A 57,671-nucleotide genomic window follows, 5' to 3' on the forward strand; every position below is an offset into this window, starting at 1 on the left:
GCGCCCGCAGGGAACGAGGGGAGCGCCCGGCGGGTACGGGTGCGCCCGCAGGGAACGAGGGGTGCGCCCGGCGGGTACGGGTGCGCCCGCAGGGAACGAGGGGTGCGCCCCGCGGGTACGGGTGCGCCCGCCCACACGGTGCACAGCCGGTCCGGACCTGCTGGTAGCCTCGGCTGGGAAATGCAGTTGTTGGGGGAGTATGGAAACGAAAATTGTAAGGCCTTCAGCGGGCCCGCGAATTGCCTTAATAGTGGTCTCGCTGATCGGTGCCATTGTTTCCGTGCCCGCTGCTGCATTCCTCGGATTTGCGTTGGGATTCTACCCATCGCGGATGGAATGCACCCAGGACACCTTGGGATCCGGATGTTCTGAAGGCGAACTCCTGATGGCGGTGCTGGCATTCGGCGTCTTTTTTCTTCCGTTCTTCCTACCGTGCCTCATGATGTCGCGTAGCGCGCACCGCGGCCCCCGCCCCCTGTCATTTTGGTGGCCTCTCATCGTATTGTGCGCCGTCCCGCTCACCGTGGCGGTGGTGGGAGCTCTTTCGGCGCTTGCGGATCCAAACGCTTATTTCTGATTTCCCGGCACACTAAGCGTTCTGTCAAGTCACACGAATGGCCAGCAGCACAAAATTCCTCGCTTAGGCTTAGCCCATCATCCCTCGCAGAGGTTCTGTGGGGAGTTACCGAAATGGAGCAGGGATGGGTACTTTTCGGCGCGTCATTTTGCCGGTTGCCTGGTTGTTGGTTTTCGCGATAATCGCGGTGGCATTGGTCAAGATCGCCTTTGTGGATGGTCTTGAAGCGACAGGATCCGAGCCGGCGCCGTTGGCCCAGGTGGATATCCCGGTGGTCCCCGCTACCCGCGCCACCGTCACCAACACCGTGGAGATCAAGGGCACCGTCCAGAGCGACGCCGCCGATACCGTCCGCAGCACTTCCGCGGGCAAGGTCATCAAGATCTTCGTGGACCAAGGTGCCACCGTGGCCAAGGGCGATGCCCTCTTCCAGGTCAAGGCCGAGCGTGCAGTCCAGGCCCCGCAAGTTTCCAAGGACGGGACCCCCACCACAGCCAAACCTGTCTACGACTACTTCGACATCCCCGCTCCCAGCGCTGGAACCCTGCAGTCCTTGTCAACGCTTATTGACCAGCAGGTCACCGTCGGCGAGGCAGTGGGCAAGATCGATCCCGGAACCTACACGGTGGCCGGCTCGGTGACGGCCGCCCAGCAGTACCGTTTGCTCGGCAAGCCCGGCCCCGCGGAGATTGCCTTGGTGGGTGGACCGGCGCCGTTCCAGTGCGCCGACGTGACGCTTAAGAACAACGCGTCCGACGACGGCGGCAGCGCCTCGGGCGGTTTGTCCGCCACCGGCGGAGGTGCCGGCATGGGCGTGGGCGCAGCGATCCCGGGTCCCGGGGCCGGCGGGAGCCAGCCTGAAGAAGGCGGCAATCCCACAGGTACGTTGAGCTGCGCGATCCCTGCGGACCAGCAGGTCTTCGCGGGCCTCGGAGCCACCATGACGGTCAGCGCCGGAGTGGCCCCTGACGTGGTGACGGTTCCTTTGACCTCGGTGAAGGGCAGCGTCAAGGACGGGATCGTCTGGATTGCCGGACCGGGCGGGGCAGGGGCGGCTCCTGAGCAGCGCACCGTCCAGTTGGGCCTCAATGATGGCTCCGTGGTTGAAGTGACCTCCGGGCTGGCCGAAGGTGAACAGGTCCTGGAATTCGTTCCCGGTGCACCGGCTGCCCCGAACCCCATGATGGGGCCGGGCCAGATCGCCTACGCCCCGGCAGGCTAGGGCCATGGAAGACTCACGCGAGGAAACACCCAAGGAACCGCAGAAGGAAACTTCCAAGGAAACGCTGGTCAGCCTCCGCTCGGTGACCCGCTCCGTCACGCTGCCTGACGAGCAGCGGTTGCACATCCTCAAGGGCATCGACCTTGAGGTGTACAGCGGGGATCACACAGCGATCGTGGGCCGTTCGGGTTGCGGCAAGTCCACGCTCCTGAATTTGCTGGGCTTGCTCGATGTTCCGACATCGGGCGAGCTGGAGTTCCTCGGCCAACCCGCGGACCGGCTGGGCAACAATGCCCGTGCCCGCCTCCGTGGTTCCACCGTGGGCTTCGTTTTCCAGCAGTTCAACTTGTTGCCCGGACGCAGCGCCTTGGACAACGTGATCACCCCATTGTTCTATGCCAAGGGCAAGGAGTTCTGGCGCCGCCGCGAGATCGCCATGGACATGCTGGACAGGGTTGGCCTTGCCGCCCGCGCCACCACCATGCCCAACATGCTCTCCGGCGGTGAACAACAGCGTGTGGCCATCGCCCGGGCCTTGGTCCGCAGGCCCAGGCTGATCCTGGCCGATGAACCAACCGGAGCACTTGACGTCGAGACAGGCCAGTCCGTCATGGCTTTGTTGGACACCGTCGCTACGGAAACCGCAGCGGCCTTGGTCACCATCACCCACGACACCAACGTGGCCGCACTGGCCCGGGCGTGCTACCGATTGGACTCGGGCGTGCTCAGCCCACTATCAGTGCCCGCAGCGGCGGGAGTCAGCGCATGACCGGTGTGGTTTCCACCATCGTCGAAGCGTGGCAGGAACTTCGGATCAACAAAGTCCGGATTCTCTTGGCTCTCCTGGGAGTGGCCTTGTCCGTGGCCGCGCTGACCTCCGTGGTGGGCGTCGGAAATCTGGCCCGCGAAGGCTACAAATATCAATCTGAACGAAACGGCGGCCGGGTAGCGACGCTCTCCTTGAACGTCGGCGGACCCACCCCGCCGGATCCAGCGAGGCTCGAAAAGGCCTATCAAGGGATCCAGCAGCGCTACGGCATCACCACGTCAACGCATGTGGGCCAAACCCAGGCAGGCTTTCAATTTCCCCGCGGTGTGACCGGCGTGAACGTCACCATCGTGGACGTCGGCTACGGCATCATCCACCGGGTCCCGCTCCAGCAGGGCAGCTGGTTCGCGGCCGACGACGGCCAAAGGCTTGCGCCCGCCGTCGTGGTTTCCGAAGCTTTCTACAACCAAGCCGGCCGGCCCAACCTGTCCGCCAATCCCACGGTGAGGATCCCGGGTGAGCAGCCGGCCACGGCGGTGATCATCGGCGTCGTGCCTGATTCCTACCCGGACACCCCACCTGCCGCGTTCATCCTGTCCGAGGGGGCTGCGATGACTGGGATGCAGTCCCAGATGTCTCAGTTCAAAATGTGGGTAGGCGAGGAGCAGGCCGAGGCCCTCAAGGGAGCGATTACTGCCGATCTCCAAGGGCAGTTCCCCGGCTACTACGCCCAGGCAGACCGCATGGATTACGCCGCTTGGGGCGACCCTTTGGCTCCCGTGCAGCTGGTGGTGGGTGGAGTAGCCGGGCTGGTCCTGCTGCTTGGCGCCGTGGGAATGCTCAACATCTCCATGGTCACCGTCCGCTACCGGGTCCGGGAAATCGGCATCCGTCGAAGCTTCGGGGCTACCTCCGGCCGGATCTTCGTGGGCGTCATGATGGAATCCGTGGTGGCCACCGCGGTCGCCGGCCTGGCGGGCGTCATGCTGGCAGTCGCGGTAGTCAAGCACCCGTGGATCGAGTCGAAGGTGGCCCCGGGGCTCACCGAATACCCGGCATTCCCCATCGACGCCGCGTTCTTGGGATTCGGTGCGGCAGTCCTTGTTGGCGCAATCGCCGGAGCCATCCCCGCGCTCGTGGCGGTGCGCGTCAAGGTCATCGACGCGATCCGGTTCTGACCTCCTCGGTGAGCCGGCCCTGCTGAAGCCGGAAGCAGCGTTCGGTCTTCTGGGCCAGGCTGCGGTCATGCGTGACCACCAGGATGGTGGTGTTGTGGTCGCGGCTCAGTGAGCTGAGCAGCGCGATGATGTGCTCACCAGTTTGCTCGTCCAGGTTGCCGGTGGGCTCATCAGCGAGGATCAGCTTGGGCTCGTTGGCCAGCGCACGGGCGATCGCCACGCGCTGCTGCTCGCCGCCGGACAGCCGGTTGGTCCTGCGTGAGTGCTTCTCCGGATCCAATTGCACCTGTTCCAGCAACTCCTTGGCGCGCTGCAGTCGGGCCGCCTTCCGGACCCCGGCGAACTCCATGGGCAGCATGACGTTGTCCACGGCGCTGAGGTTGGGAATCAGGTTGAACTGCTGGAACACGAAGCCGATGTCCCGGCGACGGTACTCGGTCAGCTTGCCGTCCGGGAGTCCTGCCAGGCTGACGCCATCCACGACGACGTCCCCTGAGGTGGGCTTGTCCAGCGCACCCAAGAGGGACAACAGCGTGCTCTTGCCGCTGCCGCTCTTGCCCATGATGGATGCCAGCGAACCCTTTTCGAGCTCGAAACTCACGCCGTTGACCGGTTTGATGGTCCGGTCACCGGACTTGAACTGACGGACCAGGTCCTTGACTACGATCACGGCTATTCTCCTCGGAGTACTTCAATGGGACGGATACGGGCGGTCAGCAATGCCGGGACCAGCGCGCCGATGATAGCCACCGCGAACACTGCTGCGATGCCGGCTGCGAGGACGCCGGGGGAGACGCTCGCGGTGACAGAGGTCAGCAACTGTGAGGCACCGCCGAAGGGACCACCCTGGCCACCGCCCATGCCGCCACCGCCCACCCCGCCACCTGGGACCGCGCCGTTGGGCATGGCCCCAGCGAGTCCGCCACCGCGCTGGGCGGTGGTGGCTGTCGTCGTGCTTGAATTCGAGCTGATGAGCGCTGAGGCGATACCGCCGCTGGCCAGCGAAGCAATCACGGCGCCCACCACGCTGCCAAGGGCTACCAGGACCAGCGACTCGAGGACGAACTGCAGGCCGATGGTGCGGTTGCGGGCACCGATAGCCTTGAGGACACCGATTTCGCGGCGGCGCTCCCGGACCAGCATGACCATGATGAGCAGAATGATGATGCCTGCGGTGGCGAGGGCCGCGATGAAGGCGATCAGCGAGATGTTCTTGACGCTGTCCAGTGAGCTGACGGCGGTTTCGAGGTTGCGCTGGCCCTGGGTGACATCGGCCTTGTCCGTGCCGAGTGCGTCCTGGACAGCGGTCTTGGTGCTGTCCACGTTCTCCATGCTGTTGACCGTGACGATCATGGTGGAGAGCTCATCCGGGGTTTCAGCCAACGTTTGGGCTTCCGGCAGGGTGACGTAGACGGCGTTGTTGCCGAACGTGGTGCCGGCGTCGAAGATGCCTGACACGGTGAACGTCTTGTCCTGGATGGTGAAAGTGGAGCCCACTGTCAGGCTGTTCTTCTCCGCAAGCGAGGTGCCCACAAGTGCCTTCGCTTCGGCCGTGGCGTAGTCGCCCAGCCCGCTGCCGCTGGTGATGTCCAAGGCTTTACCCGTGCTGTCCACCTCGGCCCCGATGCCCGTCGCGGTGATCGGGAGAGTGCGCGCGGGCTGGGTTGTGCCGGTGGTTCCTGTTGTTGTTCCCGCGGAGCCGTTGCGGTTGCCCAGCGTACCGGCGTCGACGGCGGCCGTCAGGTTGGTGCTGACCGTCGCCTGCTGCCCGCCGGGGCCGAAGCCACCTCCGGGTCCGGCCTGCTGGGTTGTGCCCGTAGTTGAACCGGTGGTTGCCGTGGTGGATGTCTGAAGACGCAAAGCCTTGGTCCCCACTACCGCCGTCACGTTGGCCACCGAAGCCGCAGTCTCAGCCTCCGCCGTCGTCAGTGGTTCGCCGCCGCCCTCAAAGCCTTGGCCGCCTGCCGGATTCACTGTCAGGGTGGTGCCCACGGAGGCGTTGAGCTCCTGGACCTTGGCGCCCACTGCTTGATTGGCCACGAGCATGGCCAGTGCCAGGCCGATGGCTACGGCCAGGACGGCGACAACGGCCGCCGTTCTGATTTTATTGCGGAAGGCATTGCCTACGCTTCGGGCAAGGACGCTCACGTTTCTCCTCTTGACCTGCAAGTTCTAGGGACCCACTGAACGTGGGCCGCAGATCCAAGACTCGTGAGTACTGCTGTGCGTGAAGCCTGCCGAAGCTATGCGTGGGCTGTGAAAGGTTGTGGCAAAGCGACGAGTACGTCTTCCGAACAACTCTTGACAGCGTGGCGAGCGGCACAGGCATAATAGGAAAGCCCCGGAGAAAGCGCTTTCTCGCCGGTGGGGCAAGGTTCCTCAGCTAGTCGAATTGCCCATCCCTACAAGGCATGTGCTCTATTTGGCATGCCGGAAAACAGGCCAATGACGTCCACAGCACCACAAAATCCGCGCACCAAACCACTGCACCTCACGCCAGTGTCCACCATCCTCGGCATCACCCTTGCAGTTTCGCTGGCGACGGCTCCTGCCAGTCAGGCCGAGCCGGTCACTGTGCACGGTTCCCCCACAGTCTCAGTCCACGACTCCGCTCCCACGGGCTGGGCATCGGTAGGGCCGGGAACCAACGGTGGTTCCGACGCCCCGCCGGGAAACATTCACGTGGTCAGCACGTTGGCCGAGCTGAAAGCGGCAACGTTGAACAACGGAGACCCCAAGGCACCGAAAATCATCTACGTCAGGGGAACCATCAACGGCAATGAGGCTGCCGACGGCTCGGTCATGGGAGAGCAGGACTACGCGCCTGGCTACGACATCCAGAAGTACATGAGCTGCTTCCTGGACAACGGCAAGACCTGGAGCGATCAAGCTTTCCCTTATTGCAAGCAGATGCGGCAGTTACGCCAGCAGGGAAGTAATGCCATGAAGCGGCAGATTGAGGTAAACCTCCCGAGCAACACCACGTTGCTGGGGTTGGACGATGCTGCGGGACTGGTGGGCGCAAACGTGATCATGCATGTCGCGAGCAACGTGGTCATCCGGAACCTCAGCATCGAATCACCCGTGGACTGGTTCACCACCTGGTCACCGGACGACGGGGACGGCGCCTGGAACGCCCGCTTTGACTGCCTGTCTGCCGTGACGTCCGACCACATCTGGATTGACCACGTCCTCCTGACCGACGGACGCTACCCCGACAGCGAAGCGCCGAAGGACTTCAAAAACGAACCCGTGATCCGGCACGACGGCCTCCTGGACCTGAAGGACGGTACGGACTTCGTCACCATTTCCAACAGCCAGCTCCGCGACCATGACAAGACCAGCCTCCTGGGCTCCGGTGATGAGCACGTGGACAAGGACGGCGGGAAACTGCGCGTCAGCTTCATCTCCAACCTGTTCGAGAACACGCAGCAACGAGGACCCCGCGTCCGATTTGGGCAGGTTCACGTCCTTAACAACTACTTCGTGGGCAGCGTCGATGACCCGGATTACCCCATGATCAGCGAAGCTCAGGGCGGAACCAGCTATTTCTTGGGAGCGGGGTATGACTCAAGGATCTTTTCCGAATACAACGCCTTCGACTACGACGGCGCCGATGCGGACAAATCCATCACAGTAAGCAGCTACAACGGCAACATGTTCAGCGACACGGGGTCCTGGTTCAATGGCGAGTCCGTTGACCTGAACGCCGTCGCTGAAGGTTCCTTCGCGAAGCGGAAAGCTGAAGCGATCGCGGCCGCAGCTGAGTCAGGGACCGCGGTGCCTGAGTGGGCCAATCGTGACTTCACGTCCGACGTCGGGTGGTCGCCCTCGGACGCCTACGGATACAAGACGCTGAAATCGCCAGCAGCAGTCCGGAACGCCGTGCTCAACTTCTCAGGCCCCGGGGTGATCAAGGTCCGCGAGGGGAAGTAGCAGACGGCGCGGTTCAAAGCGGCAAAGCGAAAGCCCCGGCCCGCCTGCTGGCGGACCGGGGCTTGCTTTGTAAAAGGTGTTACTTGGTGACCAATTACTTGGTGATCGGGCCGAGTACCGGATCGTCGACGTATGCCGTCTTGACGTTCTCTGCCGTAACGATCTGCGGCGGGAGGAGGTAAGCCGGGACGGTCTTGACGCCGTTCTTGTAGGAATCCTTGTCGTTGATTTCCAGTTCCTTACCGGCCTGGAGGTCCTTCACCATGGTGATGGCGTGCTCAACGAGCTTGCGGGTGTCCTTGTTGATGGTGGAGTACTGCTCGCCGGCGATGATCGACTTCACAGACTCAACTTCGGAGTCCTGGCCGGTGACAACAGGGAGCGGCTTGCCGGCGGCCTTGACGGACGTCAGCACTGCGCGGGCCAGGGTGTCGTTCGGGGACAGGACGCCGTCCAGGGAAGCGGTGCCGTAGCTGCCGGTAAGCAGCGTGTCAGCGCGACGCTGGGCGTTTTCTGCCTTCCAGCCCTGGGTCACAGCCTGCTCGAACGAGGTTTGGCCGGAGACTACCTTGAGGGTGCCGTCGTCGATCTTCGGCTTCAGGACGCTCATGGCGCCGTCGAAGAAGACCTTTGCGTTGGCATCATCCGGGGAGCCTGCGAACAGTTCGATGTTGTAAGGGCCGGAAGCCTTCTTGGCCTTCATGCCGTCCAACAGGGCCTGGCCCTGCAGTTCACCAACCTTGAAGTTGTCGTAGGCCACGTAGTAGTCCACGTTCTCGGTGTTCAGGAGCAGGCGGTCGTAAGCGATGATGGTGGCGCCGGATTCCTTGGCCTGCTGAAGCTGCGTACCCAGCTGGGCGCCGTCGATGGCTCCCACAATGATGACCTTGGCACCCTTGGTGACCATGGCACTGATCTGGTTCTGCTGCTCGGACACGCCGCCGTTGGCGAACTGTACGTCCGGCTTGAAGCCGGCGCTGGTGAGGCCGTCGTTGAACAGCTTCTCCGCGAGGACCCAGTTTTCACTGGTCTTCTGCGGAAGTGCGACGCCGATCAGCGAGTCCTTGGGGAACGCTTCCCCGCCTGCCGTGCTGGTGCTTGAGCCGCTGTCAGAGCGGCCGCAGGCTGTCAGCGCCAGTGCCGCGATGGCAGCGACTGCTGCTGCCTTTCCTGCTTTACCAAACATTCGCATATCTTGGTTCACTTTCTGTGTGGGTGGGGTGGAGCGAGTCTGTCAGGACGCGGATTACGCTTCCTTGGAGATGACCTCTTTGGTGGATGTGGTTTCGTCGGGCTTGATCTCGTTGTTGCGCTGGAAGTTCTTCATCAGCAGTCCGGTAATGGAACGCTTGCCCTGCGACTTGTTGTAGACATCGAAGGCGACTGCTGCCAGGAGCACCAGGCCCTTGATGATCTGGGTAAGGTCGGCGCCAACGCCCAACAGCTGGAGGCCGTTGTTGAGGACGGCCATGACCAGGCCACCAACGATTGAGCCGATCACGGTGCCAACACCACCGGTGACTGCTGCGCCACCGATGAAGACGGCCGCAATGGCGTCCAGTTCCCAACCGACACCGTCGAACGGGCCGGATGCGGTGGAACGTCCAACGAAGATCATGCCTGCCAGGCCGGCGAGGACGGACATGTTCATCATGACCAGGAAGTTGACCTTCTTGGACTGCACACCGGACAGTTCAGCTGCGTGGCGGTTGCCACCCACGGCGTAGACGTGGCGGCCCAGGACGGTCTTGTCTGCGATGAAACCATAAATGAGGACCAGGACGGCGAGGATCAGGCCGGGGATGGGGAAGGAAGTGCCGGGGCGGCCCGTGGCGAAGAGGTACGTGGCGTAGAGGATGGCACCGCAGATCAGGACCAGCTTGGTGACCTCAACCCAGAGTTCGGGAACGTCGGAGCCAAGTGCCTTGCTGGTGGCGCGGGCACGCAGGGACATGATGACCACGAAGGCTACGGCCACCAGGCCGAGCAGTACCGTGAGGTTGTTGAAGCCTGTATCCGGGCCAACCTCCGGCAGGTAGCCGGAACCGAGGAACTGGAACTCTTTGGGGACGGGGATGGTGTTGGACTTGCCAACAAACTGGTTGAAGCCTCGGAACAGGAGCATGCCTGCCAGGGTCACGATGAAGGCAGGTATGCCCACATACGCCACCCAGAACCCTTGCCAGGCGCCGATCACGGCTCCCAGGACGAGTCCGAAGAGCACGCCGGCCCACCAGGGGAAGCCCCAGTCACGCATTGCCAGGGCTACGAAAACGCCCACGAAGGCGGCCACGGACCCAACGGAGAGGTCAATGTGTCCGGCGATGATGACCAGGACCATGCCGATGGCCAGGATCAGGATGTAGGAGTTGCCGTTGAACAGGTTGATCACGTTGCCGGGGGTCAGCGTGCGGCCCTCGGTGAAGATCTGGAAGAAGACGATAAGTGCCACCAGGGCGAAGATCATGCCAAACTGGCGGGTATTGCCACCAAATAGCTTCTTGAGCGCGTTCATTGTTTTGGTCCTTGTGTCAGGAAGGGGCGAGGCTGGGCCAACGGTCAGGCGGTTTTGCGGGCGGAAGTCATGAGCTTCATGAGGCTTTCCTGGCTTGCTTCGTTCTTGTCCAGGACGCCGGTGATGGCGCCTTCAAAAATGGTGTAAATGCGGTCGGACAGGCCCAGAAGCTCCGGGAGCTCCGAGGAAATGACAATCACTCCCTTGCCCTGGTTCGCGAGTTTCTGGATGATGCCGTAGATCTCGTACTTGGCACCGACGTCGATTCCGCGGGTGGGTTCGTCCAGGATCAGGAGGTCCGGATCGGTGAACATCCACTTGGCCAGCACCACTTTTTGCTGGTTGCCACCGGAGAGCTTGGCTACGCCTTCCTCCACCGACGGGGTCTTGGTCCGCAAGGACTTCCGGTACTCCTCGGCAACGGAGAATTCCTTGCGGGTATCCACCACGGAGTAGCTGCTGATCTTGTTCAGCGCCGCCGACACCGTGGTGGTCTTGATGTCGTCCAGCAGGTTCAGGCCCAGGGATTTGCGGTCCTCAGTGACGTAACCGAGTCCGGCGTCGATCGCTTGCTTGACGCTGCGGAGGTCGACCTGCTTGCCGTCCTTGTAGACCTGGCCTTTGATGAAGCGGCCGTAAGAGTGTCCAAAGAGGGAACGGGCCAGCTCTGTGCGTCCGGCGCCCATGAGTCCTGCGAAACCGACAATTTCGCCGCGGCGTACATAGAAGTTGGAGCCCTTGCAGATCAGGCGATCCTGGATCTGGGGGTGGCCCACGGTCCAGTCCTTGACCTCGAAGAAAACTTCACCGATCGTCGGCTCGTGGTCCGGGAAGCGGGACTCAAGCGTCCGGCCCACCATGCCCTTGATGATCCGGTCCTCGTCCACGCCATCACGCTTGACGTTCAGGGTCTCGATGGATTTGCCGTCACGGATGATGGTGATCTCGTCTGCAATCTGTTCGATCTCGTTGAGCTTGTGGGAAATGATGATCGAGGTGATGCCCTTGCCCTTGAGGCCCAGGATCAGGTCCAAGAGGTGCTGGGAGTCGGATTCGTTCAGAGCTGCCGTGGGCTCGTCCAGGATCAGGAGCTTCACGGACTTGTTCAGTGCCTTGGCGATTTCCACCAGCTGCTGCTTGCCGACGCCGATTTCCTTGATGGGGGTATCGGGATCCTCGCGGAGACCAACGCGGGCCAGGAGTTCGAGGGAGCGCTTGCGGGCCTCGGCCCAGTCGATCACGCCCCACTTGGTGGGTTCGTTGCCGAGGAAGATGTTCTCCATGATGGACAGTTCCGGGATCAGCGCCAGTTCCTGGTGAATGATCACGATGCCGGCCGCTTCACTGGCGCGGATGTCCTTGAACTGCTGGGTTTCGGCTTGGTACACGATGTCGCCCGTGTAGCTTCCGTACCCGTAAACGCCGGAAAGAACCTTCATGAGCGTGGACTTGCCGGCACCGTTTTCCCCGCAGATTGCGTGGATTTCGCCGGCCATCACACGCAGGCTCACGTTCGACAAGGCCTTCACGCCTGGGAATTCCTTCGTGATCGAGCGCATCTCCAAAAGGATGGGATCACCTTGCGTGTCGAGGGATGTCATCAGCCCTTACGCCTCCAATGCATGACTTCGTTGTCGGCCCCGCAATGGCGAGGCTGTCTGATGAAAAAGTAAACTGGATCACCCGTCTTGTCGTCAAGACTTGAACGCATGATCCAGCTAACGATTTCGTTACCTACCGGTAATGCCCGCGTGTTGGAACACCAAAGCGGCGGCTCCCAAGGCCTCTGCACGCGCCCCGAGGGACGACATTGCGAGGTGGGTTGTCTCGCCCACCACTGGCACGGCATGCCGCACCAGGCCCCTGCGGATGGGGTCCAGCAAGAGGTCGCCGAGGCCCGCCAGAGGGCCGCCCACCACGATCACTTCCGGGTTGATGAGATTGGAAACATTGCCCAAAGCGCGTCCGACCGCCAGTCCGGCGTCGTCCACCACCCGCTGTGTCGCAGAGTCGCCGGCGAGGCAGTTGCGGACGATGTCCTGAGGTGTCAGCAGGGTCTCCTGGCCGCGGCCCAACAGTTCGATCATGGTGGTGGTGGACGCTATCGTTTCGAGGCAACCCCTGTTCCCGCAGCGGCACACGAGGCCGTGCTCATGGATGGTCGCGTGGCCTATTTCACCCGTGATGCCGACGTTGCCGTAGTAGGGGAAGCCGTTGAGTATCAAGCCCGCGCCGATGCCCGAGCCGATCTTGAGGAACATCAGGTTGGAGACGCCGCTGTGGGGTCCCCATGTCACTTCGGACAACGCACCGAGGTTGGCATCGTTGTCAACAAAGACGGGGCAATTCAGCGCTTCCTCCAGCCGGTGGAGGATGTCTATGCCGACCCATTCCGGGAGGATTGCCCCTTGTGCCACTGTGCCGGAACGGCGGTCGATCGGGCCGGGAATGCCCGCGCCCGCGCCCACCACGGCAGTGCGGTCGATGCCGTTTTCGCGGAGCAGTTTCTCCAGCAGCAGGACAGCCGCGGCGATGCCTTCTTCTGCCTGATGGCCCAACGGCAACTCGATGTAATCCTCGGCGATGACGTGGTAGCCCAGTGAAGCGAGGACTACGCGCAGGTGGCGGCGTCCGAAGTCGATGCCGACGGCCACCGCACCGTTGCTGTTCAGCCTCACGTTGGTTGCGCGGCGACCGGAACTGGTGGTGGGCTCGGTGGAAACGAGGCCCGCGTCCTGCATGATTTTCACGATGTTCGAAATCGTTGCCGTAGACAGCCCGGTCTGCCGCGAGAGCTCAGCTTGCGTGGAAGGACCGCTCAGCAGGCACTCGATGATGCGCTGCTGATTCAGGTGGCGCAGTGCGGACTGCGAGCCAGGTTTTCTTGGATGGCTCTTCGTTGAGCGCTGCGTAGCGGGCATGACAAGAAGATTGCCCCACAAACAACCTTGTAGTCAAGAAGTGAACACAAGGAGTCAACTCACTGCTACATACTCCAACGCAAGATCATGGGATACGTACCCCTTGTGAGGCCCGCTAAGCGTTCCACAACCACGTTGTGGGGCGCAGAGCGGGCCCCACAACGGGAGAGTTGCGGGCAATGCGTCCCGCTTTGGCGGCGTGCGGGTCCAAATGCCCCACCCCATGGACAGGTCCCGCGCCTACGCTGGAACCAAGAAACGTCCGGGCACCCGTGTGCGCCGCGACCAGGCGAAACCCTAGGTGGTAAAGATGCTGCTCTCCGTCCTGCAGGCGAACGCTTCCGTCATGGACGTCGACGCCAATCTCCGAACGATCGACGACGCCGCCCAGCGCGCCGCCCAGGCAGGAGCAGGCTTGCTGCTCACTCCGGAGCTGTTCCCCGTTGGCTACGCGCCACTGCGCTTGCATGCCGAATTGGATCCAGCCACGCTTCCCGGCATCCGGGAACGCCTGGCCGACATCGCCCGCCGGCACAGCATTGGCCTGGTGTACAGCCTTCCGGCCCTCAGCCAGCAGGGGATAGGGCACCAACAGCACCAGGCAGCGCACGACGACGGCGCGCAGCCCGCTGCCGCCGGGAGCGGATGGCACATCACGGCTACTTTGCTGGACGCCGCAGGCGCCGAGATCCTCAACTACGCCAAAGTGCACCTCTTCGGTGCGGAGGAGCACAAGGCGTTCGTCGCCGCCCAAGAACCTCCCGCCGTCGTGGATTTCAACGGTATCCGCACCTCGATGCTGATCTGCTACGACGTCGAGTTCCCGGAAGCCGTGCGGGCAGCAGCGACCCGTGGCGCTGAACTGCTGCTGGTGCCAACAGCCCTTTCCGCCGGGTTCGACAACGTTCCGCAGGTCCTGATCCGAGCCCGGGCTCTGGAGAGCCAACTCAACGTGGCCTACGCCAACCACAGCGGGCACGAGGATGTGTACAACTTCCTGGGTGGCAGCGTCGTCGCCGGTCCGGACGGATCGTTGCTCGCTGCTGCGGGGGAGTCCCCAACATTGCTGTTCGCGGAGGTCGGCACGGACACGGTGAAAGCGGCGCGGGAGGAAGTCCCGTACCTGCACGAACGCCGGCCGGAACTCTACAAACAGTGGGACCAGCGCAGCTAGGCGACAATCCCGTCTGTCCCGGAGCCGATCAACTCCTCCACGTACTGCAACGCAAACCACAGCTCGGCGCGCACCTGTGCCTGGTTGAGGTCCATGTCCAGCAGTTCGCCGAGCACGCCGATCTGCCGCCGCACACTGTTCCGGTGCAGTCCGAGGAGTTTTGCCGAGCCGTCCCAGCTGCCGTTCTCGCTGAGCCAGCCACGCAGGACTGCCAGCAACGGATCGCGCCGGTCCGGTTCGAGTGAGAGCACGGGCGCGAGGAGACGCTCCGCCAGCATGGTTCCGGCTTCGCGCCCCAGCAACCCGGCAACCGACCACGTCACTTCATCCACCCGGGCGCTCTTGCCGGTGGTGACCACGCGGCTGCGCAGGGACGTGGCCCGCTGGTACGCGGCGGCGAGTCCAGTGAGCTCGGTCGGTTCGCCCACCACCAGGCGCCATCCCAATTTCTCGACGTCGGCCAACAACGCGTCGTCCACCTTCAACCGGGTAATCGCCGTGAAACCATACTCGGTGATCTCCACGAGCTTGGTGTCGAAGAGCCTCCGCCATTGCAGCAGTTCACGGACAGGACCATCGTCAGCAGCGCCATCCACCCGGACGCCTTGCACTACGCGCATTTGCCCTGATCTGGTGGAGGACAGACTCTGGGCCAGCAGGTCCTTCAGGCCGTTGACATGCTTGGTGGGGCCGGACGTCAACGAGTCCGGGTGCAGCAGCACCGCCGTGGCCAGTTGGCTGGGGGCCAAGGACCCACTGGTCCTTTGTCGCACCAGCAGTTCCAACAAGCCCACAGCGGACTGCACCACGTTGTTCTGCGCAGGCGTCAGCGGTGCATCCGAGCCGAGGATCAACGCCCCCAGGTTCGCATCCTTGGTGCTCCGCAGCGGATGCCCAAACACCAGCGCCGAACCGGGTTGTTCGAAGCCGTCCATCTCAACGCGCGGCCCGCTGCCGGACAGCAGCCGCTCCAGCATGGGTGACAGCAATGAATGTTCGACGCCGGTGCTGCCGCCGGTATTGTGCCTGCGCGCCCGGACCTGTCCGTCGGCCCCCACCAGCACGGCCCACACCGGCACCCGCTGCACCAGCGCCGCCAGTAGTTCGTGTTCGGGCCTGGGGGAGAGGACTGCCCGCATGAGTTGGCGGTTGGTCTCGGCAAGTTGGCGGAAGACCCGCGCATTGTCCGTCTCCAGCAGCTGGGAGAATTCCAGGCCAATCGCTGCGAACGGCACGGATTCCGGGACCTCGAACAACGTGAGGTTGTGCTTGCGGCAAGCGTTCAGCAGCACGTCCGGCACGCCGTCGAAGTAGGGCCTGATGCCGAACCCCAGCGCCGCCACTTTCGCGTCCACCAGTCGCTGGACGTAGGCATCCACCTTGGCCGCCGAGCCGCCCTTCCCCAGGAAAGGCAGCCCAGCGGTGAGGAGGAACTCACCCTCGGGCAGGTACGGGGTGGGGTCCTCCAGCTCACTCGGTTCCACCCACCGCAGCAACGAGGTGCCGCTGCCGCCGTCGTGAAGCATTTTCAGTTCCGGCGGCAGCTGCTCCACGAACTGTTCGAGCGTGACGAAACTCAGGCGGGCGGTGGCGGGCTCAGGCGACATTGCCCTGCCCGGCGGCGGCCGGCTCCTGGTAGTCGGGGCACTCGTAGGCGCTGTCCCGGTCGGCACCGCCGGCGTACGCACGCGGCAGGCGGGGTGCGATCCTGTTGATGATCTCGTCCCCATGGCTGCCGATCGCAGCACCCCAGTCGTCGGCGCTCGCCGCCCCGGACGCAGGGTCGCCGAACAACACCGCGGTGTCTCCGACGTCGATTCCCGACGCATCCGGGCCGAGGTCCACCATGAACTGGTCCATGCAGACCTTGCCGATCACCGGCACGGTGCGGCCCGCGATGTTCACCACGGATCGGCCGCTGATGCCCTTGGGAATGCCGTCTGCGTAACCGAGCGGAATGAGCCCGAGGTAGCGCGGCTCGTAGGTGATGGCCTGGTGTTCGTAGCTGACACCGGTCCCGGCCGGGACTTTTTTGACCATGACCAGGGGTGCCGTCACGCTGAGCGCCGGGCGCAGGCCGAAGTCCGCCGGGTTCAGGTGATCGGCGGGTGCCAGGCCGTAGATGGCGAGCCCCGCGCGGACCATGTCGAAGTGGAATTCGGGCCGGTCCAGGATGTTCGCCGAGCTGGAAACATGCCGGAGCTCGGGGTTCAGGCCTGCTTCACGGGCTTCCCGCACAGCGTCCTCGAACTCCGCGACGGCGGTGGCGTTGCCCGGGTGGGCGGGCACATCGGCCCAGGCCAGATGGGTCCAAAGCCCCCGGACGCGGAGGGTGCCGTCCAGTTCGGCCTTGCGGGCGGCGGTGACGAGTTCCGCCCAATCTTCCTTGCGTGCACCGCCGCGGCTCAGGCCGCTGTCCAGTTCAAGATGGACGACGGCGGGACGGCCAACGCGGTCTGCGATACCAGCCAGAACCTCGAGCTGCGTGACGCTTCCGAGGGAAACGTCGATGTCGTTTTCCAGCGCCTGAAGAATGGTGGAGCTTGTCTGGGATGCCAGATACAACCACGAAAGGATGGGGACCGTGATGCCTGCTTGGCGGAGCGCGATGGCCTCGGTGAGCTGGGCGGTTCCCAGCCAATCCGCCCCCGCCTCTACTGCGGTGCGGGCCACTTCCACCAGGCCATGTCCGTAAGCATTCCCCTTCACTACGGCCATGAAGTACGGCGCCTCGGTGCGCTTTTTCAGTGCTGTGACATTGTCTGAAATCGCGGACAGGTCGACGGTGACCTGTCCGGACAGGGCGGCCGGAGCAGCTCCTTGATAGTGTGCATTACGTCTCATGGTTGAACACTATAGGTCATTTTGCACCGCGGTGAGAGGTGGCTCACATGCCAGTCTTGTGGAGGGGAAATCGAAACTACTTTGAAGGGACGTCAAGGGTGACTGTGCCTGTGAACACCAAAAACCCAGCGGAGGTGAGCGTCGTGAGGCCAAGCCTGGGCGCGCAACTTTTGCGCCGCAAGCCGATCGGCCAGATGGTCAGCGAAGCCGGAAGCGGCGAGGGCGGAAACCAGTTGGTCCGCAGCTTCGGCGTGCTCCAGCTGACCATGATCAGCGTGGGAGCCACTCTTGGCACCGGCATCCTGGTGATCCTTGGCGAATCAGTGCCACTGGCAGGGCCGGCCATCTGGATCTCGTTCGTCATTGCCGGTATGGCTGCGCTGCTCTCCGCAGTGTCCTACGCCGAAATGGCCGGGCTGGTTCCGGTGGCCGGCTCCAGTTACTCGTACTCCTACGCCACCATGGGCGAGGGCATGGCGTGGATTTGTGGCTGGTGCCTGGTGCTGGAATACGCCGTCTCAGTGGCGGCCGTTGCTGTCGGCGCCGGGCAGTACGTGAACGAGACCTTGGCTGCCTTCGGCCAAGTCCTGCCGGATGCCATGAGCCAGCCGCCGGGGGATGGCGGCCTGGTGAACGTGCCGGCCATGGTGATCGTGGTCCTGGCCATGGTTCTGCTGGTCCGCGGAGCCCGCGAGAGCGCATGGATCAACACGGCGATTGTCATCATCAAGGTGGGCATCCTGATCTTCTTCTGCGCTGTGGCCTTCACCGCCTTCAACGCAGGCAATTTCGAGCCGCTGCTGCCGATGGGTGCCGCCGGTGTTTCTGCCGCCGCATCGAGCGTCTTCTTCTCTTACATCGGTTTCGACGCAGCCTCCACAGCAGGCGAGGAAGCCAAGAACCCCAAGCGAGACCTGCCGCGGGCCATCATGCTCTCCATGGTGATCGTCACCAGTATCTACGTTCTGGTTGCCGTTGCGGCCATCGGTGCCCGCCCCTGGGACTGGTTCGACGGTACCGAAGCTGCGCTGGTGCAGATCCTGCACGAGATCACGGGCCAGCCGTGGATTGCTTTGGTCTTCTCCATCGGTGCTGTGCTGGCCATCGCAAGCATCGTGCTGACCGTTCTGTACGGCCAGACCCGCATCATGCTTTCCATGTCCCGCGATGGCATGGTGCCCAAAGTCTTTGGCCGCGTCTCCCGCCGCACCGGCACTCCGGTGGCCGGAACGCTGATCATCGGGACCGCCGTCGCCCTTACCGCGGGCTTGGTTCCACTCGGAGCACTGGCGGACGCCACCAGCATCGGCACACTCTTTGCCTTTGCCCTGGTCAACGTTGCGGTCATCTACCTGCGGCGCAACCGCCCCGACCTGAAGCGGAGCTTCCGGGTCCCGCTCTACCCGATCACTCCCATCCTGGGCACGCTGATGTGTGCCTACCTGATGCTCAACCTGGGCGCCGACACCTGGATCACCTTCGGAGTGTGGATGCTGGTAGGCATCGCCATTTACCTCGGCTATGGACGCCGGAACTCCAAGGTAGCCGAGCTCAGCGAGCAGGACTACCGTGAACTGACCGCCAGGGCCGTGAGCCCGGAATCTGTGAAAGCAGCAAACTCATGACCATCGCCACCGAACTCCCTGTTATCGAAGAACCAGGCGCGCCTGCTGGAGCCCCCATCACCATGCTGAACCCGGACTTTCCGTTCAGCTACGACCACTACCTGGCACACCCGGACGGACTGGGCTCCGTTCCCGAGGAGCTCTACGGCACGGAAGTCGCCATCATCGGCGCGGGCCTGTCCGGGCTCGTCACCGCCTACGAGCTGATGAAACTTGGCCTCAAGCCGGTCATTTACGAGGCCGACCAGATCGGTGGGCGCCTTAGGACGGCGAGCTTCCCGTCCGCGCCCGGCGTGGTGGCGGACCTTGGCGGCATGCGCTTCCCGGTCTCAGGCAAGGCGTTCTACCACTACGTGGACCTGCTTGGCCTGGACACCAACGAATTCCCCAACCCCATGGCGCCGGCCACCTCGAGCACAGTGATCGAGCTCGCGGGCAAGAAGCACTACGCCACCACTGCTGACGAGCTGCCGGAGTTCTTCCTTGAAGTAGCCGATGCGTGGAAGGCCGCAGTGAACGACGGCGCCGCGTTCGCCGAAATGCAGGAAGCCATCAAGGCCCGCGACACCAAGCGGATCAAGGAACTGTGGAACGCGCTCCTCCCGGAACTCGACGAGCAGACCTTCTACGGCTTTATCGCTGCCAGCAAGTCCTTCAAGGAAGCCGGCTTCGCGCACCGCGAGGCGTTCGGCCAAGTGGGCTTCGGCACCGGCGGTTGGGACACGGACTTCCCCAACTCCATCCTCGAAATCCTCCGCGTGGTCTACACGGACGCGGATGATCAGCACCGCTCCATTGCGGGAGGAGCGCAAAGGCTCCCCGAGGCACTCTGGAACCACGCGCCGTCGAACCTTACTTACTGGCCCCAAGGCACCTCGCTGGCATCCCTGCACAGCGGTTCCCCGCGCGGAGCCGTGGACAACATCCGCCGCGCAGGGAACGGCGACCTGCTGGTCCGCGAAAGCTGGGGACGTGAAGCCACCTATCAGGCCGTGGTGACCACCTGCCAGTCATGGCTGCTGTCCACGCGCATCCACACTGAGGAAGCGTTGTTCCCGGCAGGGCTCTGGACCGCGATCGAGCGTTCGCACTACATGCAGTCATCCAAGACCTTCGTGATGGTGGACCGTCCATTCTGGAAGGACATCGACCCGGAGACCGGCCGCGAGGTCCTGTCCATGACGCTCACCGACCGCCTCAACCGGGCAACGTACTTGCTCGACGACGGACCGGACAAGCCTGCTGTCATGCTCCTGTCCTACACATGGAATGACGACGCCCTGAAATGGCTGGCCCTCAGTGCCGACGAGCGCGTGAAGCTGATGCTGCACTCGCTACAGCAGATCTACCCGGGTGTGGATATTGCCAGCCACATCGTGGGGCAGCCGATCACCGTGTCCTGGGAAGCCGACCCCAACTTCATGGGTGCGTTCAAGGCCAACTTGCCGGGGCACTACCGGTACCAGCAGCGATTGTTCACCCACTTCAAACAGGATCAGTTGCCGGAGCACCAGCGCGGCATCTTCTTGGCCGGAGACGACGTGTCCTTCACCGCAGGCTGGGCCGAGGGCGCCGTGACCACTGGCCTCAACGCTGTCTGGGGAGTGGTGAACCACCTGGGTGGCGCGTCCGCTGCCGGAAACCCGGGCCCGGGCGACCTCCTGGACGAGCTCGGCCCGATCAGTCTGGACTAAGTTCTGTGCGTTGCGGGGCCCGCCCTGCGTCCCAAACCCATCGGGTGTGGATGCAGAGCGGGCCCCGTATTCGGCGTTAAGCGTGCATGTCCCGGTGCGCCGCCGCGAGTTCCTTGTAGTGCGAGGCGTTGTGCTTCACACCCTCAAACTCCTCATCGGTGAGTTCACGGCGGACCTTCGCAGGTACGCCAGCCACCAGGGAGCGTGGGGGAATGACCGTGCCTTCCAACACCACGGCGCCAGCGGCAATGAGTGAGCCCGTACCGATCACCGCGCCGTTGAGGATGGTTGCGCTCATGCCGATCAGGCAGTCGTCCTCCACAGTGCACCCGTGGACTACTGCGCTGTGCCCCACGGACACGCGCTCGCCCACAGTGCAGGGGAAACCGGGGTCGGCGTGGAGGACTACGTTGTCCTGGAGGTTCGAACCCGCGCCGACGCTGATCGCAGCCGTGTCCGCGCGGACGGAGACGCCGTAGAAGGCGCTGGAATCCTGGGCCAACGTGGCCTTGCCGATGATGGATGCAGTGGGTGCCACGAAGGCGGATTCATGGATGGCCGGGGTGTCCCCGGCGAACGTGTAAGAGGGAGCCATGGTGCCCAGCTTAGTTGGGTGCCGGGGTGCGGAGGACCAGGAATTGGTAGTGCTGGACCCAGTTGCCCGCGCCCGGCCCGGACTCCACGCCCACGCCCTCAGGCCACGTGCGGAAATGCTCAACCGAGCCATGCCCGCCGAAAATCCTGAGCACGGTGTCATCACTGCGGCGGCTGAAGAACCGCCGCGGTTCCTCAAGGTCCTCCGGGTTGAGGACCTCGCAATCCTCACCTGACCAGAGTCCGACGGCGATTGGCGCACCAGGTGCGGTGACCCGCACAAGTTCGCGGACGACGTCGTGAATTCCGCTGTTGGGGACATGCAGAAGCGTGCTCATGGTCCACGCAGCTGAAAAGACAGCATCCGTGAACGGCAGGCTGCGGCCGCTGGCAACGGTAGCCTCCAAGCCGGCCGAGCGCGCCAGATGGACGCTCTCAGAAGACAAGTCCACCCCGGTGTAGTGCAATCCGGCGCGGACAAACTCCAAGCCCTCAACACCCGTGCCGCACCCCAGTTCGAACAAGGAATGACGGTGTTCGGATTTCAGGAGCCGGACAAACCATTCTCTGCACTCGACACGGTGTGGCGTGAGCGCACGGGTGTTCCGGACAGGCGCCTGACGGTCGTAGTAGACCGCCAAATCAGCCTCGTGCTCGGCGTGAGGAATGCCCCGCATACCCTCAGCATAGGAGCGGCGTCAGTTGAATACCACGGTCCGGGTGCCGTCGAGGAGCACCCGGTGTTCGGCATGCCACTGGACCGCCTGGGCCAGCGTGCGGCCTTCGACGTCGCGGCCCATCTGGACGAACTGGGCAGCCGTGCGTGCGTGGTCGACGCGGATGACTTCCTGCTCGATGATCGGGCCCTCGTCGAGGTCGGCCGTCACGTAGTGGGCGGTAGCGCCGATGATCTTGACTCCGCGCGCGTGGGCCTGGTGGTACGGCTTGGCGCCCTTGAAGGAGGGCAGGAACGAGTGGTGGATGTTGATGGCCTTGCCGTTCAACTCCGTGCAGAGATCGTTGGAGAGGACCTGCATGTAGCGGGCAAGTACGGTCAGTTCAACATCGTGTTCGGCGATGAGCTTCAGGAGCTGTGCCTCGGCCTGGGGCTTGGTTTCCGGCGTCACGGGGATGTGGTGGAACGGGATGCCGTAGAACTCCGCCAACGATTCAAGGTCCCGGTGGTTGGACACGATGGCCGGCACGTCGATGGGCAAGGTCCCGGTGCGCTGCTGGAACAGGAGGTCGTTCAGGCAGTGCGCGTCCTTGGAGCACAGGATGATGGTGCGGACCTTTTCGCCAACAGGATTAATTTGCCAGGTCATGCCGAACGATTCGGCTACCGGACGCATCGCGGCCGCCAGTTCGTCCTGAGAGGACGACGTCGATGCCTCCACGCGCATGAAAAAGTTGCCTGTGCTGGGGCTTCCGTACTGCTGGGAATCGGCGATATTGCAGCCGGCCGAAAGCAGGGCTCCGGCTACCGCATGGACGATGCCGGGGCGGTCGGGGCAGGAAAGTGTTACTACGAAAGCGGTGGATTCAGTCACACGATCAAGCCTACCTGTGCCGCGTTGTTGTACTGTTAACGGGTCGCAACTGGCGTTGGGTGGACTACCACCAGGGAGCGGCAATCATGAAGACCACGGATCGTACGCCTGGGCCGAGGGTCATGTCTTACCGCTGCACGCACGTGACCGATCCCTCCGTCAAAAAGGGGACGCGGGAATGCTGCTGCCGGTAGCCTGACCTGTAGCACCACCCGTTGCCTAGCCAGGAGATTTCCGTGACTACCACAACCACTTCCGCGTCTGTCAGCAACCAGTCGCTTGCCGATCTCGATCCCGAGATCGCAGCAGTCCTTAACCAGGAACTTGGCCGCCAGCGCGGCACCCTGGAAATGATTGCGTCCGAAAACTTCGCCCCCCGCGCCGTCATGGAAGCCCAGGGCTCCGTCCTGACCAACAAGTACGCCGAGGGCTACCCGGGCCGCCGCTACTACGGCGGTTGTGAATACGTCGACGTCGCCGAACAGCTTGCGATCGACCGCGTCAAGGAACTCTTCGGTGCTGAGTTCGCCAACGTCCAGCCGCACTCCGGTGCGCAGGCCAACGCTGCCGCTCTCTCCGCCATGATCACTCCCGGCGACAAGATCCTGGGCCTGTCCCTGGCACACGGTGGGCACCTGACCCACGGCATGAAGCTGAACTTCTCCGGCAAGCTCTACAACGTAGCTGCTTACCAGGTTGAAGAAGACAACTTCCGCATTGACATGGACAAGCTGCGCGAGCAGGCCATCGCCGAGAAGCCGCAGGTCATCATCGCCGGTTGGTCCGCTTACCCGCGCCACCTCGACTTCGCTGCCTTCCGCTCCATCGCCGACGAGGTTGGCGCGCTTCTCTGGACGGACATGGCGCACTTCGCCGGTCTGGTTGCAGCCGGCCTGCACCCGAGCCCGGTCCCGTACTCCGACGTCGTCACCTCCACGGTCCACAAGACCCTGGCCGGCCCCCGTTCCGGCGTGATCCTTGGCAAGCAGGAGTGGGCCAAGAAGCTCAACTCCAGCGTTTTCCCGGGCCAGCAGGGTGGACCGCTCATGCACGTCATCGCCGCCAAGGCCGTTGCCTTCAAGATTGCCGGCGGTGAAGAGTTCAAGGAGCGCCAGGAGCGCGTCCTCGAAGGTGCCAAGATCATCGCTGACCGCCTCAACCAGCCCGATGTCGCCGAAGCAGGCGTCTCGGTCCTCACCGGCGGCACCGACGTTCACCTGGTCCTGGTTGACCTCCGGAACTCGCAGCTGGACGGCCAGCAGGCCGAAGACCTCCTGCACTCCGTGGGCATCACCGTGAACCGCAACTCTGTTCCGTTCGATCCCCGCCCGCCGATGGTCACCTCCGGCCTCCGCATTGGTACGCCTGCCCTGGCTACCCGCGGATTCGGTGCCACCGAGTTCACCGAGGTTGCCGAGATCATCGCCACCACGCTCAAGGCCGGTTCCTCGGCAGACGTCGAGTCGCTGCAGTCCCGCGTCGACAAACTCGCAGCCGACTTCCCGCTGTACCCGCAGCACGAGCAGTGGTAAATCCGCGTTTCCGCGGCTAAGCAACGCATCACCCGGGCACTGATCCGGAGCCCACGGGATCCGCCGCCACACTAACGGCGGCGGGTCCCGTTGGCATGAGCCATTAGGTCACCCACCAGAAAGAGCAGATGGAATGACACAGTCCACCGCACAGATCCTTGACGGCAAGGCCACCGCCGCAGCCATCAAGGCAGAACTGACCACCCGCGTTTCCGTTCTCGCCGCCAAGGGAATCGTCCCGGGCCTGGGCACCATCCTGGTGGGTTCCGACCCCGGCAGCACCTGGTACGTGGGAGGCAAGCACAAGGATTGCGCCGAGGTGGGCATCAAGTCCATCCGCCGCGACCTCCCCGAAGACATCTCCCAGGAAGACCTCCTGGAGGTTGTTCGTGAGCTCAACGACAACCCGGAGTGCACTGGTTACATTGTCCAGTTGCCGCTGCCCAAGCACATTGACCAGGACGTCATCCTGGAAGCCATGGACCCTGACAAGGACGCCGATGGCCTGCACCCGATGAACCTTGGCCGCCTGGTGGCCAACGTCAACGGTGAGATGAAGTCCCCGCTTCCCTGCACGCCCAAGGGCTGCGTGGAGCTGCTTCGCCGCCACAACATTGAACTCAAGGGCAAGCGTGTCCTGGTGGTTGGCCGCGGCGTCACCATCGGCCGCCCCATCGGTCTCCTGCTGACCCGCAAGGAAGTCAACGCCACGGTCATCCTGGCCCACACTGGAACGGTGGACCTGCCCGCAGAACTCAAGCAGGCCGACGTCGTGATCGCCGCTGCCGGCGTGCCGCACATGATCAAGGCTGAGGACCTTAAGCCGGGTGCAATAGTGCTCGACGTCGGTGTCAGCCGCGTGGACGACGGCAACGGCAAGGCTGTTGTCACCGGAGATGTGGACCCGGCAGCTGCCGACGTCGCCGCCTGGCTGTCCCCGAACCCGGGCGGCGTAGGCCCGATGACCCGTGCCATGCTGCTCGCGAACGTCGTGGAGAGTGCTGAGCGCCAGGCGGGCATCGCCTAAGTTCCCAAGCCTGAAACGAGAGGGCTCTTGCAACAATATGTGCAAGAGCCCTTTCACATGTCCGTGGGCGCTACTAGTCTGCTGAGGGTGCACAATGAAGCAACCCGCTCTCCGACACCGTCACCAACACCGTCAGAATCCTCGCAATCCAGCGTCGACATGAACCGACCAACCGTCATCAGCGCCCGGAACCTCACAAAGACCTATGGTGAGCTCACCGCCGTGGACAACATCTCCTTTGACGTACCTGCGGGGGAGTCCTTCGGGCTGCTGGGCCCCAACGGCGCAGGCAAATCCACCACCATGAAGATGATCGGCGGCGTCTCCCAGCGCACGTCCGGTTCGTTGACCATCATGGGGCTGGATCCTGAATCCCATGGTCCCGAAGTCAGGGCACACCTTGGAGTGGTTCCGCAGCAGGACAACCTCGACGAAGAGCTCAAGGTCCGCGAGAACCTGATCGTCTACGGACGGTACTTCGGCCTTCCCCTGAGCTACTTGCGGCCGAAAGCCGACGAACTGCTGGAATTCGCGCAGCTGACGGACAAGGCCAATTCGAAGGTCGACGCACTCTCCGGCGGCATGAAGCGGCGCCTCACCATCGCCCGCTCGCTCATCAACGAGCCACGGATCCTCCTCCTGGACGAGCCCACCACCGGCCTCGATCCGCAGGCCCGCCACATCCTGTGGGACCGGCTGTTCCGGCTCAAGGAAAATGGCGTCACCCTGATCCTCACCACGCACTATATGGACGAGGCCGAGCAACTCTGCGATCGCCTGATCGTGGTGGACAAGGGCCGGATCATGGCGGAGGGTTCGCCGGCCACCCTGATCCGCGAGCACTCGTCGCGCGAAGTACTCGAGCTCCGGTTCGGATCCGAGCGGAACGCGACCATCGGCGTCGAAATTCAAGGCATCGGTGAGCGGCTCGAAACGCTGCCCGACCGCGTACTCATTTACGCGCACGACGGCGAGGCCGCGCTGGAGCAGGTCACCGCGCGCGGGCTGCGGCCGATGACCTCGCTGGTCCGCCGTTCGTCGCTGGAGGACGTGTTCCTGCGGCTGACCGGCAGGAGCCTCGTTGACTAGGGGACCGTCGACTGGCGGAACCGCCAAACCACTCACGACGGCGGAGCGTCCGCTGCGGGCACACTCGCCTGAGGTTTCGGCTGCGAGGGCGCGGCGATGGGGTTCCTTCTTCTACGCCGAGCAGGTCCTCCGCGTCATGCGGAACTACGGCTGGTCCGTGGTGCTCTACAGCGTGGGGCAGCCGGTGGCGTATCTCTTCGCCATGGGAGTTGGGCTCGCCAGCCTGGTGGACGCCAACAGCGAGTCGGCATTCGGCGGCGTCAGCTACTTGGAATTTGTGGCTCCGGCGTTGTTGGTTTCGGCCGCAGTGATGACGGCGTCGGGGGAGTTTTCCTATCCCGTCATGGACGGCTTCAAATGGCGCCGCGTGTTCTATGGCCCGCACGCCTCGCCGCTGATTCCCGAGCAAATTGCCAGTGGCCACATCATGGCCAGCACCCTGAGGTTCCTCCTGCAATCGGTGGTGTACTTCGTGGTGGTGGCACTTTTCGGCGCTTCGCCGAGTCCGTGGGGCTGGGTATCTTCGCTCGTGGCCACCGTGGCGGCGCTGTCCTTCGGCCTGCCGCTGATGGCATATGCGGCCAGCATCAAACAGGACAAGGGGCAGTTTGCGCTGGTGCAACGCTTTATTGTGATGCCGCTCTTCCTGTTCTCGGGGACGTTCTTCCCGCTGGATTCCCTGCCGATCGCCGTCCGTTGGATCGGGTGGATTTCACCGGTGTGGCACGGGACTGAGCTGGGCCGGGTCTTCACCTACGGGATGGATCAAGATCCGTTGCTGACCATCATCCACGTGGTGTTCCTGCTGGTGACCGCGGCCGTAGGGTGGCTGCTTGTCCGGCGCCAGTTCGTGAAAAGGATGGGCTCATGAATGTCTTGACGGGTGGCCACAGCGCCACGGATCGTGCCCGTGAGCGGAAGTTCGGTTCCCTGTACTCCCGCAACGCCAAGGCAGTGGTGGGCCGCGGATTGATGGCGGCCAAGTCCAGCACCTGGCTGGTCATGGTGTCAGGATTCTTTGAGCCGGTGTTGTTCCTGTTGGCCATGGGAGTGGGCATGGGTTCGATCGTGGGCACGGTCCAAGGCCCAGGCGGCGAGGAGATCAGTTACGCGGCCTACATTGCCCCGGCGCTGCTGGCCGTTTCGGCCATGAACGGCGCCATTTACGACTCCACGTGGAACGTCTTCTTCAAGATGAACTTCGCCAAGCTGTACCAGGGGATGCTTTACACGTCCCTGGGGCCATTGGATGTAGCAATCGGCGAGATCTTCCTGGCCCTTCTGCGCGGGCTTCTGTACGCCACTGGATTTACCGCCGTCATGGGCGTCATGGGTTTGCTCACCAGTTGGTGGGCCATCCTGGTCATTCCCGCCTCGGTACTGATCGCTTTCGGCTTCGCGAGCTTCGGGATGGGCATCACCAGCTTCATGAAGACCTTCCAGCAGATGGACTGGATCAACTTCTTCCTGCTGCCCATGTTCCTGTTCAGCGCCACGTTCTACCCGCTCAGCGTCTACCCGCAGGTGATCCAGTGGTTCATCCAGGCCATGCCACTGTGGCACGGCGTGGAGCTGCTGCGGCAAATCAGTGTGGGCTCGTTCAGTCCGGCTACCGCCATCCATGTGGGCTACTACGTGGTGATGATTGCGCTCGGCATCATGCTGACTACCGGAAGGCTGCGCCGGCTGTTCCTCAAGTGATGGAGTTTTTGTACAGCTAATGCCCCGAAAACGGCGTCTTGGGGGCATTAGCTGTACAAAAACCCGGGGCTTGGGGGCCGGTGTTCGCCGTCCGTGGAAGCGGGCGCAGGCACCTTCGTGGATTTGAGAGAATGGGTCCATGCAATCTCTCGGTGACCCGCACCCGTCCACGTCCCCCGCCGGCAAAGGCATGTTCAAGGGCTTCCGCATTGGCGGCCTGGGGATGACCGTCGTCATCATCGCGTTCCTGGTGGCCGTCATTTTCGCGGCAAACCAGAACGATGTTGTGGGTTGGGTCGTCGCAGTAGTGGCCTTCGGCTGGCTGGCTCTGGCCGCTTTCGTGGTGTTGAGCATCCGCAAGGCCGCGCAGCGGGCCGGCGCAAAGCTGACCGAAGCGCAGAATGCCTTCAACGCCGCAGCCGGCCGCGCGCCGTCGTCGTCCGCTGCCGACAGTGGCGGCACGCGCGTCGTAGCCGAACGCAGCAAGTCAGATGAGGTTCGCGACCTCAAACTGGACCACTCCTTCAAGATCGTCCAGGTACAGGTCCGTGTTGTGGATGAAGAGCGGGCCAAGGGCGGTGCCGCCGATCAGGACACCATCAACCGCGCACTGGAAACCATCGCCATTACGGCCACCAATGCGCGCGACATGATCAAGTCTTCCGGCGGCTCGGACGAGCCCGTAGCCGGCACCATCATCGACTAGAGTGGACCGGGTGAGTACGGCATTGAAGAAGGACTTCCTTCGCATCGCGTCAGTTAACGTCAACGGCCTGAGGGCTGCCTACAAGAACGGCATGGCGGAATGGCTGGAGCCCCGCGACGTTGACATTCTCTGCCTGCAGGAAGTCCGCGCACCTGATGACATCGTCAGGAAGCTGATCGGCGAAGGCTGGCACATCCTCCACACCGAAGCTGAAGCCAAGGGCCGTGCCGGTGTCGCCATCGCTTCCCGCGAGGAGCCTACGGCTACCCGCGTCGGTATTGGCGACGACTACTTCGACACCTCGGGGCGCTGGGTCGAAGCCGACTACACCGTCAAAAACGGTGCCGGCGAATCCACCACTCTCACCGTCGTCAGCGCCTACGTGCACTCCGGAGAAGTGGGAACACCCAAGCAGGATGACAAGTTCCGCTTCCTGGACGCCATGACTGTGCGCCTGCCTGAGCTCGCCAAGCACAGCGACAACGCTTTGGTGGTGGGCGACCTCAACGTCGGACACACAGAGTTGGACATCAAGAACTGGAAGGGCAACGTCAAGCGTGCCGGCTTCCTCCCGGAGGAGCGCGCGTACTTTGACCGCTTCCTCGGCGAAGAAATCGGATGGAGGGATGTCCACAGGGGCCTGGCAGGTAATGTCGCCGGCCCCTACACCTGGTGGTCCCAGCGCGGTAAAGCCTTTGACACTGACACAGGCTGGCGCATCGACTACCACCTGGCCACACCGGGCCTTGCAGCAGCCGCTTTCTCGGCTGTCGTGGACCGGGCGCCTTCGTGGGACACCCGCTTCTCCGACCACGCACCGCTGGTAGTCGACTACCGGCTCTAAGCTTCCTAAGGTATTCCTCCATGACTAGTTCCACCACGACTGAAACCGGCACTGCAGCGGTACCGCAGACCACCACATCCACCAAGCTTGCCGTTGGCGCGAAGCACCGCGTCTTGTCCGGCATGCAGCCCTCCGCTGACTCCCTGCACCTGGGCAACTACCTCGGCGCCCTGGTCAACTGGGTCCGGATGCAGGACGAGTACGACGCCGTGTACTTCATCCCGGACCTGCACGCCATCACCGTGCCCCAGGACCCTGCCGAGCTCGCCCACCGCACCCGCGTCACCGCCGCGCAGTACATTGCGGGCGGCGTGGACGTGGAGAAGTGCACCCTCTTCGTCCAGTCCCAGGTTCCAGAGCACGCCCAGCTCGCGTGGGTCTTGAACTGCATCACCGGCATGGGCGAAGCCGCCCGCATGACGCAGTTCAAGGACAAGGCACAGAAGCAGGGTTCGGACCACGCCAGCGTTGGCCTGTTCACTTACCCGATCCTGCAAGCCGCCGACATCCTCCTCTACCAGCCGCACGGTGTGCCGGTGGGCGAAGACCAGCGGCAGCACGTGGAGCTCAGCCGGGACCTCGCCAACCGCTTCAACAGCCGGTTCGGGGAGACGTTCCAAGTGCCGGAGGCCTTCATCCAGAAGGAGTCGGCCAAGATCTACGATCTCCAGAACCCCAACGCCAAGATGTCCAAGTCTGCGGAGTCACCGGCCGGCCTGATCAACCTCCTGGATGATCCCAAGACGGTGGCCAAGCGCATCAAGTCGGCCGTCACGGACACTGAAACCGAGATCCGCTACGACCGCGAGAACAAGCCGGGTGTATCAAACCTGCTGACCATCTACTCGGCCATCAGCGGCATACCGGTAGAGAAGATCGTGGCTGATTACCAAGGCAAGATGTACGGGCACCTCAAGGTTGACCTCGCGGAACTCGTCTCCGGGCACCTGGCGCCTATTCGGGAGCGGGCCAACGAGCTCCTGGCCGATCCCGCTGAACTGGACCGCCTCCTGGCCCTCGGCGCGGACAAGGCACGCGACATTGCGTCAGCCACTCTCGCGGACGTCTATTCCAAGGTCGGTTTCCTGCCCTACCGCGGAGATGCCCACCGCGACCTGGGAGTCCGCTAACTCCATGTGCTCCGCTGGCCAGCTCAACGTCAAGACCGACACCCGCAAGGGTGTCGGTCCGGACGACTCTCGCCAGACGGGTGTGACCGGCACCGACTGCGGCGACGGGGACACCATGTGTGTTGGTGTCATCCTCGGCTTTCCGCCGGAGATCGCCCGCGAACTGCAGGAATGGCGGGCTTCTTTCGGTGACCCCATGGCCGAGGTCATTCCTGCCCACATCACGCTGATTACCACCACACCTACCCAGGACTGGGCCGCTACGCGCGAGCATGTGCGGGAAGTGGCCCGGACCCAGGAACCCTTCCACATCACCATTTCCGGAACAGGTTCTTTCCGGCCGGTCTCACCCGTGGTGTTCGTCAACGTGGAAGAAGGCTTTGAAGAGTGCGTGCAGTTGCACGAGAAACTCCAAACCGGGCCCCTCGAACGATTGCTGCCCTTCCCGTACCATCCTCACGTCACCGTGGCGCACGATGTAGCCCAGGAAAATCTGGATGAGGCCGAAACGGTCCTCAGAGATTACCGGGCGACCTTCCCTGTGGTTAGCATGGGACTTTACGAGCACGACACCAATGGAATATGGCAGCTACGGGAAGAGCTCGACTTTGGCGGCGATACTGACGAAGAACAGCAAGCGGATTCACGCCACGCAGGCGGACGCTCCTCCGCTGCCAACTGAGCTGGCCAAGCTCAAACTTGAGCTGCTTCGCAAGAGGCAGGACTGGGGCCAGTCCAAGCGCGCCGGTGATGGACTGCCGAAGAAGGCCGGGGCATTCTTTGCCCTTTTCATGGCAAGGCTGAACACCAACCGTGCCTTGCGTTCCTTCCAGCACTACACACGCCAGCACGGGCCTCTGTTGAGTGCGGGTATTGGCTTCAACATGTTCTTCTCCGTGACGGGTCTGCTGACCACCGGCTTCGCGATCGCCGGCATCGTCTTGGGCGGCAACCCGGTACTTGAAGACGCTGTCATCGGCAGTGTGGCGTCCGCGGCGCCTGGCCTCCTGCAGGTCAATGGCGGTGAAGGGCTGGTGGATCCGCAAACACTGCTGAACCCGTCCGGCCTCGGCTGGACCGCCCTCATCGCCGCTGCCGTGACCGTCTTCACGTCACTCGGGTGGATTGCCAGCGTCAGGGAGGGCCTGCGCGGCGTCATGAACGCTGACCCTCTCCTCCGCAACGGACTCCTGCAAAAACTGATCGACGCCGGCACCCTGTTGCTCCTCGGAGTCATTCTGGTGGTCAGTGCCGGTGCCTCCCTGATTTTTGGAACAGCTGCTGACTGGATCTTCGAGCTGCTGAAACTGGACGAGGCAGTGGCCTCGCCCATCGCCGCCACCGTCAAGATCGTGGTTCCGCTCCTCCTGAACTGCGCGACGGCGGCAGTACTGTTCCATATTGCAGGTGGCCTCAAGCTGGGGCGCCGCGCGTTCTTGGAAGGCGTGGTGCTCGCGGGCGTTGGTACCACGGTCCTGCAATTCTTCAGTACCGAACTTCTGGCCCGGTCCGGCAACAACCCCGTCCTGGCATCGTTTGCCATCATCATCGGCCTGCTGATCTGGTTCAACCTGGTGAGCCAGGTGTACCTCGTCTCGGCGTCGTGGTCGGCCATTCGCGAGGCCGATACTGAGTCGGGGGAGACCCCGCGCAAGAAGGTCCTTGGGTCGCGCCGTGTAGCGCCCCGCACCTGAGATTCTCTTCCCGGGAGACGCCATGAACAACCCACTATGGATCGGCTGCCTCCTTGGGGCTGCTGTTGGCCTGATCGTCGGCCAGTTGATCTTCAAGTCCCCTTTCCTGGGCATCCTCATCGGGGTAGGGCTTGGGGCTCTTGTCGGGGCTGCCGTGGGACCTCGAAAGAGCTGATTCGCCCGGGCGCCGGCCTCGGTTATGCGCGACCGCGGAGATGCTCATTCATCGGATGTAAGCGCTCCCAGCTCTGGATTCACCGAGGATTTCGTCTCATATAGTGAGATATGAATTTAAACATCAGATGTACGCTTTTCCCTGACATTCTGCGGAAAACGGTTTCTTGGGCGAGTCTGAATCGTGTCAAAGCTCTTGACGGCCTTGTCATGCGGTGGATGAATGTTGTTGACCCAACCGCCTTGAAAGGATCGACGATGATCTCCCGCAGGGAATTCCATACCTTCAGCGCCGCAGGAACCACTCTGGCCTTCGCCGCCGTCGCAATTGCCCAAACGCCGGCAGTAGCCGCTCATGAGGGTCCCGCCAGCGGCCCTGCGCCGAGCTATACAGAGAACTCCGCCCAGATCACCGTGGACAACGGGCGGGTCCAGGCTGTGTTCGACAAAGCCAGCAACGCCCGCCTCGTATCCCTGAAGCTTGACGGGCAGGAATTATTGGGCAAGACAGGCCGGGGCCGGTTCGACCAGGTGACCAGCGTCCTTGGTGCCCCAGGCGGCGAATATGCTCCGGGTACGAGCTTTTCCGTGCGTCAGGAGCAGGACTTCGTAGTGGTCTCCGCAGTGCTCAATGCCTCGGAGTCCGGCCCCTACACCCGCCAGTGGAACTTCATCTTCCGCTCCGGCGAGCCGGGCTTCCACTTGGCACCGCGCTTTTCCCACAGCTCCGCACATGCGGGGGTGCACGTAGAGCAGCACCGGTTCGTTGCTTGGGTCGACCCGCAAATCTTCACCCATGCCAGTGTGGAGGAGGACTCCTTCGGGACGCCGTGGCGCTCTGCGGCCGCCCGGATGCCTACCCCTCAGGATCTTCAGGCCGGGCCGATGGTCATGGACGCCACGCATGACCTTGCCGGCACAGGCAGCGCGTACGCGCGCCGGTATTACACCAAGTACGATTGGGCCGTTTCCATGCGGGACCACTCAGTCCATGGCTTGTATGGCAATGGTTACGGGATCTGGTCGGTCATGCCCAACCGTGAATCCTTCAATGGTGGCCCCTTCCGGCAGGACCTCACCCTGCATCAAACGACGGAAGCGCCCGTGCTGCTCGTAGAGCCCCACGCCACACACTTTGGCGCCATGCCCGTAGATACCTACGGTGACTGGGCCAAGACGTACGGTCCGTACTTCGTGCTGCTGACCCAGGGAACGGATCCTGCCCGGATGCGCCGTGAGGCGGCGTCCTACGCCCTCTTCAACAAGCACGCGGCCTTCTACGATCGGGTAGCGCTGGAGGGGTGGGTCCCCAGCACATCCCGGGTCACGGTTACCGGCAAGGTGAAGGTCCCCGGAGAGAAGAGCATGGAGGGCGCCCTGGTCATTCTCTCCGATAACAGGGTGGCTGCCCAGGACACTACCGAAGGCTTTCAGTACTGGGCGGACATGGAACGGAACGGTTCCTTCGCGCTGGCGAATGTTCGGCCTGGCACGTATCGGCTCACGGTCACCAAGCCTGGCGTGTGGGGTGAGTACTTCATGGATGATGTGGTGGTGGATCGCGGGCAGCTCAAGATCAAGAACGTGGAGTGGAAACCGGCTGCCAACGGTAAAACCCTCTGGCAGCTTGGCACTCCTGACAGGACGTCGGCTGAGTACCGCCGCGGCGAAGAATCCCGCCGTTACGATGCCTTCGCTCTCTTCGCGGGCGACTTTCCCGAGGGTGTGCAGTACACGGTGGGGAAGAGCGGGCCGCAGGACTGGGGCTACATCCAGCACCAGGTGCTGGAGGGGAAGCCCCAGGCGCCGTGGTCCCTTTCCTTCGACCTCGCAGCCTTCGATGCGGATAAAGCTGCCGGAAAGGGGCGGAAGGCCACGCTCACGGTGGCCCTCGCCGCCTGGGCCATGGGCTCAGCCATTCCAGTGCCCAATGTGACCACCAATCTCACGATCCGCGTCAACGGGGAGCCGTTCGTCTGGGAGTTCCAGCCCTCGGACGCCAAAGGTGCCACGTACCGCAGCTCCCATGCCGGCCGGAACTTCTGCCGTGAATTCCGGTTTGATGCAGCTCTTCTGAAGAGGGGCAACAACACGCTGACGTTCACCATCAACGACGGAGCGGACCCCGTGGCAGTCAACCAGGTTGCCTACGACGCCATCCGGCTCGAGCTGGACTAACAAGCTCCGGAGCGGACCCAGGCCGGGCTCCTTACCGGCCGCGTTGGAGTTGCTGGGAACTTCCCGACGCAGGTGTCCGCTCCGGTCACTTCTTCTGAAACGTATCAATCAAGGCGTCTTCCCAGCGGCGTGCCTTCGAAGGGTGCCGTATGTCAACGGAAACAGACCGGAAACCACCAACGTCCCTGACCGAACCAGCCCAACCCGCAGCCCGTCGAAAACCTGCTTGGTGGCAGCGGCTGTGGCGGGACAGGATGCTGCTCGCGTTCGCGCTGCCCGGTATGGTGCTGCTCTTGTTGTTCCACTACGTCGCCCTCTTGGGGAACGTCATCGCCTTCAAGGACTACCAGCCCTTCCTGGGCATCTGGGAGTCGATGTGGACGGGACTGGAGAACTTCGACGTCCTGTTCAACGGAGATCCGGACTTCTTGAATGCCCTCCGCAATACCCTGGTGCTGACGTTCATTCAGACAGTCTTCGTCTTCCCCGTTCCGATCGTCCTCGCCCTGCTGCTCAACAGCTTGCTGTCAGAACGCATCAAGCGGCTGGTCCAGTCGATTCTCTACCTTCCCCACTTCCTCTCGTGGGTGATTGTGGTGGCGATCTTCCAGCAGATGTTCGGCGGGTCGGGGATGGTCAACAACTTCCTCCGGTCAAACGGCTGGGCCGCCGTGGACGTCCTGGGGAACCCGGACACTTTCTTCGCCTTGCTCACCTCCCAGGTGGTCTGGAAGGACACCGGCTGGGGAACCATCCTGTTCCTTGCCGCGCTGTCCCAGATCGATTCCTCGCTCTATGAAGCCACAGCCGTGGACGGGGCAGGTCGCTGGCGCCAACTGTGGCACATCACGCTCCCCGGCCTGCGGGGGATCATCATCCTGCTCCTCATCCTCAAGCTCGGCGACTCCCTCAGCGTGGGCTTCGAACAAATCATCCTCCAGCAGGCCGCAGTAGGAGTCCAAGCGTCCGAAGTGCTTGACACCTACGTCTATAACAACGGCATCGTCGGCGGCAGTTGGGGTGTGTCCACCGCCGTCGGGTTGGTCAAGGGACTCATCGGTGTGGTCCTGGTACTGGCCGCCAACAAGATCGCCCACGCCTTCGGAGAGAACGGAGTGTACAAAGCATGACCACCACCCAGGACTCCACGCGAACAGCAAACACCGCGACACGGGGTGCCACTGCAAAGGCGCCCCCGGCGCGACGGAAACGCAGGACCGTTAACGGTGTCGAACCGCCCGGGCCGGTGATGCGTGCCATCAAAGGCGTGATCCTCACCGCGGCGTGTGCCGCCGTCGTACTTCCTTTCCTTGGCATTTTGTCGACGAGTATCTCCAGTCCCGAACACGTCACGCGCAACGGCGGGTTCGTGATCCTCCCGGACACCGTGAACCTGGGGGCCTACCAGTCCATCCTGTCCGGCGGGGTGGTGACCCAGGCGTTGGCGGTGTCGGGGTTCGTCACCATTGCCGGCACGTTGTTGTCGCTCCTGGTGACCAGCCTCCTCGGTTACGCCCTGGCCCGGCCGGGGGCATTCGGAATGAAGACCATGCTGTTGCTGGTGCTCTTCAGCCTGCTGTTCTCGCCGGGCATGATTCCCTCCTACCTGGTGGTCAAGGAAGTGGGCCTCATCGACTCCCTGTGGGCGCTGATCGTCCCGTCCATGGTGAGTGGCTTCAACGTGATCGTGATCCGTGCGTTCTTCAGCCAGATCCCGTCAGAGCTGCTGGAGTCCGCCAGGATCGACGGTGCAGGGGAGTGGCAGATCTTCAGTCGGATTTGCCTGCCGTTGTCCAAAGCCGTGCTTGCCGTTATCGGTCTCTTCTACGCGGTGAGTTACTGGAACGCCTTCTTCAACGCCCTGCTGTATCTCAATGACAGCGCCAAGTGGCCGCTCCAACTGGTGCTGCGAACCTACGTGGTCAACAACGCCCAGCTGGACCAAGGAGACCTGAGCGGGGTCATGGAAAGCATGCCGCCGCAGCCCTCCATCCAAATGGCCATCCTGGTCCTCTCCCTTGTCCCCATCCTCATTGTTTATCCCTTCCTTCAAAAGCACTTCGCCAAGGGCGTCCTCACTGGCGCCGTGAAAGGTTAGAAAAACCATGGCCGTACACGAATACGCTTCACAGAAAGAGTTCAGCCGCAGGAATTTTGGTCGCGGCTCCTTGGGAGTCCTGGCGCTGGCAGCACTGGGTGGACCGCTGCTCACCGCCTGCACGCCAGGCGCGTCGGGAGGTGCTGGTGGCGCCCAAGCCAAGGGAACCTTGCCGGACTTCATCCGCTACGAAGGGGTGACACCGGACCTCAAGGGCACCGATCTTGGTATCCCTGACGTGTTCTATCGCTACCCTGCGCAGCCGGTGAAGGCGTTGGCCAAGGCACCCGGGGATGGAAAGGCCATCACGTCCATGGTCCAGACGTCCTCACCCATTCCGCCGGGGATGGACAAGAATGCCTACTGGCAGGAACTCAACCGCAGGCTGGGCTCGGAGCTCCAGATATCCATGACTCCCGCCACCGACTATCCCAGCAAGTTCGCCACAGTGGTGGCTGGAGACTCCCTGCCGGACATCTTCCAGGTAGCCCGTGGGGCCAACTCTGTCCCGCAGCTCCTCCAAGCCAAGGCAGCAAACCTCACCAAACACCTCTCCGGCAGTGCCATCAAGGATTACCCGTTCCTGGCCAACATTCCAACGGAGTCGTGGTCAGCTGCGATGTTCGGCGGCGAGATCTTCGCCATCCCCATTCCCCGTGGCGTCCTCCAAAGCACCATCCAATACAGGCGTGAGGACCTGCTTGCGGAGAAGGGCATCACCGCCCAGCCGGCGAGCTTCCAGGAGTACCTTTCCCTCTGCAAAGACCTGAGCAACCCCAAGGGCAACACGTGGGCACTGACCCAGGTACCCATCAACTTCATTGCACAGACCCTCAACGTGCCCAATGGCTGGCGGGAAGAAGGCGGCAAGCTCACCAACAAGGATGAGACGCCGGAAATGAAGGAAGCATTGGAGGCGGGGCGAAAGATGTTTGCCGACGGCGTGGTGAATCCGGATGCCTTCGCCGCCAACGCCGGCCAGTACAAACAGTGGTTCCTGGCGGGGACAGCCTACTTCACGGGAGACGCCTACAGCGCCTGGCCCGCCTACTACCAGCAAGCCGCTGGACAGAAGGGCTTCAAGATCTCAGCCCTGGACGTCCCCGGATTCGATGGCGGCAAGGGTTCCCTGTGGATCGGCTCACCCACCCATAGTGTGGTGGCCTTCAACAAAAATGCCGGGGACAGGCTTGAGACCTTCCTGCAGGTGGCCAACTGGCTGGCCGCTCCCTTTGGCACAGAAGAGTACCTGTTCCGCAAGTACGGAGTGCAGGGCGTCCATTACGCGTTGTCCGGCACTGACCCCGTGCCGCTGGATACCGGCGTGGGGCAAACCCAGCTCGGCCAGCAGTACCTGGCGGACGCACCCACAGTGCTGTACCTCCCTGGCGAGGAAGCTGTGGTCAAAGCCCAGTATGAGCAGATGGGCCGGGTACTGCCCGATGGCACCGCAAGCCCGGTTGAGGGACTGTATTCCGAGACCGAGGTCCGGAAGGGCAGCCAGTTGGAGAAGAAGCTTCGCTCAGTCCGTGACGACATCCTCCAAGGCAGGCAGCCGGTGACAGCCTGGGATGATGCCGTTAAGGAGTGGCGCTCCGGCGGCGGGGACAAGATCCGTTCCGAGTTGGAAGAAGCGCTCGCCGCCAGCAAGGCCTGACAATATCCCCTGATCACACCGCAGGCCCGCTGGTACGTCGTTGGGAAACGACCTACCAGCGGGCCCGCCATGTTCACAGGTGTTCAGTCGACCGGGAAGCCCAGCTCACTGATGCGTGAAACTTCGCCTGTGGCTATGGACCTGTTCGCAGCGATCCCGACGGCGATACTCCGCAAGCCGTCCAGGTAACCTGCACGCCGGGCCAGGATTTCTTCGCCTGGCAAGGCGCCACCCGTACCGGGTGAAACTGCACCCCGGAAGACGTCGTCGAGCAGTTTCAGGTCGCCGCCACCGTGTCCCCCCACACCTACAGGAATGGGGATCTCCACGGGCCGTTCAAAGTGCTTTTGGAGGAGCAGCCTGCTGGACCGTGGTCGCAGGGAATCGCGGGCAGCTGCGTCCGCCAGGGCACCCGCCGATGATTCATCCTGGGCGCTTGGGTCCACGGCCTGGTCGGCGTCCCGGGAACGGTGCGGCTTCTCCACCACGTCCAATTCCAACCTTCCGCGCGTGCCGTTGATGGCCACCCGATAGCCCTCCCACGGCGCGTGTGCGTGCAGGGTATAGGCCAGGCTGGCCCCGCTCCGGTAGCCCACCAGAACGCTCATGTTGTCCTCGATGCTGACGCCTGGGGCAAAGACGTCCTGGTCCCGGCGGTACCCGTCCACATGCTCGGCATCCTTGAACAGTTGCTGCATTCTGGAGTCGTCCGCGAGGTCCATGCTGAACCGCCCGTCCACCGCCCCCGGTGAGGACGCGCCGGCATTGCCGTCGCCGTAGAACCGCAGCCCTCCCAACGCGAATACGGTCTCGGGAACGCCGGAGGTCCACCAGTTCACCAGGTCGAAGTGGTGGGTTGCTTTATGGACCAGCAGGCCACCGGACTTCTCCTTCTCCCGGTGCCAGCGCCGAAAGTAGTCAGCGCCGTGCCCGGTGTCCAAAAGCCATTCGAAGTGGACCGAAGTCACTGAGCCGATCTCTCCGGCGTCGATCAATTGCCGGACCAGTGTGTTCCGTGGTGAATACCGGTAGTTGAACGTGACCGTGACCTTCGCTTCCGACGCGGCGGCGGCCCCGGCGATCGCAGCGGCCTTCTCCGCGTCCACCGTCAGGGGCTTTTCCACCACCACGTCCATGCCCAGCTTCAATGCGGCGATCACATACTCGTGGTGCGTGAAGTCGGGAGTGGTGATGACTACGGCATCGGCGCCTGTCTCGTCCTTCATGCGTTCCAGTTCGGCAGGGGAGTACGACGGCGGCAGCGCGGCCCCCGGACGCAACTCGCCAAAGAGGCGGTCGTAGTAAGCCATCCGCACCGGATTGGAATCCACCCACGCAACCGGAGTGCCGACGTCGGAATGGCTGCCCAGCAGTGCACGGACGTACATTTCGGAGCGGCTGCCCGTACCGATCATGGCGTAGCGGCGCGGTGCTTGCGAAAGGGAAGTACTCACGGCGCCTGCACCAGCCCTTCCCACGACACTGTCCAGTCGGGCGGGAATCCCGGAGCGTGACGGTCAGGTCCGTTGTCCCAGCCGGCCGCCATCAACGCGACAGCGGCCAGAAGCCCGCCATTGCCGGGCAAGTACAGCGGCAACGAATCGGTCTGGCGGTTGTGGCCGTTGGCGAGGACGGTGTTCTTGCCGGCGCTCAAAAGGAGTGCCTCCACGGCAGCTTCCGGGTCCTCCAACCGGGCGGCCGTCATGGCCATTACCGGGTAGTCCCAGCCCCAGGTGCTGCCCCAGTCCCAGTCGGCCAGGACATCCGAGAGCGTGGCGCGCATGACGTCGGGGTCGATGATGTCGGTCAGCGGGAGGACTCCGAGGGCGCACAGCATGGACGGGTGGTCGGTGCGGATGGTGAACGGTTCACTATCGATCGCCGCGTACACGCCGTCGATCACCCGCGGAGGAACCATGCCCTCTGCAACGTCGGACCATCCAGGCACCGGTTCCAGGCCCAGCCGCTCACGCCACGCAGAAGCCGTGCGCAGGCCCCACTGCCAGTAGGCCAGCTCGAAGGTGGGGTTGGTGACCTTGGCCCGGATGGAGCCGTAGCTCTCCTGCGCCGGAATCAGGGGTGGTCCCAGCTCGAATCCCCGCGATGTGGGATGGGCAAAGCTGGCCATGAAGGCAGCTGACTCGAACACGATCTCCGCGAACTCTTCCAGGACTTCGAGGCTGGGGTTGGCCCGGTACACCAATTCGGCCAGGTAAATGGGGTGTGGCTGCTGCCAAATGAGGAATGTGCCGATCGGGCTGGGGCTCTCCCGCCCGTCCGGCCCCACCTGCTTGGGCCAGCGAACGCCGTCGAATCCTTGCGCTTTGGCCGTCTGCCGTGAAGTCTCCAACACCGTTGAGTACCACCGCAACGACGGCAGAAGCAGCTCCACACGGTTCCAATGCGCAAAGTGGGCCGCATGCCACCAGTGCATCTCCAAGTGAAAGCGGCCACGCCACGAGTTGCATACGAGCCCCGTCTCCTGCGGCGGCAATGAACCTGCACAATTGATCGCCGTGAGGTATTGGGACAGCACAATCCGGCGTTCCAATTCCTTGGCGCGCGGATCATCGGTGGCATCGAGCTCGATCGCCCCGCCCGAGGACCAGAACGCCGGCCAGTAGGCGGCGGATGCTTCGATGACTGAAAGTGCAGGTGAAAGTTCGACGCCGATACCCGCCTCCGCGAAGCCGTCCGGCTGCTGGGCGTGGTTGGGTGGCCTGTTGTTGCCTCTCGGGATGCAGTCACCATCACCTGGGGAAAGGAAGGCAACGGAGAAGTCCAGCACAGCATCCCTGCCCGGAGTTCCGGGCGACGCCGGGCCAATGTAGAGATGGTGGTGTCCGGCCTGTTCCACGGCCAGGCCCTGACCGGTGATCACCACCTGGTAGCGGGAATCGTCCAGTTCGCGGTGGGCGGTCCATGCTGCGGATCCGTGGTGTCCCACCGGCGACGGTCCACTGAGCGTCGTGGTGTGGGCATCCGGTCGTTTCCAGTCCGCGGCGTCATGCCAGGCCTCGGATCCGTAGGGGAAGCCGACGTCGACAATCAATCCGGCAGCAAGCGCCGGCGACTCCACGCTGAAGCCGAGCTCATCCCGGTCCGGGTGGCACGCCGTCGTCACTTTCACGCGGTGACCTGCCACGGTGGACAGGCTGGTGACAGAGCCTGTCCAGAGGTCCAGTGTTTGTTCCGTGTCAGTGATGTCCGCTGCCGAGAGGGGACGGTCCTGGCCGTTCTCCCGCCATCGGAAACCGATGCGTCCAAGGTCCAATCGGTGCGCGTTGGCCCTCAGCCACGTTTCCGCCACGGAGGTGTCGGTTTCACGATCATTCACGATGTCACCCACCATGTCCACGTACGGGACCGGGCCGCGGGGCGAATCGTAAAGGACAGTGGATCCGATGAGGTCGTAGGGATGGGGTGGTGGAACGGAGTGCCAGCCCCACTGCGCCTGCGTCCCCAGGAGTGTCCCGGGCGGTAGGTCATCACGTGCGCCCACGGGGTAGTCGGTGGGTAATGACTGCAGTCCTGTGAGGTCCATGGTGAAAGCGAACTCGCCGTTGCCCACGGAGACGGGGCTGCGCGGGTCCAGCTGCTGCTGCCGGACGTTGTGCCGCTGGACCAGTGCCTTGCGATCGATGGTGGGGGAATCCGAACTCTTGCTGTGGCTGTGCACTCTGCACGCCCTCCTGATGCTGTCTGCTTTGACTGCTGCTGGGGACAATCCGGTCAAATGGAGTTTCGGGGACGGTGCCGCCCGATGATCATCATCGCTCAGAAACCGTTTTCCGAAACGATTCAATCCTTGTCGCTGGGGTTAGGGACTGTCAACCCCTGAGGGGATGACGTGCCCGCTGCGGCGGAATCTGCCAGGACGACTGTGTCCTCGAGTTCAAGGAGAGGGAAAAACGCTGCCCGCTCGTAGGGAGTTTTGTTCGGCTGGTGCAATGTCAGGAACAGGCTCCCGTCCAGGTGCCGGCCGATCATTCCATGGCCACCATCTGTGCTCCAGAGTGGTTCGGGCTCCTGGCTCCATGGGCCCAGCACTGTCCCGGATTCGCTGTGCGCAATTCCCATGGCGTAGCCGTTGTCACCAAAGCTGGACCACAGCATGATGAGTTTCCCACTGCTGAGCCGGAAGAGGAATGGTCCGTCAGTGACGTAGACGGGAAACTCCCGGTCCCGGACTGAGGGTACATCCAGGGCGCGGGACCAGGGCGCCTCCGAGGCACTGAAGAGAAACGCGGGCACGCCCACGGCGCTGCGCAGGTCCGGGCTGAGGCGCTGGGCCATCATGGCGCCGTCGTGCACTTGCTTCCATTCGTGGCAGAAGACAATCCAGGGCACTCCTTCCCCGTCCACGTGGAGCGTGCCATCCAGGCATTGCCAATTGGCGGGAGTAACCGGCCCGGCACTCCATGGTTCGTAAGGCCCCTCCGGCTTGTCCGCGGCAAGTACCTGCGTTCCGCGGAGGCGTTCAGGCGCAATGAAGGTGGCAAACATGTAGGAGCGCCCTTGGTACTCATGGACCTCGGGTGCCCAGTACTGCTCCTGGCTCCAAAATCCGCGCGGCGGCCTGAACGCCTCAAGGGGGCCCTCCCAGGCGAGGAGGTCGCTGCTTCGGTAGCAATCAAATCCAGTGGCCTGTCCTGACCAGATGTTCTTGTCCGTGCTGCCGAACAGGAGATAGTCGCCGGACGACGGCCGGGTCAGCACGTAGGGGTCCCGGATCTGGATGTGGTCCAAGCGTAAGGTCACGGCGTTCTCCTTGAAGGATCGAAATAGTTCATACCCCAAACTATTGACGAATATACACCGCCTTGATACGTTTCAGGAACCGTTTTCTTGAGCCTGAAAGAAGCTTACCCAATGACGCGTAAACCCCTCCGACATCTCCGCAAATCCATCGCTTTCGTAGCAGCCGTCAGCATGCTGGGCCTCACGGCGGCCTGTTCCAGCCCCTCCTCCAACCAGCCGGAAGACGGGCCAGTCGAGATCAGGTTCTCGTGGTGGGGCAATGCCACCCGGGCGGACCTGACCAACAAGGCCATCAAGGAATTCGAGGCTGCCAACCCCAACATCAAGGTCAAGCCGGAATACGGCGACATCGGCGGCTACTTCGACAAACTTGCCACCCAAGTGGCAGCCAACGACGCCCCCGACGTCATCACCATGGGTGGCGCCTATCCGGCCGAATACGCCAACCGGGGCGCCCTCCTGGATCTGTCCAAGGTGGAGGGTTCACTGGATCTGTCCAAGATGGACCAGGGAGCACTGGAAAACGGCCAGGTCCAAGGCAAGCAGTACGGCGTCTCCACCGGTGCCAACGCCCTGGCCATCGTCGTCAATCCTGCTGTGTTCCAGGCTGCGGGTGTTGCCTTGCCCGATGACAGCAAGTGGTCCTGGGACGACTTTGCCAAGACGGCCGAGGACATCACGGCCAAGAGTCCCAAGGGAACCTACGGCACGGCTACCGTCCTCACCCATGACTCACTGGATGCGTTCGCCCGCCAGCGTGGGAAGTCCCTCTATACCCAGGACGGCCAGTTGGGTCTGGACAAGGAAACCGTGAAGGATTACTTCGACTTCTCGGTGAAACTCAGTGAATCGGGCGCCGCTCCCAGCGCATCGGAGACTGTGGAGAAGCTCAACGTCAGCACCGAGCAGACACTCATGGGCATGGGCCAGGCCGGCATGATGCTGACCTGGACCAACTCCCTGACTGCCCTCAGCAAAGCCTCCGGGGCAGAGTTGAAGCTGCTCAAGCTTCCCGGTGAGACGCCCACGCCCGGGATCTGGCTCCAGTCCTCGCAGTTCTACACCATTTCAGCCCGGAGCAAGCACACGGATGCCGCCGCCAAGCTGGTCAGTTTCCTGGTGAACAATGAGGCCGCAGCAAAAATCATCCAGAGCGACCGTGGCGTGCCCAGCAATTCCGGCATGCGCACAGCCATCCAGGACCTCCTGACGCCGCAGGGCAAGGTGGAAGCCGCCTACATCGACCAGATCGGCAAGATGGACTTCGCTCCAACGTTCATCGGTCCCACCGGTTCCACGGCGGTCTCCGAGATCACGGCCCGCATCAACACTGAAGTCCTCTTCAAGCGTCTGAGCCCGGAGAAGGCAGCAGAGCAGTGGCTGAGCGAGAGTAAAGCGGCCATCGGCAAATAGGTACCCAACTAGGTGACAGCAAACGCTCTACTGAGGGCTCAGTAGAGCGTTTGCTGTCACCTACATGGGCGGGCAGGGTCCTCAGCCGGCGTCGCGGAGCTAGCGGACTTCCAGGTAGGGGTCCGCCCACGCCCCGATGATGCGCGCAACCCGTGCGGCCTGGCCCTTTCCAGTGAGGAGGTGCTCGCTGCCCTCCAAGGAGATGAAACTCCGGGGGTGCCGGGCCGTACGGAAGATCTCGCTGGCGTTGTCGATCCCCACAGTGTTGTCAGTGGGGGAGTGCATCACCATCAGCGGTTTGTGGAGGGTGCGGATGCAATCGCGCAGGTCGGCGCGTTCCACGTCCTCCACAAAGTGGCGTCGGACCTCCATGGGCCGGCCGCCAAGGTCAACCACGGCGCTGCCGTCGCGCAGGATGTCCTCAATCTCGGTGTCGAACATGTGCTCAACATGCTTGGGCTCATACGGTGCGGCAACGGTCACCACGGCGTTCAGGCCAGGGACATCGCGCGCTGCGGCCAGGACGGCCGCCCCGCCCAAGGAATGGCCCACCAGCAAGGAAATTCCCCGGCCCTGCTCCCGCATGAACTCAGCAGCCAAGATGGTGTCGGACACCTTCACGCTGAACGACCCCGCCGACCATTCACCGGCAGAACCGCCCAAACCCAGGTTGTCGAAACGCAGCATGCCGACGCCCTGGTCAGCCAGTCCCTTGCAGATGCGGGACGCCGCGGGGCTGTCCTTGCCGAGGGTCAAGCCGTGCGAGTACAGGCCCCAGCCGCGGACAGGACCTTCCGGCACGTCCACGATTCCGGCCAAGGTGTCTCCGGTACTTCCCGTGAAGCTGATCTTTTCAGAGCGTGACACGCTGATCTCCTTGCGTTGCGGTGACGATTGCCGTGATGACCGGTGATGTCGGTTGATTAACGACGACGGCGCCCCTCACCAGCAGTGGTGAGTGGCGCCGTCGTCGTGGTGGTTCTTGTACGAAACGCGAACTAGATCTTGCGGGACAGGATGGCCTGCTTGACCTCTGCGATTGCCTGGGTCACCTGGATGCCACGGGGGCAGGCTTCCGAGCAGTTGAAGGTGGTGCGGCAGCGCCACACGCCTTCTTTGTCGTTGAGGATCTCAAGGCGCATGTCGCCGGCATCGTCACGGGAATCGAAGATGAAGCGGTGCGCGTTGACGATCGCTGCCGGACCGAAGTACTGGCCGTCGGTCCAGAAGACCGGGCAGGACGAGGTGCAGGCAGCGCACAGGATGCACTTGGTGGTGTCATCAAAGCGCTCACGGTCCTCAACGGACTGCAGGCGTTCCTTGGTGGGCTCGTGGCCCTTGTTGATGAGGAACGGCATGACTTCGCGGAAGGACTGGAAGAAGGGTTCCATGTCCACGATCAGGTCCTTCTCCACAGGGAGGCCCTTGATCGGCTCGACGGTGATGGGCTTGGTGGTGTCCAGGTCCTTCAGCAGCGTCTTGCAGGCGAGGCGGTTACGGCCGTTGATGCGCATGGCATCGGAACCACACACGCCGTGGGCGCAGGAGCGGCGGAAGGAAACGCTGCCGTCGATCTCCCACTTGACCTTGTGGAGGGCATCCAACACGCGGTCCGTGCCGTACATGGTCAGCTTGTAGTCATCCCAGCGTGCTTCGTCCGAGATTTCGGGATCGTAGCGGCGCACGCGAAGCGTGATGTGGAACGTGGGAATTTCACCGTCGCCGGCAACGCTTGCCGGGAGCTCGATCTTGGAAGCGGGCTCTGCCATTTCGGTCGTCATTAGTACTTACGCTCCATCGGCTCGTAACGGGTGAAGATGACGGGCTTCGTCTCAAGACGGATGCCCGCAACAGATTCCGCCGAGGAGTCGACGGTGACGGAATTGTCCAAGTAAGCCATGGAGTGCTTCATGAACTTTTCGTCATTGCGGTCCGGGAAGTCCTCGCGGTAGTGGCCACCGCGGGATTCTTCACGGTGCAGTGCACCAACGGTCATGACCTTGGCCATGTCCAGCAGGAAGCCCAATTCGACTGCTTCCAGCAGATCCAGGTTGAAGCGCTTGCCCTTGTCCTGAACGGTGACGTGCTTGTAGCGCTCTTCGAAGGAATCAATATCGCGGAGCACCTGCTCCAGGGATTCCTTGGTGCGGAACACCTGCATGTTGGCGTCCATGGTGTCCTGCAGTTCCTTGCGGATCTGGGCAACACGCTCCGTGCCGTTGCCGGTGAGCAGGCCGTCCAGGATGCTGCGGGTCATTGCCTCGGGGTCCTCGGGGAGCTCGACGTAGTCGGCTGTCTTCGAGTACTCCGCAGCGGCGATGCCTGCACGCTTGCCGAACACGTTGATGTCCAGGAGCGAGTTGGTGCCAAGGCGGTTGGAGCCGTGCACGGACACGCAAGCAACTTCACCGGCTGCGTAGAGGCCCGGGACGATGGTGTCGTTGTCCTGGAGCACTTCGGTGGTGATGTTGGTGGGGATGCCACCCATGGCGTAGTGCGCCGTGGGGAACACGGGAACCGGATCGGTGAACGGTTCCACACCAAGGTAGGTGCGGGCGAACTCCGTGATGTCCGGAAGCTTGGCTTCGATGTGGGCGGGCTCAAGGTGGGTCAAGTCCAGGAGGACGTAGTCCTTGTTGGGACCACAACCGCGGCCTTCACGCACTTCGTTCGCCATGGCACGGGCCACGATGTCACGGGGTGCGAGGTCCTTGATGGTGGGGGCGTAGCGCTCCATGAAGCGCTCACCTTCGGAGTTACGCAGGATGGCACCTTCACCACGTGCACCCTCGGTAAGGAGGATGCCCAGGCCGGCGAGGCCGGTCGGGTGGAACTGGAAGAACTCCATGTCTTCCAGGGGGATGCCACGGCGGAACGCGATGCCCATGCCGTCACCCGTGAGGGTGTGGGCGTTGGATGTGGTCTTGAAGACCTTGCCGGCGCCGCCTGAAGCGAACACTACGGACTTGGCCTGGAAGACGTGAAGTTCACCGGAAGCGAGGTCGTAGGAGACCACGCCGGCAACGCGCTTCTGCTTGTACGGGGTACCGTCTTCGCGCACTGCGTCTTCTTCGACGATCAGCAGGTCCAGAACGTAGTACTCGTTGTAGAACTCAACGTTGTGCTTGACGCAGTTTTGGTACAGCGTCTGCAGGATCATGTGGCCCGTACGGTCGGCCGCATAGCAAGCACGGCGGACGGGAGCCTTGCCGTGGTCACGGGTGTGGCCACCGAAACGGCGCTGGTCAATCCGGCCTTCGGGCGTGCGGTTGAACGGCAGACCCATCTTTTCCAGGTCCAGCACGGCGTCAATGGCTTCCTTCGCCATGACCTCGGCTGCGTCCTGGTCAACCAGGTAGTCGCCACCCTTGATGGTGTCAAAGGTGTGCCATTCCCAGTTGTCTTCTTCGACGTTGGCCAGTGCCGCACACATTCCACCCTGGGCTGCACCGGTGTGCGAGCGGGTGGGGTAGAGCTTGGTCAGTACCGCTGTGCGTGCGCGCTGACCGGACTCGATCGCGGCGCGCATGCCGGCGCCACCTGCACCGACAATAACGACGTCGTACTTATGGACCTGCATACCAGATGCTCTCTCTTTCAAAATTCAGATGGTCTGCGGAGGCTGCTCCGCTACGTCAGGCGAACCGGTTCACTCCGCGGAGCCACCGGAAACGCCGCTACGGGGCCGGGCAGAATCCGCCAGGAAGCTGAACGCCGTCAACAACAGGGCACGGGTTGAAGGTGAAGATCACCAGCGTGCCCAGGATGATGATGACCAGGGTGGCCGCGTAGAGGACCGTCTTGAGCCAGAAGCGTGTGGAATCCTTCTCGGCGTAGTCATTGATGATGGTGCGGACGCCGTTGGTTCCGTGCAGCATGGCAAGCCACAGCATGGCGAGGTCCCAGAACTGCCAGAAGGGATCGGCCCACTTGCCGGCAACAAAGCCGAAGTCGATCGCGTGGATTCCTTCGCCGACCAGCAGGTTCACGAAGAGGTGGCCGAAGATCAGCACCACCAGGACGATGCCGGAAAGGCGCATGAAGAGCCAGGCGATCATCTCGAAGTTGCCGCGGCTGGAGCCTGTGCGGTTGTACTTCGGGGCGATCTTGCCGCCCCCGATTTTTCCGCTGCGTGGTGATTCGATGGTTGTCATGGCTTAGTGGCCTCCCAGCGCGAGGGAAAGGTGGCGGATGGCGAAGCCGGCGAACGTGACCAGCCACAGCGCAAGCACGATCCACAGCATCTGGCGCTGGTACTTCGCGCCCTTCTTCCAGAAGTCGATGGCAATCACGCGCAGGCCGTTGAAGGCGTGGAAAATGATCGCAGCGACCAGGCCCGTTTCCCCCAGGGCCATGAGGGGGTTCTTGTAAGCACCAATGACGGCCGTGTAGGCCTCAGGGGACACGCGCACCAATGAGGTGTCCAACACATGGACCAACAAGAAGAAAAAGATCACTACACCGGTAATACGGTGTCCAACCCAGGACCACATGCCTTCACGGCCGCGGTACAAGGTGCCAGCTGGTTTTGTCGGCACTGATTAAACCTTCCTGCAACACAGCGGCGCTGGCATGGGATCCACGCGGGGGGAACGCCTGCTGCGAGAGCACTCGTAGCTCACGCCTAAATCTAGGCTTCGCTCACAGCATATTCAATTTAGGACGGGCTTCTCTCCTTGTTAATTCCATGTTTCCTGCCAGTATTCAGGCGATTTTGCCCAGTCCCTGAGACGAACGCCACATGCGTGGCGTACTGCAGGGCTTGGCGCTTGCGTCGGATAAAGTGTTGCGGTGAGTACAGAAGACGCGAAATACCCGGAATCGCCCATGAACCGCTTCCATGCGGTTATTCCGGCCGGCGGTGTGGGGACCCGGTTGTGGCCACTCTCGCGGGCCGCTGCGCCCAAGTTCCTCCACGACCTGACCGGTTCCGGCAGTACGTTGTTGAGGGCCACCTATGACCGCCTGGAGCCCCTGGCCGGCGAGCGGGTGCTCGTTGTCACCGGCGAGGCACACCGTGCCGCCGTTTGCCGCCAGCTCCCGGAAGTCGGGGACGACGAACTGGTGCTCGAAAGCGAGCCCAAGGACTCCGGCGCTGCGATCGGACTTGCTGCTGCCATCCTGTACCGCCGTGACCCGGACACCATCATGGGTTCGTTCGCCGCGGACCAGGTCATCAGCCCGGACCATCTTTTCCAGGAATCGGTGCGCGAGGCGATCTACACAGCCGCCACGGGCAAGATCGTCACCATCGGCATCAAGCCCACGCACCCCTCCACCGGCTTCGGCTATATCCGTTCCGGCGCTGCCCTCCATGTGGAAGGGGCACCGAATGCGCTGGCAGTGGCTGAGTTCGTGGAGAAGCCCAGCCAGGAAGTCGCCAACAAATACGTAGAAGCAGGGGACTACGTCTGGAACGCGGGCATGTTCGTTGCCCCGGTGGCGCTCATGCTCAAGCACCTCGAAGCCAACCAGCCTGAATTGTTCAAGGGCCTCCAGGAAATCGCGGAAGCCTGGGACACCCCGCAGCGCGCCGAGGTCACCACACGGGTATGGCCCACGTTGCCTAAGATTGCAATCGACTACGCCGTGGCCGAGCCCGCAGCGGCAGCCGGCGATGTCGCCGTCGTGCCTGGCGCCTTCCGTTGGGACGACGTTGGCGACTTCGCCGCGATCGGCCGCCTCAACAACGCCGGCGACGTCGATGAAGTGACGGTCCTCGGTGAAGGCGCCCGCGTGTTCGCGGAGAACGCCAGTGGCGTGGTGGTCTCCGATACCAAGCGCGTCATCGCCCTGATCGGTATCAAGGACGTAGTCATCGTGGACACCCCGGACGCGCTCCTTGTCACCACCAAGGAACACGCGCAACTGGTCAAGGGGACCGTTGACGCCCTCAAAGCCAGCGGCGATACGGACGTGCTCTAACGCCGCTCCTTATACCGTGAGCCACCTCTTTGGTTGTCCTGCGTCTGAACGCAGCGTAACCAAGAGGTGGCTTTCGTTCTTTGCGTGCTGCGGATGGCTAGAGTTGTGACGTGCGCAATTACACGACTGAAACCGAGCCCGCTCCCGTTGTGAGTCCTTGGGTTGATGAACTGCTGCCCGGACTCATCGAATTCCGGCGTGACCTCCATGCGCACCCCGAACTCTCGTTCAAGGAATTCCGCACCACGGACAAACTCGTGGAACGGCTCGAAGCGGCAGGACTGAAGCCGCGGCGGCTGGAGGAAACCGGGCTGACGGTTGACGTGGGTGAGGGCCCCATTGCCACCGCCCTTCGTGGCGACATCGACGCACTGCCGATCATCGAGGAAACCGGCCTGCCGTTCGCTTCGAAAAACCATGGCGTCACGCATGCTTGCGGGCACGACGTCCACACCACTGCCATGCTCGGCATAGCCTTGACTCTGCAGCGGATGCACAAGAACAATCCGCTGGGTGGCACGGTCCGGATCATCTTCCAGCCGGCCGAGGAAACCATGCCGGGTGGCGCGCTGTCCTGCATTGAGCAGGGAGTCCTTGAGGGCGTGCCGCGCATCCTGGCACTGCATTGCGATCCCCGGATCAACGTGGGCCAGATCGGCACCCGCATCGGGGCGATCACCTCAGCCTCGGACACCATCAAAATTGAGCTCTCAGGCCGCGGTGGCCATACGTCACGGCCGCACCTGACCGAGGACCTCGTGTTTGCCTTGGCCCAGATAGCGGTCAATGTCCCGGCAGTCCTTTCCCGCAGGGTTGACGTCCGCAGTGGCGTGTCCGTTGTCTGGGGCCAGATCTCCGCAGGCTCTGCACCCAACGCCATCCCCGGCTCCGGCTATATGGCCGGCACCATGCGTTGCCTTGACCGCGATGCCTGGCACAGCGCGGGGGAGTTGTTGGACGACGTCGTCCGGCAGGTTGCCGCGCCGTACGGCGTGGACGTCCACCTGGAACACACCCGTGGCGTGCCGCCTGTGGTCAACTCCGAGCACGAGACCGCCCTCATCGAAGCTTCCGCCCGCGCAGAGCTGGGTGAAAACGCAGTGGTCCTCACTCCGCAGTCCATGGGTGGCGAGGACTTCGCCTGGTTCCTGGCAGACCTGCCCGGTGCCATGATGCGCCTGGGTACGCACACGCCCGGCGGCGAAGAGTACGATCTCCACCGCGGTGACTTCATCGTGGACGAGCGTGCCCTCGGCTACGCCATCCGCGTCTTGACCGCAGCTGCGCTCCGGACCATCCGCGACCTCGAGCAGTAGCACCCAACTGAGTCGCAGTTGAGCGCGTTTTGAGCTGTCAGAACGCGCTTATTTGCGATTCAGTTGGGTCCGGCCGGCGCAGATGAGTTGTGCACAATTGAATTGTGCACTATCGTTTTACCCATGAGTGATGCACCCCGCCTCCGCCACCAGGTCTGCTTTGCGTTGTATTCGGCGTCCAAAGCCGCGACGGCGGTCTACCGCCCCGTGCTGGAGGACCTCGGTCTGACGTACCCGCAGTACCTGGTGATGCTGGTCTTGTGGGAGCAGGAGCCGCGGAGCGTTCGCGACCTCGGCGCCGAACTGGGTCTCGATTCAGGCACGTTGTCACCCCTCCTGAAGCGCCTTGAGGGCCTGGGACTGGTGGAACGCCGCCGCTCCGCCGAAGACGAGCGCCGCGTGGACGTGGTACTGACCGACGCCGGGACCGCCTTGAGCGACCGAGCCCAGGCTGTGCCCCAGCGCCTCGCCGACGCCGCCGGACTTTCTGCCGGTGAGATCGAACAACTCCACGCCACCCTCGGCAAGCTCACCAAAGCCCTCAACGGCTCACTCTGAGAACAGCTCACTCTGACAAACTCCCGGAAAATCCCGAGACGTCCATTCCCGAAGAGAAACGGAAACACCATGAAGACTCTCTACACTGCCGAGGCACTGGCCTCCGGCGAAGGCCGTGACGGCAACGCCCGAACCAATGACGGCAAACTGGATGTCGCACTCGCCAGCCCCGTGGAACTCGGTGGCAACGGTGAAGGCACCAACCCGGAGCAGCTTTTCGCCGCCGGCTATGCAGCCTGCTTCCACTCCGCGCTGCGCCTGGTGGGCCGCAAGGAACGCGTTGACCTCAGTGATTCCGCAGTTGCCGCCAAGATCCACTTCGGTGCACTGGCTGACAGTGAAGGCTATGGCCTGGCTGCCGAACTCGAGATTGCACTGCCTGCCCTGGACCGCACCACTGCTGAAGAACTGATGGTCAAAGCGCACCAGATCTGCCCGTACTCCAACGCAACCCGCGGCAACATGGCCGTAGACCTCAAGCTCGTGGAGTTCGCAGCATGAGCGCCGTCGCAACCGAAACCCGCGAAATCCAGCTTGCTTCCCGCCCGGTGGGCCGTCCGGCTCCGGAGAACTTCCGGCTGGCGGAAGCGCAGCTCCCCGAGCTCGCCGAAGGGCAGCTCCTGGTGAAGAACCAGTTCATGTCCGTGGACCCCTACATGCGTGGCCGCATGAACGACGTCAAGTCCTACTCGGCGCCGTTCCGCCTCGATGCAGCGCTCGACGGCGGTGCGGTAGGTGAGGTCATCGCGTCCCGTTCGGACGCGCACAAGGTGGGTGACGTCGTCGTACATCAACTCGGCTGGCGTGAGCACGCCGTAGTGGACGCCGCGGCAACCACTCCGGTTCCGTCGGGACTGGCCCCTACCTCCGCGTTCCTGGGCGCCCTGGGCATGACCGGCCTGACCGCCTACGCCGGTCTGCTCAAGGTGGCAGAGTTCAAGGAAGGCGACGTAGTGTTCGTCTCCGGCGCGGCAGGTGCGGTGGGCTCGATGGTTGGCCAGATCGCCAAGGCCATGGGCGCCTCCAAGGTCATCGGCAGTGCGGGATCGCCGGAGAAGGTGGCCCGGCTGCTGGAGCTTGGCTTTGACGCTGCCTTCAACTACAACGATGCCCCTGTGCTGGAGCAGCTGAAGGACGCTGCGGGGGAGCGCGGCATCGATGTGTACTTCGACAACGTCGGCGGCGAACACCTGGAAGCTGCCTTGGCTACCCTCACCGTTGGTGGCCGGGTTGCCATGTGCGGAGCCATCGCACAGTACAACTCCACCGAGCCTCCGGTGGCGCCGAGGAACCTGGCGTTGGCGATCGGCAAGCAGCTGACAATGCGCGGATTCCTGGTGGGCGGACAGCGGCAGCATGCCGCTGAATTCGCGCAGAAGATGGCCGGCTGGCTCGCCGACGGGTCCGTCAGCTACGACGAAACGATCGTCGACGGCTTGGAGAACGCACCGCAGGCCTTCATCGACCTCCTGGATGGCGCCAACACCGGAAAGATGCTGGTCCGCCTGTAATCCACAGGTGAATCGCGTGTGACTTGCGCACCCAGCTACTGCTTGGTAACAAAAGGTCAACAATCTGACCTGGAGTGATCAATTGTGGTAGCTGGGTGTGTTCCAGGCCACTAGTGTGGGTTTATCAATGCGCTTCGGCGCAGCTGCGAGCATCAGTGAAAACAGAATTTCTGCCTCAGGTATAGGAAACGGACACTCATTGACCATCCGTCGTAGCGCCAATCACTTTCTTCCTGGAGGAAAATTGAAGAAACCACTGCGTGCCACCCTGAAGCGCGGTTCAATGGCCGGTGTTGCCACTGTCGGCGCAGCAGCGCTCCTGCTGACCGGCTGTGGACAGGCCCCCGACGCCGGATCCGGCGCCGCTACCAAGAGCGACTTTGTTGGATGCATCGTGTCCGACTCCGGCGGATTCGACGACCAGTCCTTCAACCAGTCCTCGTTCGAAGGCCTCAAGAAGGCCGAGACCGATTTGGGCATCACGGTGAAGTCGGCCGAATCGAAGGCCAACAGCGACTTCGAAACCAACCTCAACGGCATGATCTCCGCCGGCTGCAACCTCACGGTGACCGTTGGCTTCCTCCTGGGAGATGCCACCAAGGCCGCCGCCGAGAAGAACACCGACAAGCACTTCGCGATCGTCGACTACACGTACGAGACTCCGATCGCCAACGTCAAGCCGATCGTCTATGACACGGCACAGGCGGCATACCTGGCCGGATACGCGGCTGCGGCTACCACCAAGACCGGCAAGGTGGGCACCTTCGGCGGCATCAAGATTCCCACGGTCACCATCTTCATGGACGGCTTCTACGACGGCGTCCAGGCCTACAACAAGGCCAAGAACAAGACCGTCCAGGTTGTTGGCTGGGACAAGACCACCCAGGACGGTTCGTTCACGGGTGACTTCGAGAAGCAGGACACGGGCAAGCAGGTCACCATCAACCTGCTGGACCAGGGCGCGGACATCATCATGCCTGTCGCAGGACCTGTTGGTAAGGGTGCAGGCGCTGCACTGAAGGAAGCCAAGGCAGCCGGCAAGGACGTCAAGCTCATCTGGGTTGACTCCGATGGCTACCTCACCGCTCCTGAGTACAAGGACCTCATGCTGACCTCCGTGGTCAAGCAGATGGGCGAAGCTGTTGAAGCCGTGGTGAAGGATGACACGGAAAGCAAGTTCAACAACGCAGCCTACGTCGGCACGTTGGAGAACGATGGCGTTGCCATCGCCCCATTCCACGATCTTGACTCCGCCGTCACCGCTGAAACCAAGTCCGAGCTCGATGCCCTGAAGGCTGACATCGTCTCCGGCAAGCTGGTTGTCGAATCGGCAGCGAGCCCCAAGAAGTAAATCAATTCCTGGACGCGCCGCCAGTACCGAGCCCCGGTACTGGCGGCGCGTTTTTGCCCTGACTACGCTGGGCCTCAAAGCCAGTGGCTTTGGAGCAGTACAGCCGTCCCTCGGACTCACAGAACGGTGGGAGTTGTGAAACTCGAATTGAAGGGGATCTCGAAAGCCTTCGGGACCTTCTACGCCAACCAAGACATCGACCTCGTGGTCGAATCCGGCCAGATCCATTGCCTCCTCGGCGAAAACGGTGCCGGCAAATCTACCCTCATGAACGTGCTGTACGGGCTGTACGAGCCCACAGCCGGCCAGATCCTGGTCAATGACCAACCGGTCAACTTCCGCGGCCCGGGTGATGCCATGGCAGCCGGCATCGGCATGGTGCACCAGCACTTCATGCTGGTCCCTGTCTTCACGGTCGCCGAAAACGTGGCCCTCGGTGCGGAACCGACCTCGTTCGGCGGTGTGCTCAGCATGGACGACACCCGGAAGAAAATCCGGGAAATCTCAGATAAATACGGCTTTGACGTGGATCCCGACGCCTTGGTGGAGGACCTGCCCGTGGGCGTCCAGCAACGGGTCGAGATCATCAAGGCACTGGTCCGCGAAGCCAAAGTCCTCATCCTGGATGAGCCCACCGCAGTGCTGACGCCGCAGGAAACCGATGAACTGCTGGACATCATGCGGCAGCTCAAGGCCGGCGGCACGTCCATCGTGTTCATCTCGCACAAGCTGCGTGAAGTGAAGGCTGTCTCCGACGTCATCACCGTCATTCGCCGCGGCAAAGTGGTGGGGGATGCGCCTCCCACGGCATCAGCCACCGAACTGGCGTCCATGATGGTGGGCCGCCCTGTCAGCCTGAGCCTGAACAAAGCACCCGCGCAGCCGAAGGAAACCACGTTCGTGGTGGAAAACCTGACGGTCCGCGCTGCCAACGGCACCAACGTGGTGGACGGGATCAGCTTCCACATCGCCCAAGGCGAGATCCTCGCCGTCGCGGGTGTCCAGGGCAACGGCCAAACCGAACTGACCGAAGCCATCCTGGGCGTGCAGGAGCATGTCACTGGTTCCGTAACCCTGGACGGCAAGCAACTGCTGGGCCTTCCGGTCAAGGACGTGCTGCGTTCGGGAGTCGGCTTTGTTCCGGAGGACCGCACCGTGGATGGACTGGTTGGTCCCTTCTCGGTGGCCGAAAACCTGGTGCTTGACCTGTATGACCAAGCGCCGTTTGCCAGCGGCATCAGCATGAAGCCGGCCAAGGTTGCCGAGCATGCCAAGGCCAAGATCGAAGAATTCGATATCCGGACTCCTTCTGCGGCGTCGGCCGCCGGAACACTGTCCGGCGGCAACCAGCAGAAAGTGGTCATGGCCAGGGAGCTGTCCAGGCCTCTGCGGTTGTTCATCGCAAGCCAGCCGACCCGTGGCGTGGATGTCGGCTCCATCGAGTTCCTGCACAAGCGCATCGTGGCCGAGCGCGACGTCGGAACGCCGGTCATGATCGTTTCCACTGAACTTGATGAGGTCATCGAACTCGCCGACCGGATTGCCGTGCTCTACAAGGGCAAGCTCGTGGGCATCGTCCCCGCCGGAACGCCCCGCGACACCCTCGGCTTGATGATGGCCGGCGTCGGCCCGGAAGGAGGCTCTGATGACTGAGAACGATCATTCCAAGAGCGAACCAACACCCGTCCCGCCCACTGGGGAGCAATCCGCAGCGGACCTCCGTGCGGCAGATGTCTCACTCGATACCGCGGGAGGCATGCTGGAACCGTCCATCGTTCCGGTGTCTTCCCAAAGCGGCGATTCAGGAGCGCAGCAGGGCAGCCTCATACGCCGCATCGTGATGGGCAACGGCTTCGTGTCCGTCCTGGCCGTCATCGTGGCGCTGTTCCTGGGTGGCCTGCTGATTGCCAGCACGGACGCCCAGGTTGCCAAAACCGCAGGCTACTTGTTTGCGCGGCCCGCTGACTTCCTGAGCGCGTTGTGGTCTGCCATGACCGAGAGCTACGTGGCCCTTTTCCAAGGGTCAGTCTTCAACCCGCGGCAGGGACTGCAGCCGCTGCTTGAAACCATGACTGTGGCAACCCCGCTGATCTGTGCCGGCCTTGGCGTTGCCCTGGCCTTCCGTGCCGGCCTGTTCAACATCGGCGCCCAGGGACAGATCATCATCAGCGCCACGCTCGCTGCGTACGTAGGTTTCGCCTGGCACCTGCCGTTCGGCCTGCACCTGCTGGTGGTCATCATCATGGGTGTCCTCGGCGGTGCACTTTGGGGTGCCATCGTTGGCATCCTCAAAGCACGAACCGGTGCACACGAGGTGATCGTCACCATCATGCTGAACTACGTGGCCTTGTTCCTGCTGGACTTCCTGCTGAACACTGCTGCGTTCCGGCGTCCAGGGGACAACAGC

At 62.9% G+C, this 57,671-nt stretch carries 50 protein-coding genes (1 of these 50 running past the window's edge); 31 read left to right on the plus strand and 19 right to left on the minus strand.

Annotated features, from left to right (window positions below; translation table 11 throughout):
- Window positions 1-701 precede the first annotated feature (701 nt).
- The 3 genes from RQH14_RS09805 to RQH14_RS09815 are packed head-to-tail and all read left to right on the plus strand — an operon-like array spanning window position 702 to window position 3,746.
- On the plus strand, window positions 702-1,799 hold the full coding sequence (locus RQH14_RS09805) for an efflux RND transporter periplasmic adaptor subunit (protein ID WP_311213075.1): 1,098 nt from the start codon (window positions 702-704) through the stop codon (window positions 1,797-1,799).
- A gap of 4 nt (window positions 1,800-1,803) precedes the next feature.
- Window positions 1,804-2,568, plus strand: coding sequence for an ABC transporter ATP-binding protein (locus tag RQH14_RS09810; protein ID WP_311213076.1), 765 nt, complete (start codon window positions 1,804-1,806; stop codon window positions 2,566-2,568).
- Window positions 2,565-3,746, plus strand: coding sequence for an ABC transporter permease (locus RQH14_RS09815; protein WP_311213077.1), 1,182 nt, complete (start codon window positions 2,565-2,567; stop codon window positions 3,744-3,746). The genes RQH14_RS09810 and RQH14_RS09815 overlap by 4 nt, the downstream gene beginning before the upstream one ends.
- Here RQH14_RS09815 and RQH14_RS09820 read toward each other — a convergent pair.
- A complete protein-coding gene (locus tag RQH14_RS09820) occupies window positions 3,724-4,416 on the minus strand; it encodes an ABC transporter ATP-binding protein (protein ID WP_311213078.1) in 693 nt (230 codons plus the stop codon). The two genes, RQH14_RS09815 and RQH14_RS09820, sit on opposite strands and share 23 nt — an antisense overlap.
- Window positions 4,417-4,418: 2 nt before the next feature.
- Complete coding sequence (locus RQH14_RS09825; protein ID WP_311213079.1) at window positions 4,419-5,894, minus strand: FtsX-like permease family protein; 1,476 nt, start codon at window positions 5,892-5,894, stop codon at window positions 4,419-4,421.
- Window positions 5,895-6,191: 297 nt separating this feature from the next.
- On the opposite strand from RQH14_RS09825, the gene RQH14_RS09830 reads away from it, so the two are divergent.
- Window positions 6,192-7,682 carry a pectate lyase gene (locus RQH14_RS09830; protein ID WP_311213080.1) on the plus strand — a complete coding sequence of 497 codons (1,491 nt, stop codon included), beginning with the start codon at window positions 6,192-6,194 and terminating at the stop codon, window positions 7,680-7,682.
- 94 nt (window positions 7,683-7,776) lie between these two features.
- Here RQH14_RS09830 and RQH14_RS09835 read toward each other — a convergent pair whose 3' ends face one another.
- From RQH14_RS09835 to RQH14_RS09850, 4 genes are all read right to left on the minus strand, one after another.
- A complete protein-coding gene (locus RQH14_RS09835; RefSeq protein ID WP_311213081.1) occupies window positions 7,777-8,874 on the minus strand; it encodes a substrate-binding domain-containing protein in 1,098 nt (365 codons plus the stop codon).
- 54 nt (window positions 8,875-8,928) lie between these two features.
- Window positions 8,929-10,197, minus strand: coding sequence for a multiple monosaccharide ABC transporter permease (gene mmsB, locus RQH14_RS09840; RefSeq protein ID WP_311213082.1), 1,269 nt, complete (start codon window positions 10,195-10,197; stop codon window positions 8,929-8,931).
- 44 nt (window positions 10,198-10,241) lie between these two features.
- Window positions 10,242-11,798, minus strand: coding sequence for a multiple monosaccharide ABC transporter ATP-binding protein (gene mmsA, locus RQH14_RS09845; RefSeq protein WP_311213083.1), 1,557 nt, complete (start codon window positions 11,796-11,798; stop codon window positions 10,242-10,244).
- Between the two features lie 129 nt (window positions 11,799-11,927).
- Entirely contained in the window at window positions 11,928-13,118 is a 1,191-nt protein-coding gene (locus tag RQH14_RS09850) for an ROK family transcriptional regulator (protein WP_311213084.1), read from the minus strand.
- A 310-nt stretch (window positions 13,119-13,428) separates the two neighbouring features.
- Here RQH14_RS09850 and RQH14_RS09855 point away from each other — a divergent pair, with 310 nt between their 5' ends.
- Window positions 13,429-14,292: a carbon-nitrogen hydrolase family protein gene (locus RQH14_RS09855; RefSeq protein ID WP_311213085.1), complete on the plus strand. Its 864-nt coding sequence runs from the start codon at window positions 13,429-13,431 to the stop codon at window positions 14,290-14,292.
- Here the strand turns inward: RQH14_RS09855 and RQH14_RS09860 are convergent.
- Together RQH14_RS09860 and alr are read right to left on the minus strand one after the other, a co-directional pair.
- A complete protein-coding gene (locus RQH14_RS09860; RefSeq protein WP_311213086.1) occupies window positions 14,289-15,899 on the minus strand; it encodes a PucR family transcriptional regulator in 1,611 nt (536 codons plus the stop codon). The two genes, RQH14_RS09855 and RQH14_RS09860, sit on opposite strands and share 4 nt — an antisense overlap.
- Entirely contained in the window at window positions 15,889-17,136 is a 1,248-nt protein-coding gene (gene alr / locus RQH14_RS09865; RefSeq protein ID WP_311213087.1) for an alanine racemase, read from the minus strand. The genes RQH14_RS09860 and alr overlap by 11 nt, the downstream gene beginning before the upstream one ends.
- Window positions 17,137-17,330: 194 nt before the next feature.
- On the opposite strand from alr, the gene RQH14_RS09870 reads away from it, so the two are divergent.
- Window positions 17,331-18,761, plus strand: coding sequence for an amino acid permease (locus tag RQH14_RS09870; protein ID WP_396136280.1), 1,431 nt, complete (start codon window positions 17,331-17,333; stop codon window positions 18,759-18,761).
- Complete coding sequence (locus tag RQH14_RS09875) at window positions 18,758-20,455, plus strand: FAD-dependent oxidoreductase (protein ID WP_311213089.1); 1,698 nt, start codon at window positions 18,758-18,760, stop codon at window positions 20,453-20,455. The genes RQH14_RS09870 and RQH14_RS09875 overlap by 4 nt, the downstream gene beginning before the upstream one ends.
- A gap of 76 nt (window positions 20,456-20,531) precedes the next feature.
- On the opposite strand, the gene RQH14_RS09880 is transcribed toward RQH14_RS09875, so the two are convergent.
- The 3 genes from RQH14_RS09880 to purU are packed head-to-tail and all read right to left on the minus strand — an operon-like array spanning window position 20,532 to window position 22,599.
- Window positions 20,532-21,050 carry a gamma carbonic anhydrase family protein gene (locus RQH14_RS09880; protein WP_311213090.1) on the minus strand — a complete coding sequence of 173 codons (519 nt, stop codon included), beginning with the start codon at window positions 21,048-21,050 and terminating at the stop codon, window positions 20,532-20,534.
- A 10-nt stretch (window positions 21,051-21,060) separates the two neighbouring features.
- A complete protein-coding gene (locus tag RQH14_RS09885; RefSeq protein ID WP_311213091.1) occupies window positions 21,061-21,726 on the minus strand; it encodes a class I SAM-dependent methyltransferase in 666 nt (221 codons plus the stop codon).
- Window positions 21,727-21,747: 21 nt separating this feature from the next.
- A complete protein-coding gene (gene purU / locus RQH14_RS09890; RefSeq protein ID WP_311213092.1) occupies window positions 21,748-22,599 on the minus strand; it encodes a formyltetrahydrofolate deformylase in 852 nt (283 codons plus the stop codon).
- Window positions 22,600-22,835: 236 nt separating this feature from the next.
- Here purU and glyA point away from each other — a divergent pair, with 236 nt between their 5' ends.
- The 15 genes from glyA to RQH14_RS09965 all read left to right on the plus strand — a co-directional run bounded on the left by glyA (window position 22,836) and on the right by RQH14_RS09965 (window position 38,429).
- Complete coding sequence (glyA, locus tag RQH14_RS09895; protein WP_311213093.1) at window positions 22,836-24,131, plus strand: serine hydroxymethyltransferase; 1,296 nt, start codon at window positions 22,836-22,838, stop codon at window positions 24,129-24,131.
- Between the two features lie 133 nt (window positions 24,132-24,264).
- Entirely contained in the window at window positions 24,265-25,158 is an 894-nt protein-coding gene (locus tag RQH14_RS09900) for a bifunctional methylenetetrahydrofolate dehydrogenase/methenyltetrahydrofolate cyclohydrolase (RefSeq protein WP_311213094.1), read from the plus strand.
- A 159-nt stretch (window positions 25,159-25,317) separates the two neighbouring features.
- Entirely contained in the window at window positions 25,318-26,247 is a 930-nt protein-coding gene (locus RQH14_RS09905; protein ID WP_311213095.1) for an ABC transporter ATP-binding protein, read from the plus strand.
- Between the two features lie 52 nt (window positions 26,248-26,299).
- On the plus strand, window positions 26,300-27,118 hold the full coding sequence (locus tag RQH14_RS09910; protein WP_311213228.1) for an ABC transporter permease: 819 nt from the start codon (window positions 26,300-26,302) through the stop codon (window positions 27,116-27,118).
- A complete protein-coding gene (locus RQH14_RS09915) occupies window positions 27,115-27,948 on the plus strand; it encodes an ABC transporter permease (protein ID WP_311213096.1) in 834 nt (277 codons plus the stop codon). The genes RQH14_RS09910 and RQH14_RS09915 overlap by 4 nt, the downstream gene beginning before the upstream one ends.
- A gap of 139 nt (window positions 27,949-28,087) precedes the next feature.
- Complete coding sequence (locus RQH14_RS09920; RefSeq protein ID WP_207596755.1) at window positions 28,088-28,654, plus strand: hypothetical protein; 567 nt, start codon at window positions 28,088-28,090, stop codon at window positions 28,652-28,654.
- Window positions 28,655-28,664: 10 nt separating this feature from the next.
- On the plus strand, window positions 28,665-29,498 hold the full coding sequence (locus RQH14_RS09925) for an exodeoxyribonuclease III (RefSeq protein ID WP_311213097.1): 834 nt from the start codon (window positions 28,665-28,667) through the stop codon (window positions 29,496-29,498).
- 20 nt (window positions 29,499-29,518) lie between these two features.
- Entirely contained in the window at window positions 29,519-30,628 is a 1,110-nt protein-coding gene (trpS, locus tag RQH14_RS09930) for a tryptophan--tRNA ligase (protein WP_311213098.1), read from the plus strand.
- A gap of 4 nt (window positions 30,629-30,632) precedes the next feature.
- Complete coding sequence (locus RQH14_RS09935) at window positions 30,633-31,310, plus strand: 2'-5' RNA ligase family protein (protein ID WP_311213099.1); 678 nt, start codon at window positions 30,633-30,635, stop codon at window positions 31,308-31,310.
- A complete protein-coding gene (locus RQH14_RS09940; RefSeq protein WP_311213100.1) occupies window positions 31,237-32,322 on the plus strand; it encodes a YihY/virulence factor BrkB family protein in 1,086 nt (361 codons plus the stop codon). The genes RQH14_RS09935 and RQH14_RS09940 overlap by 74 nt, the downstream gene beginning before the upstream one ends.
- Before the next feature lie 22 nt (window positions 32,323-32,344).
- Entirely contained in the window at window positions 32,345-32,497 is a 153-nt protein-coding gene (locus tag RQH14_RS09945; protein WP_311213101.1) for a glycine zipper 2TM domain-containing protein, read from the plus strand.
- A gap of 257 nt (window positions 32,498-32,754) precedes the next feature.
- Window positions 32,755-34,674, plus strand: coding sequence for a polysaccharide lyase family protein (locus RQH14_RS09950; RefSeq protein ID WP_311213102.1), 1,920 nt, complete (start codon window positions 32,755-32,757; stop codon window positions 34,672-34,674).
- Window positions 34,675-34,823: 149 nt separating this feature from the next.
- Window positions 34,824-35,804, plus strand: coding sequence for an ABC transporter permease subunit (locus RQH14_RS09955; RefSeq protein ID WP_311213103.1), 981 nt, complete (start codon window positions 34,824-34,826; stop codon window positions 35,802-35,804).
- The gene (locus tag RQH14_RS09960) at window positions 35,801-36,772 is read left to right on the plus strand and encodes a carbohydrate ABC transporter permease (RefSeq protein ID WP_311213104.1); all 972 of its coding nucleotides are present in this window, start codon (window positions 35,801-35,803) and stop codon (window positions 36,770-36,772) included. Before RQH14_RS09955 ends, RQH14_RS09960 begins: the two co-directional genes overlap by 4 nt.
- A gap of 7 nt (window positions 36,773-36,779) precedes the next feature.
- On the plus strand, window positions 36,780-38,429 hold the full coding sequence (locus RQH14_RS09965; RefSeq protein ID WP_311213105.1) for an extracellular solute-binding protein: 1,650 nt from the start codon (window positions 36,780-36,782) through the stop codon (window positions 38,427-38,429).
- Between the two features lie 83 nt (window positions 38,430-38,512).
- On the opposite strand, the gene RQH14_RS09970 is transcribed toward RQH14_RS09965, so the two are convergent.
- The 3 genes from RQH14_RS09970 to RQH14_RS09980 form a co-directional block, all read right to left on the minus strand.
- Window positions 38,513-39,883 carry a Gfo/Idh/MocA family oxidoreductase gene (locus tag RQH14_RS09970; RefSeq protein WP_311213106.1) on the minus strand — a complete coding sequence of 457 codons (1,371 nt, stop codon included), beginning with the start codon at window positions 39,881-39,883 and terminating at the stop codon, window positions 38,513-38,515.
- Entirely contained in the window at window positions 39,880-42,108 is a 2,229-nt protein-coding gene (locus tag RQH14_RS09975) for a hypothetical protein (RefSeq protein ID WP_311213107.1), read from the minus strand. The genes RQH14_RS09970 and RQH14_RS09975 overlap by 4 nt, the downstream gene beginning before the upstream one ends.
- Before the next feature lie 122 nt (window positions 42,109-42,230).
- Window positions 42,231-43,190, minus strand: a complete 960-nt coding sequence (locus tag RQH14_RS09980; protein ID WP_311213108.1) for a glycoside hydrolase family 43 protein — start codon at window positions 43,188-43,190, stop codon at window positions 42,231-42,233.
- Window positions 43,191-43,301: 111 nt separating this feature from the next.
- Here RQH14_RS09980 and RQH14_RS09985 point away from each other — a divergent pair, with 111 nt between their 5' ends.
- A complete protein-coding gene (locus tag RQH14_RS09985; RefSeq protein ID WP_311213109.1) occupies window positions 43,302-44,603 on the plus strand; it encodes a sugar ABC transporter substrate-binding protein in 1,302 nt (433 codons plus the stop codon).
- A 99-nt stretch (window positions 44,604-44,702) separates the two neighbouring features.
- On the opposite strand, the gene RQH14_RS09990 is transcribed toward RQH14_RS09985, so the two are convergent.
- From RQH14_RS09990 to sdhC, 5 genes are all read right to left on the minus strand, one after another.
- A complete protein-coding gene (locus RQH14_RS09990; protein WP_311213110.1) occupies window positions 44,703-45,470 on the minus strand; it encodes an alpha/beta fold hydrolase in 768 nt (255 codons plus the stop codon).
- Between the two features lie 131 nt (window positions 45,471-45,601).
- On the minus strand, window positions 45,602-46,384 hold the full coding sequence (locus RQH14_RS09995) for a succinate dehydrogenase iron-sulfur subunit (RefSeq protein ID WP_026542862.1): 783 nt from the start codon (window positions 46,382-46,384) through the stop codon (window positions 45,602-45,604).
- The gene (gene sdhA / locus RQH14_RS10000; protein WP_311213111.1) at window positions 46,384-48,183 is read right to left on the minus strand and encodes a succinate dehydrogenase flavoprotein subunit; all 1,800 of its coding nucleotides are present in this window, start codon (window positions 48,181-48,183) and stop codon (window positions 46,384-46,386) included. The genes RQH14_RS09995 and sdhA overlap by 1 nt, the downstream gene beginning before the upstream one ends.
- Before the next feature lie 97 nt (window positions 48,184-48,280).
- A complete protein-coding gene (locus RQH14_RS10005; protein ID WP_311213112.1) occupies window positions 48,281-48,757 on the minus strand; it encodes a succinate dehydrogenase hydrophobic membrane anchor subunit in 477 nt (158 codons plus the stop codon).
- Window positions 48,758-48,760: 3 nt separating this feature from the next.
- Window positions 48,761-49,141 carry a succinate dehydrogenase, cytochrome b556 subunit gene (sdhC, locus tag RQH14_RS10010; RefSeq protein ID WP_089594138.1) on the minus strand — a complete coding sequence of 127 codons (381 nt, stop codon included), beginning with the start codon at window positions 49,139-49,141 and terminating at the stop codon, window positions 48,761-48,763.
- Between the two features lie 289 nt (window positions 49,142-49,430).
- Here sdhC and RQH14_RS10015 point away from each other — a divergent pair, with 289 nt between their 5' ends.
- The 8 genes from RQH14_RS10015 to RQH14_RS10050 all read left to right on the plus strand — a co-directional run.
- Window positions 49,431-50,528: a mannose-1-phosphate guanylyltransferase gene (locus tag RQH14_RS10015; protein ID WP_396136281.1), complete on the plus strand. Its 1,098-nt coding sequence runs from the start codon at window positions 49,431-49,433 to the stop codon at window positions 50,526-50,528.
- 110 nt (window positions 50,529-50,638) lie between these two features.
- Entirely contained in the window at window positions 50,639-51,844 is a 1,206-nt protein-coding gene (locus RQH14_RS10020; protein WP_024820064.1) for an amidohydrolase, read from the plus strand.
- A 123-nt stretch (window positions 51,845-51,967) separates the two neighbouring features.
- Entirely contained in the window at window positions 51,968-52,402 is a 435-nt protein-coding gene (locus RQH14_RS10025) for a MarR family winged helix-turn-helix transcriptional regulator (RefSeq protein WP_089594140.1), read from the plus strand.
- Between the two features lie 69 nt (window positions 52,403-52,471).
- Window positions 52,472-52,903 carry an organic hydroperoxide resistance protein gene (locus RQH14_RS10030; RefSeq protein WP_311213114.1) on the plus strand — a complete coding sequence of 144 codons (432 nt, stop codon included), beginning with the start codon at window positions 52,472-52,474 and terminating at the stop codon, window positions 52,901-52,903.
- Complete coding sequence (locus RQH14_RS10035) at window positions 52,900-53,913, plus strand: NADP-dependent oxidoreductase (RefSeq protein WP_311213115.1); 1,014 nt, start codon at window positions 52,900-52,902, stop codon at window positions 53,911-53,913. Before RQH14_RS10030 ends, RQH14_RS10035 begins: the two co-directional genes overlap by 4 nt.
- Window positions 53,914-54,196: 283 nt before the next feature.
- Entirely contained in the window at window positions 54,197-55,264 is a 1,068-nt protein-coding gene (locus tag RQH14_RS10040) for a BMP family ABC transporter substrate-binding protein (protein ID WP_311213229.1), read from the plus strand.
- A 135-nt stretch (window positions 55,265-55,399) separates the two neighbouring features.
- Window positions 55,400-56,917 (plus strand): ABC transporter ATP-binding protein, encoded by a 1,518-nt coding sequence (locus tag RQH14_RS10045; protein WP_311213116.1) that lies wholly within the window; start codon window positions 55,400-55,402, stop codon window positions 56,915-56,917.
- On the plus strand, window positions 56,910-57,671 hold the 5' portion of the coding sequence (locus RQH14_RS10050) for an ABC transporter permease (RefSeq protein WP_311213117.1). The gene runs 594 nt beyond the window's last position; only the first 762 of its 1,356 coding nucleotides appear in the window; it begins with the start codon at window positions 56,910-56,912; its stop codon lies beyond the right edge, outside the window. Before RQH14_RS10045 ends, RQH14_RS10050 begins: the two co-directional genes overlap by 8 nt.

The sequence above is a fragment of the Arthrobacter sp. WCS2018Hpa-7 genome (genome assembly GCF_031843805.1).
Taxonomy (GTDB): domain Bacteria; phylum Actinomycetota; class Actinomycetes; order Actinomycetales; family Micrococcaceae; genus Arthrobacter.

Excerpts from the sequence above, each read along its gene's own strand:
- RQH14_RS09805 (WP_311213075.1), top strand. The coding sequence starts at position 702 with ATGGGTACTTTTCGGCGCGTCATTTTGCCGGTTGCCTGGTTGTTGGTT.
- RQH14_RS09810 (WP_311213076.1), top strand. The coding sequence starts at position 1,804 with ATGGAAGACTCACGCGAGGAAACACCCAAGGAACCGCAGAAGGAAACT.
- RQH14_RS09815 (WP_311213077.1), top strand. The coding sequence starts at position 2,565 with ATGACCGGTGTGGTTTCCACCATCGTCGAAGCGTGGCAGGAACTTCGG.
- RQH14_RS09830 (WP_311213080.1), top strand. The coding sequence starts at position 6,192 with ATGACGTCCACAGCACCACAAAATCCGCGCACCAAACCACTGCACCTC.
- RQH14_RS09835 (WP_311213081.1), bottom strand. The coding sequence starts at position 8,874 with ATGCGAATGTTTGGTAAAGCAGGAAAGGCAGCAGCAGTCGCTGCCATC.
- mmsB (WP_311213082.1), bottom strand. The coding sequence starts at position 10,197 with ATGAACGCGCTCAAGAAGCTATTTGGTGGCAATACCCGCCAGTTTGGC.
- mmsA (WP_311213083.1), bottom strand. The coding sequence starts at position 11,798 with ATGACATCCCTCGACACGCAAGGTGATCCCATCCTTTTGGAGATGCGC.
- RQH14_RS09850 (WP_311213084.1), bottom strand. The coding sequence starts at position 13,118 with ATGCCCGCTACGCAGCGCTCAACGAAGAGCCATCCAAGAAAACCTGGC.
- RQH14_RS09855 (WP_311213085.1), top strand. The coding sequence starts at position 13,429 with ATGCTGCTCTCCGTCCTGCAGGCGAACGCTTCCGTCATGGACGTCGAC.
- RQH14_RS09860 (WP_311213086.1), bottom strand. The coding sequence starts at position 15,899 with ATGTCGCCTGAGCCCGCCACCGCCCGCCTGAGTTTCGTCACGCTCGAA.
- alr (WP_311213087.1), bottom strand. The coding sequence starts at position 17,136 with ATGAGACGTAATGCACACTATCAAGGAGCTGCTCCGGCCGCCCTGTCC.
- RQH14_RS09870 (WP_396136280.1), top strand. The coding sequence starts at position 17,331 with ATGGTCAGCGAAGCCGGAAGCGGCGAGGGCGGAAACCAGTTGGTCCGC.
- RQH14_RS09875 (WP_311213089.1), top strand. The coding sequence starts at position 18,758 with ATGACCATCGCCACCGAACTCCCTGTTATCGAAGAACCAGGCGCGCCT.
- RQH14_RS09880 (WP_311213090.1), bottom strand. The coding sequence starts at position 21,050 with ATGGCTCCCTCTTACACGTTCGCCGGGGACACCCCGGCCATCCATGAA.
- RQH14_RS09885 (WP_311213091.1), bottom strand. The coding sequence starts at position 21,726 with ATGCGGGGCATTCCTCACGCCGAGCACGAGGCTGATTTGGCGGTCTAC.
- RQH14_RS09900 (WP_311213094.1), top strand. The coding sequence starts at position 24,265 with ATGACACAGTCCACCGCACAGATCCTTGACGGCAAGGCCACCGCCGCA.
- RQH14_RS09905 (WP_311213095.1), top strand. The coding sequence starts at position 25,318 with ATGAACCGACCAACCGTCATCAGCGCCCGGAACCTCACAAAGACCTAT.
- RQH14_RS09915 (WP_311213096.1), top strand. The coding sequence starts at position 27,115 with ATGAATGTCTTGACGGGTGGCCACAGCGCCACGGATCGTGCCCGTGAG.
- RQH14_RS09920 (WP_207596755.1), top strand. The coding sequence starts at position 28,088 with ATGCAATCTCTCGGTGACCCGCACCCGTCCACGTCCCCCGCCGGCAAA.
- trpS (WP_311213098.1), top strand. The coding sequence starts at position 29,519 with ATGACTAGTTCCACCACGACTGAAACCGGCACTGCAGCGGTACCGCAG.
- RQH14_RS09935 (WP_311213099.1), top strand. The coding sequence starts at position 30,633 with ATGTGCTCCGCTGGCCAGCTCAACGTCAAGACCGACACCCGCAAGGGT.
- RQH14_RS09945 (WP_311213101.1), top strand. The coding sequence starts at position 32,345 with ATGAACAACCCACTATGGATCGGCTGCCTCCTTGGGGCTGCTGTTGGC.
- RQH14_RS09950 (WP_311213102.1), top strand. The coding sequence starts at position 32,755 with ATGATCTCCCGCAGGGAATTCCATACCTTCAGCGCCGCAGGAACCACT.
- RQH14_RS09955 (WP_311213103.1), top strand. The coding sequence starts at position 34,824 with ATGTCAACGGAAACAGACCGGAAACCACCAACGTCCCTGACCGAACCA.
- RQH14_RS09960 (WP_311213104.1), top strand. The coding sequence starts at position 35,801 with ATGACCACCACCCAGGACTCCACGCGAACAGCAAACACCGCGACACGG.
- RQH14_RS09965 (WP_311213105.1), top strand. The coding sequence starts at position 36,780 with ATGGCCGTACACGAATACGCTTCACAGAAAGAGTTCAGCCGCAGGAAT.
- RQH14_RS09985 (WP_311213109.1), top strand. The coding sequence starts at position 43,302 with ATGACGCGTAAACCCCTCCGACATCTCCGCAAATCCATCGCTTTCGTA.
- RQH14_RS09995 (WP_026542862.1), bottom strand. The coding sequence starts at position 46,384 with ATGACGACCGAAATGGCAGAGCCCGCTTCCAAGATCGAGCTCCCGGCA.
- sdhA (WP_311213111.1), bottom strand. The coding sequence starts at position 48,183 with ATGCAGGTCCATAAGTACGACGTCGTTATTGTCGGTGCAGGTGGCGCC.
- RQH14_RS10005 (WP_311213112.1), bottom strand. The coding sequence starts at position 48,757 with ATGACAACCATCGAATCACCACGCAGCGGAAAAATCGGGGGCGGCAAG.
- RQH14_RS10015 (WP_396136281.1), top strand. The coding sequence starts at position 49,431 with ATGAACCGCTTCCATGCGGTTATTCCGGCCGGCGGTGTGGGGACCCGG.
- RQH14_RS10025 (WP_089594140.1), top strand. The coding sequence starts at position 51,968 with ATGAGTGATGCACCCCGCCTCCGCCACCAGGTCTGCTTTGCGTTGTAT.
- RQH14_RS10030 (WP_311213114.1), top strand. The coding sequence starts at position 52,472 with ATGAAGACTCTCTACACTGCCGAGGCACTGGCCTCCGGCGAAGGCCGT.
- RQH14_RS10035 (WP_311213115.1), top strand. The coding sequence starts at position 52,900 with ATGAGCGCCGTCGCAACCGAAACCCGCGAAATCCAGCTTGCTTCCCGC.
- RQH14_RS10040 (WP_311213229.1), top strand. The coding sequence starts at position 54,197 with ATGGCCGGTGTTGCCACTGTCGGCGCAGCAGCGCTCCTGCTGACCGGC.